Origin of the sequence: Chryseobacterium sp. SIMBA_028 (assembly GCF_046535285.1) — a bacterium.
Taxonomy (GTDB): Bacteria; Bacteroidota; Bacteroidia; order Flavobacteriales; family Weeksellaceae; genus Chryseobacterium.
This window is the reverse complement of sequence record NZ_JAWRWZ010000004.1, coordinates 288,357-346,027: the sequence shown is the minus strand read 5'-3', so window position 1 is coordinate 346,027 and position 57,671 is coordinate 288,357. Positions and strand designations below refer to the sequence as shown.

Here is a 57,671-nt window from a genome sequence, read left to right as displayed (position 1 = left end):
ACTTGAAAGGGATTTTAAAAATCCCTGGATCATGTAAAGTTATTGAGCTATCTGCCTTCGACAGTGCGGTTGCCAGAGTATCAGAGCTTGTACTAGAAACTGGTATAGAAATTATTGAAGATCGAGCATTCCAATTATCAGGAAGTACAGAACTAGCTTTCTTGGAGATTCCCAGTTCGGTAAAGTCTGTAGGACAAAATGCTTTCAATATTCCTTCTCTAAAAAAAGTTTTTGCACCAATAGGTTTAGACCTTAGTAATGCAGGCATTCCCGTAACCGCAACCATCACGTACAGATAAATATTAAAAATGAAAACAAAAGAAGAACTAAAACTCTATTTCGAAAACGGAGACATCCCCAAACAGGAAGAATTTTGGGATTGGCAGGAATCTTACTGGCATAAAGAAGAAAAGATTCCGGCAGAAAAACTAAACTATGATTTTTCCAAAAAAGCAGACCTTGTAGACGGACTAGTTCCCGCTTCACAACTGCCAAGCTATGTAGATGATGTCTTAGAATTTGACACCCTTTCTAATCTTCCTCAATCAGGGGAATCTGGAAAGATTTATATCACCAAAGACAACAATAAACTTTACCGATGGACAGGAGCAAGATACATTGACATTACCCAGGGTGAGCTTGGAACCCTGCAATCCGTAACTGATAGAGGAAACGAAACTACCAAATCTATCAATGTACAAGGAATAAGCTATGGCGGATCTTCTGCTTTAAACAATATTATAATTAATGATAAAATTGATGATCTGAATGTTAATTCCAGTAATACTATTTCAATAGGTAAAAGTTCAAAACCTTATGGCTCTGATCATCTCGTTATTGGAAACTCCACATACGTTACATCTGATGGCAGCTCTATAGGAAATACGGTTATTGGTAACTCTAGCTACTCAAACGGGCTATCCTCGAATGACAATACGGTTATTGGATACTCTGCTTTTGGTAATGCTAAGCAAACCAATGGCAATACCATTATAGGAACTTATGCAGCAAATTGGGGTGGAGACGGTAACAGTCTGAACATTATTTTAGGTCAAAATGCAGGTTCAGCGCTCTCTGCAGGCTCAAGCAGTAATATTATAATGGGTAATAATTCTGCATTTGCAAATGCTCAATTACAAAACAGCTTATATATCCACAATAATAAGTCAGGAAATTCTGTAACATTATCTGATGCTTTAATCTCCGGAAACTTCGTAGACCGATATGTAAATCTGAATGGTAAATTATCAATTACACCCAATCAGATTCCAACAGCAGACTCAAGTTATACCAAAAATATTGTTGCAAGACCTGATGGAACATTCGGTTGGGAAGATAAAGCTACTTCTGAGTCTATTCCATTAGCCGGAACAATGTCTAATAAGCCAGTAACAGGAGACATTGTTATCAAAGACATGACTAACAATAGTTTTACCAGACTTTCTAAAGGTGCCGTTTTCTGCTCAGATAAGACACAAAACGGAACTCTTATGGGGCATTCTACATTTACATTCCTTGAACAATTTGATGGTCCGGTAGCTGAAATTACAAAAAAAGGAATTACTACAATTGAGCCTACTTATCTGATTAGTTGTGGTGGAGCCGATGTAAGAGGACTTTCAGGATCATCTGATTATACTCATAATGTAACGGATCTTGATTACATCCAGAAGAAATACGCAGACAAACAGCACTCCTATTCCAAAGAAGAAGTAAAAACCGGTGGATTATGGATTGACAATAAACCCGTCTATAGAAAAACAGTTGTTTTCTCTCAAATTCCAGATCACGGAATCATTCTGATTGACAAAATCTTCGAAGACATGGAAGTTATTGTATCCAATCAAATGTTTACTGAGTGGTATGATATGAAAGCAGACTTTTCAGGGAACCAAATAAGAGGCGAAGCTTTCATCTCACTACAAAAAGAGTTTGTACAGTTTCAGCTGAAAGGTAATCCTAATTATAATTATTCTGCAATTAACTCTTTCACGCTTACTCTCGAATATACGAAGAAAGGAGATCAACCTGTCTAATATCAATAATCACTTAACACAAAAACAGCAAAATATTAAAATGGCAACAAACGAAACAAATAATACTGCACCACAAACCTTATTTAGATTTGTGAGTTTAAGAAATCCTGAATTGACAGAAACTAAAAAAGTCAATCTGGGTTTCATTCACAGACCAACACAATTGACAAGTTCTTTTGATTCAGCAATCAATCCGGGAAGCACCGCTTTGGAAAAATTCAGGGCATTGGAAAATGCGGCTAAAACATTCAATACAACAGGTTATCAAAGTGAAATCGAAATTGAAAGCAGTTCTCTTTCTGAAGCTCTTAAAATAGGAAGAAAGATTGCAAAAAAAGAAGTTATTACAGCATTAGATGAAATTACAGCCAAAAACTTATACAACAGCAGTGCAATTCAAAGTAAACTAGGACAAGTTTGGGATAACCTTATTTATCAAACTGTTACCCAAAACAACTTTTACGTTAAAGAAGCTTTAGTACACATTTTAAGAGCCTTTCACTTCGGATATGTCTGTGACTTACCTGCCACTCCGGAATTAATAAAAGTCAACGGAGAAGATTTAAAAGCAAAAGCATTGGAAGCCAGAGTTGTTCTCCCAATGAAGCTATTTGGAGATGGCTATGAAGGAGAAAATACAGATTCTACGTCTAATGGAAGTGGAAATGCTTTTCAGGTCAATGTTTCTAAAATTGGAGATGGAGTTATCAATGGAACAGCCCTTTCAATGGCGGCCCAACAACAATTAAAAGCCGAAGGGGAGAGAATTTCAGAATTATCCCATCTTACCTTTGAAAAAGACGGACTGATCCAGTTGCGATCTGAGCTGGAAGCCACCCAGAAAACATTCAATACTTTAAGAGCCAAAGCATATGATGCGGCTTACAAAGAGTACATGAATACTCATCAGGCTGATGTTGAAAAATATGACAATATGCATGAAAGCATTAAGTCACAAATTGCAAATGGAGGTTTAACGCAGGAACAAATAGATGCCTTGTATGCTTCATTGGAAGCATTAAAAGTTCCACCTTTCAAATTCGAGTATAAAAATGAAATTAACTTTGGAGATCTGAAAGAGAAACTTTCATTAGATTCTTTTAAACTATTTGTCAATATTTTCACAAAGGTAACCAGTGAAGAGAAACCTGAAAACGGATTAGATTTCTCCACAATTACCGTTTTAAATGACAGAAAGCTGCAATTAGGAAGAGTTGAGGTTTCTATTACCGATGAATTTGATACTTATCCTGAAATTTTTGAAAAACTGGATGAAGAAACGACTTCAAAAGTTCAGTCCTTATTCCAGAAATCTCCATCTCTTGAACAAACTTATGCAAGCATCGGAGGAGTATTAATTCCTGTTGTTAATTCTTACAGTGCTGCATCCCGTATTGTTCCAAGATCCTATTATCTAAAAACATCATACGAGCCTGTCTCCTCAAGAATGCCCGCAACTGCTACATTCTATTATCAGGCTGAAAGCAATGCCTGGGGAGCCACTTCTGTAACAATCAATGCCAGCACTGATTTCGGGCTTTATGAAGAAAACTTTTCCAATATTGAAGTTATAGATAACAAAGTGGAACTGCCATTATTCTTAATTGACAAGTTTGGTAAGTTTATCCGCTCTCTGGACATAAAAATTTATTTCAATAATGGAAAAGAAGCTTCGTTACGTCTTTCTGCAATTGAACTTAACAAAACTTTTACAGGTATTCTTTATACCGAAGAAACAAAAGATGAAGGTGAAAACCCAACCGAAGGGGGTGGCCAGTATAAGCCGGGAACCTTTATCCCTAAGCACTTTGGGGTAAAAAGATTGGGGATTGCCGATTACTTAAAAGTTGTACAGACAACCCATGCCTATGTTCCGGGAGAGGTCACTCACATCGAAAACATTATGGCAAAAGAGTTTAAACAAAAGTCAACGCGTAGACTGAGAAGAAGTGAGATTCAAACTACGACTTCAAAATCTACAGAGAGAGAAACTCTAAGCGATACTACAACCACAACCAGAAATGACATGCAATCTGAAGTTGCTAATGTTATCCAACAGGATATCAATACTGAAGCTCATTTCAGATATGGAGGTATGGGTAAATCTTTTGAAGTCGGAGGAAGTTTCGCCGCCAGAAACTCTAAAGAGAACAGTACCAGACAGGCTATTTCAAAATCTCAGGAAATTACAGAAAAAGCTACAGAAAGAATCCTTACCAAAGTAGCGGAAGAAAGGATTGAAAAAATTATTGAGGAGTTTGAAGAAAACAATGCGCATGGTTATGATAACAGAAATGGAGACAAGCATGTAGTGGGTATCTACAGATGGGTAGATAAAAAGATGAAAAACCAGATTTTCAACTACGGTAAACGTACCATGTTTGAATTTATGGTTCCTGAGCCGGCGAGACTTCATAATCTTGCAGCGGCTTCTTCAAAATCTGACCAATTAGTTCCACCGCTAGACCCAAGAAATGCTACCGACAAATGGAAAATGGAAAGTGCCCAAAAAGCGACTAGGGAACAGATTGAATATTGGGCTAATCACTATGGTGTAAAGCTTACCGATCAGCCGAAATCTCCAATTAACCTTATTTTAGGAAAACAATGGGATAAAATAGATGGAAACGGAGAAACGAAACACAGGCAAATTGATATTCCAGACAATTATGAAGCTAGTGCCGTAAAAATGTACTATGGTTTCGAAAGAGACTCTCCTGGTAAAAATGTTTTATATACGAGTGATTTCACAGGAGGTATGAGGGAATTTATCAGCCATATTAAATCTGTTGATGAGATCTCCTATTTTACACCACAAAATGTAACGGGATCATATGACTTTACATACAGATGTGTAAATATAGACTCTGTAAATATTGCGTTTGAAATTACGTGTAAACTTTCTGCAGCCTATATGTCAACATGGCTATTAGAAAACTTTACAGCCATTATCAAAGCTTATGATGAGGCTTATGCCATTTTCGCAGAGAAAAAAGCAGAAATAGAGAAAAAAGCTAAAGAGGAGGAAGAGAAAAACAGAGAAACACTTAATACAAGTAATTTCTTCCGTAGTATGGAATCTGTCATCCTAAAGCATAACTGTATTGCCTATCTGTTGCAGGATTATGGCTCACTTGGAAAAGACTTCACGAATGGAGCCGAGAAAATGCAGGATTTCAGTATTGTATTAAGCGATGATCTTGAACAATATACTGCATTGGCAAAATTCATGGAACAAGCCTTTGAATGGAGCATCATGGATTATACTTTCTATCCTTACTATTGGGGAGACAAAGCCAAATGGCAGCAAATGTATCTGTCTCAAAATACTGATCCTTTATTCAGAAACTTCCTTCAGGCAGGGATGGCAAGGGTAATTGTTACTGTAAAACCAGGATTTGAAGATGCAGTACAGTTCTTTATGTCTACAGGAAAAATTTGGAATGGCGGAGAAGTTCCGGTAATCGGAGATCCAATGTACCTAAGTATCGTAGACGAATTGCGTGAGCCGGTAGGTGTAAAACAAGGTAAAGCATGGATTACGGTACTCCCTACTTCTTTAAACATTCTTCAGGAAGGTTCCGCAGGTTTACAAACCCTTACGGCATTGCCATTTACGAAAGAAAACCTTGAAGATTTCGAAGTCCCATCTGATGTAGTCACAGAAGATGTCAATTTTAAAAAGAATAATAACCTGCTTGGTGTTCAAAATTCGGGTACCTCTTCAGAGAAAGTTATTTCTGGAGACTGGCAATAATTTAACGATCAACAATTACTAAAACAAATAATATGTCCAATATAGGAAAAATCATAAGGGTAAATGCATTACCTCCAGAACAGGAAAGAGAGAATAATGTCATTTATCAAGTAGCTGAACCAGGTTCAGCTACTTATACAGACTATGCAATTGATGAAAATGGAGATTTGAAAACCTCTGCAGTGGGTCTTCAACAAGAAGATTTAAAAGATAGTTCTATTAATATTTCTGACCCAGCGTTATTAGCTGCCGGAATCTCTACTCAAAAAGAATATAACACAGACACCAGAGAAAAACTGGACAATAAAATAAATAAACCCTCCAAAGATGGAAGTCTTCAGGATTATCCAAAAGTTTTAGGTCTGGATCATAATGGAAATACTGCAAAACTACCTGCTGGAGATCTAGGAAAAAATGTTGCTAATTCAACTTTGACTTCTACAGCAGGCGCCGGGTTAACCTTGGGAGATAGCTGGGGGATTAATACCTCTGGTTTACCCTACTCCATTACAGGATTAGCAGATGTTTCCAATGAAGCACTATTTAATACATTATTAACTCAAAATGCGTCTGGCCGCATTGGAAAAACAAATGGAAAGCAGCCTTTTATGAATCTTCCGTCATCATTAAACGATAGTGAAAAGGTTGCATGGCGAAAAGGAATGCGTTTGTCTAACGAACTTTATTCTACAGGCCAACCCAGAATTGACAGTGTTATCCTCCCGTTCATAGATAATTCTTTAACCTTTACGCAATACATCACTTTAATTGGCTTGAATTTGTTTGTAGACAATCAAACTCCCAATGCAAAGCTTGTCATGAAACGTGTAAAAGATATTAATGGGAATGTTCTAGCAACTCCTGAAGAATACGATATTGATAATTTCACTGTTCTTCAAAATATGCCCAATATTTTGAACTTTGGATTAAAATGGAATGCATATCCCCAGGGTTATTATCAGTTCTTTTGCACCCACAACCTGCTTACCAATCTGAGCAGTCCTGAACTATTAGTGAAACAAGGGGTTACCTTTTCAGCACTGAACCCTGTTTGGCAAGATTTAACAGGAAGCGCACAGGTAGATAGCAATAACAACATTGTACTCCCAGCTGGTGGAAGTGCGAGAACAAATATTTTGATCAACACTCCACAGATGATCAATGGGTTTGTTGTAAAATGTTCCGTATCCACTTCTGTAACAGGTATTGGGGCTAATTTTGCAGGTCATACCCGTTTCACGATGAAAGGAGATGATGGCTTGGAATATGGAGTCACGTTAACCGGAAATCTGGATTTTTATCCTGACGCAGTAGGAGGATTCGCTACAAAAGTGGATGTATTATATATATCCTACTATAACGGCCTCCTTACTCTAGCCGCCGAAGTAAATGGAAAGACCCGTGTATTTGCCGTCACTTCTATCCCCTCTGTTCCCCGATATTTTTATGCAACCCGATCAGATGGAGGAATTGGTTCATTTGCTGCAAAACCAACTGAATTATTATTGCTGTAAAAAAAGCAAAAAATAATCATGATGAAAGAAGGCAGACCTAAAAACTCTGCCTTTTTTATTACTCTTTAAAATTATTAAAAATGAAAAACACAGATTATAAAGATGTATTCGATATTGGTGATGAAGCTTTCTTAATGGATCATAAATTCTCTTTCCCTGAGTTTCCATCGTTAAAAACCGCTTTTACGTTAGGTGAAAATATAAGAGGAATGAGTAATGTAAGTCCTTTGGCAACGGTAAAATTATTTAACCAGTCAGCAGAAGATTTGCAGCAGAAATACTATCCGGATGGAAACTCCCCAGTAGAGGGTACTTTTACCTACATTCCTGATAACAGAAGTGATCTAACATCTGTAATCAAAACCACAGTTAAGGATTTTTATTATTATGGTGTACAAGATGTTAAAAATTTTGCTTTTAAAGTCATCATATTTTCTTCCACAGAGGCAACAAAGCTTAAAGAATGTTTTGAAGTTTCAAATCCTAAAGGCAGAGAGATACTAATATTTGTTGAAGATAACTCTAAAGACAATATCAGTGGAACCTACGGAGCTATAAAAATCTCAGATGATGTAATAAATTTTCTGAACTCAAAGAAAAGACTTGCCTATGATGTATATGACAATACAGAACTCTATAAAGAAATCAAAGCTGTAGTACCTGAATTAACTGATAGTCAAATAAGAAGCCTTTTGGAAAAGGGATATATTGAAGACACCCGGATTGATATCGCTAAAACCTATTTCAAAGTAGCTTCTTTTTTTTCCAGTGGAATTTCTCTAATCCATCCAAGTCTAGGGATTCTTACCAATGATGCAATGAGAGCCACAACAAGTTCTGTTCTTCAAAAAGTTATTGAAACCATTGAAGAAGCAAGGCTTGAGGAAAACCGATGGCAGCCCAGACCACCGAGACTTGAAAATGGAAAGCTTGAAGAAAATTATCAATATAACCCCCTCATTTCATCCGGAAAAAATGGATCAGGAACAGTAAACTTTACTGAGATAAGCCGATATTTAAAGACGATGCTTGCAGAGCAAAACGGTTTTGTAAAATCATTATTAAATATAAAAAAAGACTTTAAGCACGACAGTCCACCTAAGGGCCTCTTGGAGATTTTATATAAATCCTATTTAGATGCTTATTATATCATGCACCATATAGCCTCTAATCTAGAAAATATTTCTGAGATAGAAATTCTAAAATATGGAACAAAAGTATACAATGCTTTACTTTGCGGAATATGGAATGGCCTTATAGATGCTGTATCCGGGATATTTGCCATGGTAAAAATGATTTATGACGGCATCACATTAGGTAAAGATTTTGCACAAAATATTGACAAATATCTTCCTACTCTTTTAGAACAGTTTGATGAGGCAATTCAATCTATTAAAAATATTGATTTTATAGAAATAGTCAAATACATTTATGGAAAATTAAAAGAAATAAAGCTTACTTTTGATCCAATAGCCTGCGGTTATTTTATTGGATATGCCTATGGTTTTATTATATCGTTGATCATTGAAATTATTGTAGGAGCCCTAGTAAGTGGAGGCACTTTGAGTATTCCTATTATCATACAGAAACTAGAAGAAACTATTTTTGGAATTTTCAGACTGGGATGGGGGCTTGTAAAGGGAGTCGCCCGCAAGATCAGAACCTTCAGTAAATTTGTTGTAAAATCAATTAAAAACGTAATTGATGGATTTCAGGAATTATTAAGATTTCTAAAAGGAGAAAATGGTAATTTCAAACAAATTATAAATGATCTTTTCACAAATTTAAAAACTTTCAGAAATGATACCAGAAATAAAATAAGGAGTAATTATTTCAATTCCATTGCAGATCCGGTAGCAGATATTTTAGGTCCTGCCTCTAGATCTCACCCTGAAAGATTAAAACAAATTACACTAGATCTTAAAAATAAAGGCGTAGAATTAATTTTCAGGTCGGATGAATCATTAGGGTATGCTCCAGGTTTATCAAAGGGAAAACCTGGTCAAATTATTGTTCACGAGAACGCTTCTATCTCTGCTTGGGAGCACGAGTATGTACATTTCTTAGATGATCAAGAGAATGGTTTTCTAGGAATGAGTTCTTTATTTGATGTAAATTATAGAGTAAGAACAGAATTAAATGCCTATACTAAGGAAATAAATTTCGTGAAATCACTAAATGGCAACCATGATAATATCATTAGACAATTAAAATTAAATTTCGAAGATGAGCTTAATTATATTGTCCGTGAGTTTGACGAAGTAACTGACAAAGATTTATTAGAATCTATAAAAAAATTTAAAAATTTATAAATATGTATGATATAATACCTATCAAACCAGAAATAGAAAAAATGTCTGATCATGAGTTAATTAAAAATTTCCATCTGCCTAAACCTCCTCATGGCAAAATGAACTATTATGCCGTATTTGCAAAAAGATCTTCAAATTTTAAAGATCTTCTTACTGAAGAAATCTTAAACAATGAAAATAATATTCAATCTATTATGGGAATTATTAAAGTTTCATGGTTACCACTAATTTCTATTCTATGTTATGCGAAAGACGAGGATACAAAGAAAGATTTCATAAACCTAATAAGAGAGTCTTGGGAGGATAGTAATCTTAAGGATTTTACAAACTACCTTTTAAAAGATGATCAACTAAGCAAATATGTTAAATAAACTATAAAAGGGATCTTAAATCCTTAAAGGTAAACTTCAGTACTTTTTATTGAGAAAAAACAGATATTGCTTTTACAATATTAAAAGAGAGCTGGTAAAAAATGATATACGAATTTTGATCACCTGATATTAATCTGTTGGCGGAAAATCTTCATAAAAAATAAAACACGACAAGTTTTGTCGCATTAAGAGCATATATTTGTCTTACAAAACTTTACCATGAAACATATGTGTTTCATACCCTATTAATAACTGTAAGTAACACTGTAAACATAAATATATCCGAATGAAAAAAGATTTTTATCTGACTAGATATGCCTTAATCATTAAAAGACTTGAAAGTTCTCCTGCTACCTATTCTCAGGTAGAAGATTATCTTTTAAATTCCTTTGAATTCCAGGATGCAGGGATCAAAAGCTACTCTATCCGTACCTTGCAGAGGGATATCCGTGAGATTTCCGATCTTTTTAACCTGTCTATTCACAACAAAAAAAAGGGTGACAATCGATATTATATTGAGAGCCGCCCTATCATGGAAGTGGATGAATACAACCAAAAACTATTGGAATCTTTTCAGGTAAGCAATGCTCTGAATCTTCATCCCAACTTTTCCGACTTTATTTTTTTTGAAAGCCGAAAACCCACTGGTGTAGAGCATTTTTATGATCTGTTCTTTGCTATCCGTAATAAAAGAGTAGTTTCTTTTGAACACTACAATTACAAAAACAAACTAATGACTTCCAGAAAGGTACACCCTCTGGCTTTAAAAGAGTCTAAAGACAGATGGTACCTCATCGCCATTGATACCAAGGATAAAATTTTAAAGTCATTTGGACTGGATAGAATCAATTATCTGGATGTTGGAAAAAATAAGTTCCGTGAAAAGTATAATTATAACTTTAGAGAACATTTCAAAAACGCTTTTGGAGTTATGAATCTGGCAGAACAAAAGCCTCAGAATATTGTATTAAAATGCAGCCGTCATCAGGGAGAATATATCAGAAGTTTTCCGCTTCACCAATCACAAAAAGAGACTAAGGAAACTCCTGAAGAAATTTATTTTGAGTTCTTTCTTCACCCTACCTATGACTTCATGCAGGAAATTCTTTCTTATGGAAAGGAGGTAACCGTTCTGGAACCTAAATGTTTAGTTGATGATATTCGCAACCATCTCCAGGAATCCTTAAACCGATATCTTGAGAGCTAACGAATCATAAATAGTTCTCATATTTTTTGATTATATTTACATAAATATACCCTTATTGAGAACTTTATTCATTTGTATTTGCTGTATTATTTCTTCATTTTGCTTATCACAGCAGAAAGAAGAATTTCGGCTTGTAAAAAATTATTACAACCAGCACAGGGGCATGTTGAATAAGGAGTTCAAGAAAAAATTTGATGCCGAAAACAACACTTTTAAAAAGGAAGCAATTAAAGGAGATTTTCTTTTTTTCATGAAAAAGATGGACAGTATTGAAAATACGGCTTTAATAGGGGCTTTACTAAAGGTAAGAAATATAGAGGATCTTCAGACCTTGAAAACAATAGGTGGAATCTCTCAAAACCTTACTGATAAGCCTGCGAATGTGGAAAAAATGGCTGATTATCCAGGCGGCATGAATACCCTGAGACAGGAAGTTGCCAACCTGCTTTACGTTGATGGCGTTAATTCTGATGCTAAAACCGTAAAGACAGATGTTGTCTTTATTGTAGAAAAGGATGGAAGCGTCAGTAATGTTCACGCTCAAGGTGATAATTTCACTTTCAACAGACAGGCAGAGATTGCCCTGTATTCTATTACTGAAAAATTTTCTCCCGCCCTTGTTAAAGGTGATCCGGAAAGATTTCGTTTCAGAATTCCCCTGACCTTAACTATTTCAGATTAATAAAGAAGTATTTCTGTTTGTTTTTATTTTTCACTTTAAATCCTAACTAAAATGTTTACTGACGAATATTATATGAAGATGGCTTTGCAGGAAGCAGAAGCAGCATTGGAAAAAGATGAGGTCCCTATTGGATGTATTGTGGTTTCCAATAACCGCATTATTGCAAGAGCACACAACCTTACGGAAACATTAAATGACGTTACCGCTCATGCCGAAATGCAGGCCATAACTTCAGCAGCTAATTTCCTCGGGGGCAAATATTTAAAAGATTGTACCTTATACGTAACAATGGAACCTTGTGTAATGTGCTCTGGTGCACTCTCCTGGTCACAGATCTCAAAGGTAGTTATTGGTGCCAGAGATGAGCAAAGAGGCTTTATCGATAAACATCTTTCTCTACATCCCAAAACAGAAATTATTACAGGCATTATGGAAAACGAATGTTCTTCCATCGTTAAGTCCTTTTTCAAAAGTAAAAGATAATTTTTCTTTTATTTTAATAAAAATGCAAGCTATACTAAGCAAAAAAAACAGCCTTTAAGGCTGTTTTTATATTTTTAAGAAGTAATTAATACTTTATTTCTTGAAAATAGAAAATAGAATATAGAGCAAGATCTAGATATTCTCCGTCTTTTTTAATTTCTTGTTTTAATATAGCCTCTTTCTCCATTCCTATCTTTTCCATAATCTTTCCGGAAGCAGGATTGTGAATGAAGTGAGTCGCAAATATTTTATTGAAATTCAATTCCTTAAATCCAAAATCTACAATCGCTCTTGCTGCCTCGGTGACATATCCTTTATTCCAATAAGGCATTCCCATCCAATATCCCAGTTCAGCTTTATCATCATCTCTGTCATGCAGTCCGATGGCTCCAATAAGCTGATTTTCTTTATTACGGATCCCAAAAGTATAACCGCTATTATTTTCAAAGGCTTCCTTGGACATTTTTAACCAAAATATGGCATCATTTTCCATATAAGGATAAGGAATATTAGACGTCAAATCTGAATAAATTCTATGCTGAAGAAACTCCACAATAAAAGGAATATCCATCTCTACCAACTGTGAGAGAATAAGCCTTTCGGTTTCTATTATCGGAAATTCATTTAATTCTTTCATGTTACTCAAGGTTAAAGTTAAGGTCCGGACCTGATTTAAATTTATAAGTCTTTTCCGAGAAAATAAAGCCCTTTTAGGGTATGTAGTCTATCCATCACATGAATTTTGTCTGTTAAAGGCTTATAAACATGAGAAACGCCACCTGTTGCTACCACAAAACAGTCGTCATTCACCTCTTCATTAATGCGGTCAACAAACCCTTCTACCATTCCCAAAAATCCATACACCATTCCACTCTGCATACAGGTTACAGTATCCAGTCCTAAAACAGATTTCGGTTTTTTAAGCTCAATATCAGGAAGCTGGGCTGTTTGATTGATCAGGGAGTTTAGAGAGGTTACAATTCCCGGAGCGATAATGACTCCTAGAGTTTCTCCTGTTTCCGTTACACAGCTTGCTGTAAGAGCCGTTCCAAAATCAATAACAATTTTTTTTCTGCCTGGATACAAATTGTGAGCAGCAACAAGATTGGCATAAATATCCGTTCCCATCTGCTTTGATTTTGCTTGTACCCCTGATGGAGTTCCTCTGTCAACAATTACCGGATTAACACCATGAATCTTTTTGATCCCTGAACTCATCACTTTGGTAAGCTGGGGTACTACCGATCCTATGATCACTTTATTTATTTCCTTTGGATCAATTTTATAGGTCTGATAAAGCATCAGCATTTGTACATACAGCTCATCGGCTGTTCTGTAAGGCTTCGTATTAATCACCCAGGAAATATCACAATTATCACCATTAAAAAGGCCGAATCTGATATTGCTGTTCCCTACATTTATTACAATTGAATTCATTTATATTTTAACAGGCTATGATTTGAAAAATTTGAGTTTCAAATTTATAAAAAATAAAAGGAGTATTCGCAAATACTCCTTTTATCTATATGTTTATCTTCTTATTTTACTTCTACAAAATTATCCGCCATGTTTACATCTGCAATTCTTTGGCTGAAATCAATTCCCAATACAGACAATTGAGATTTTGTATAAGGAACAGTGATGGTATATTCTTTCTGGGTCCAAGGCCAATAAGACATTGTTTTAAAATCACCATAAATATCCTTTTCTTTCCATGTATGGGTCATGTTTAATGGAATCTGATAAGTAACAATCTTTTTGTCTGTGGTCATTACACTGAAATCAATTGGCATTGGAACCTGACCGTTGTTCACAAGGGTAATTGTGGTAGACTTTGCGTCATATTTCACATCTTTGATTCCGTAATCGATTGTTTTGGTCGTATTGATCCAGTAATTGTGGAACCACTTCAGATCCATCCCGGAAACCTTCTGTGCTATATGAAGAAAATCTCTGTCTGAAGGATGCTTCATGCTCCATTGATCATAATACTGCTTTAGGGTTTCTGCAAGGTTTTGCTCTCCCATAATGTATCCTAACTGTACCAAATACAATTCTCCTTTTACATAGGTAGAATAAGTATAAGACGTTCCGTTGTCATGATGGTCTCCCAACCAAACTGCAGGTTCTTCAATTCCTTTTTTAATGAAGTTTCTATAGGCCTCTATTGTTTTAGCAAAAGGGTTAGGAAGTTCTTCCGGGAATAACTGATGCATTGTATATCCCTCTGCATAGCTTGTAAAGCCCTCATCCATCCATGGACGTACAGATTCATTGGTGGCAAGCATTTGCTGATACCATGAGTGCGCTCCTTCATGAGCCATAAGACCCATTAAATCTTTAATATTTTTAGCTTCTCCTAAAATCATGGTACACATTCCATACTCCATTCCACCATCACCTCCTTGAATAAATGCATAGGTAGGATATACATATTTTCCGAAATGAGAATTCATGATCTGGAAATACTTTGTAATATAAGATGGAGCCTCACTCCAAACTTTAGTCTTATCGTTTTTCTGATATACCAAATAGACTTTCGGCCCATCCGGAACGTTAAAGCTTTCTACAGAATAATCTCTGTCCGCACTCCAAGCAAAGTCAAGAATGTTCTTAGCAGTCCATTTCCAGGTCACTTTTTTATCTTTCTCTGCCTTTATTTTTGCATTGGCGTCATATCCTTTTACGTCTGTTGGATTTTCAAGAATTCCTCCAGCTCCTACTACATAATCTTTATTGATTTTAATATTGACATCAAAATCCGAAAACGGGGCATGAAATTCTCTTCCCATATAATCAAAGGTTGCCCAGCCATCATAATCATACTCTGCAATTTTTGGGTACCATTGCGTCATGGTCATATCCACCCCTTCTCTGTTATTTCTTCCGCTTCTTCTAATCTGTTCCGGAATTACTGCATCCCAATCCATTGTAAAAGTGGTTGTAGAATTTGGCTTCATAGGCTCTGCCAGATACACTTTCATAATGGTTTCCTGAACTTCAAACTTCAGATCCTTGCCATTCTGTTTGACCCAGTGAATATTTTGAGCTCCTTCCTGGTCCTTTGGAATAGAAGATAATCTTGAGATCCCGTCTTTTTGCAATCTTGAGTCCCCATTTTTCCCTTGGGAAGCCACCCTTTGATCCATCATGGAGTTGCGTTTAAAAGCATTCCAGTATAAGTGAAAATAAACCACATTCAGCTCATCTGGAGAATTGTTGGTGTATTCTAAGGTTTGTTTTCCCTGATAGGTAAATTTTTCAGCGTTAACATCAATATCCATCTTGTACTTCGCAGCCTGCTGATAGTAAGCTCCTTGCTGAGCATGAAATTGTGAAATGATAAACGCAAAAATGATTGCAGCCGATTTTCTCATTTAAAATTTTATTTTTTCTAAAGGTAGGTAATTTAAATAAAAACCTCAAATAGGAGTTATCCGGAGGTTTTATTCTGTTGAATATGGATTTAGATACGTTTTAATTGAATTGGTTAAAAGAGATTGATGAAAATCAATAGAGTGAATTTCTTAAACACAAAAAGCCTCAGATGCAAAATACATCTGAGGCTGATCTTGTAATTTAAAATTACAGTTATTTTTTAGCAGAAGCTTCTTTTTTTGCGCTTCTTAGGATCTTTTCAAGGATTCTCAATGTAATCAGGTATGTTGGTTTCACTCCTGTAAGGCCTAAACCTCCTGAAGATAATGTACTTCCTGTTTCCAGAGGGTTATCCGAAGCATAATAAGCATAGCAAACAAACAGATCCGGTGAAATATGGTGTCTGATCTTGGATGCTACCTGAATGGCTTTCTGGTAATGCGCTCCTTCCATTTCAAGACCAATGGCTTTCCATGAAGTGTTCATAAAGTAAGAAAGAATATCCTTATTCTGAAGTGATGTTCCTAAAACGGTGATCATCGGGCCTTCAAAAGCCTTTAGTTCATCATCATTGAAATCATCAAGCTTTAATGCATTCTCAAAAGGATAGTTATCTGCAGTACCCTCAAAAATATGGGAAGTCGGGATCATTATATCTCCTTTTGCACCGGTAAGAATTCCTGCTTTCCCCATAATGGAAACAGATTTTACATGCATCATATATATTTCTCCTTTCTGCTCAAAAGGCTTCAGCAATTCATCCATTACCTCGAAAGCCTGCTCTCCGAACGCATAGTCGAATACCATCACGACATCATCTCCAGAGAACTTGCAGTCAGCAAATGGAGTGTTCTTCAGATTTGTCTTGCTAAGATCAATGATCTGAACATCAATATTACTTCCGCTTTTATCAGCAATATGAATCATTCCCTCGTCCATGGCATATTTTAATACCTTGTCACGAAGTTCTTTCTTATTTGAAATTTCTTCATACAGCTTATAGTCTACCTCATTATTATGCTTCTTTTTAAGAGCTTCATTTGCATACAGCATATTTTTCACTGAGTGCATATTGGCAGAAATAATATGTAACGGACGCATGTGAAGATTATTTTCAAATAAAACCTCTTTCACCTTGTTCGCCCATTTCTCACCAAAATAGTGATGTCCTACTCTTTCCTTTAATATAGCACTGAAATGAATTTCTCTTTCTCTTGCTCCTTTTGCATCTTCAAGACTTACCTTTCCTAAGTTGTAAATGATCTTAAATAAACGGTCAGGGTTATCATCATCTCCAAAAGTATTATAAGCTCTTAACGTTTCATCAAAGGATCTTCCTATTAAAGAAGAAAGATGAATAAGTGCCACTTCTTTCTCTTTTCTGCTGAATTTCTTCTCCCCCTTCACTACCTCTTCAATAATTTTAAAGGCACGGATCGGCTTCCAGTTTTCATCTTGAATGAAAGCCAGATTACGGATTTTATCCGCTTCTATAAATAGGAATGTAAGGTGGGTAAGAATATCATAAATTTCAGAACGGCCCAAAAGAACCTCAATATTCATCTGGTGTTCATCTATCCTATAGCAGTTTCTTCTTCTTTTCTTTGGAACAATAGGTTCGAAACTTCCTTTATCAAACCCCTCATCTGATGTAAGATGAATAAAAGCACACTCCTCAATCCCTTCAGGAAGCCTGTCTAAAACATACATCAACCCGTCCAGTTCCAATTTGTTTGGAATATTCATGGTACCATAAATTTCCGGATTGATCGTCTTCAACAAACTTCTGATACTTTCTCCTGAAACCCCTCCTGGCTTGAAAAATCCTCTATAAAATAAATGTCTCATAGAGATGTATAACCTTTCAATAGCCTCTGTAGTTTCTCTTGCTCTAGAATTTGTCATAAAATAAATTTCACACAAATATACAAAATCTCCGCTCAACTTATTTTAACTATCTTTTAATTAAGTTGTTTAAAACCCATAAATAGGCGGTATTGTTTTAAGATATGGCGATCTTCTTCTTTATTTTAATATGAAATGAATATTACTATTTTAATCTTATATTTATACAAGCATAAATTTTAGGGCTGAGGTTAAAAGACGGATTCAATCCGGATAGCAATATGACAATATCAAAAGTATTTAATGATGTGAAAGGCAGATTAAGTAAGATTTCTCTTTTTTGGAAACTATGGATCTGTCATATCTTACTTTATTTTTTACTGTTGACTCTATTTTTAATCATAAGAGACAATAAGGCTGATGATGGTATTTTTAGTAGTGATATTCTTTTAATGCTATTGAGGAGTCCTATTATAGGATTATTCGGGATACTGGACGGAATCGGAGTATTCGTCATCATATCAATGGTAGCAATGTATCTGATTGACCTTTACTTTCAGAAGTTCTATATAAGTTATATTCTCTCATTGGCTTTAACTTATCCTGTTTTCATGCAGTTTTGCAATGAAGGGTATGGAGCAAATATTATAACTGTTATAGTTCTGTCAATAACAATTATAATTAATATGATTATTTTCAGAAAGCATATCATTAATACGTAGAAAACCCTGAACACTGTATTTTATGCATGGTCCAATGCTATTTTCATTTTAATTTTCCGTAACAATAGCTCTTAATTCCAAATCACCCCTCCCAAAAAAGTAAAACCATTGTTTAAATTTTAGTTAAAATTTGAAATACCCCTAAAAAAAACAGGGGTAAAATATTTTTGATTCATTTTTTTTGTAAATTTGCCCTGTAAAAAATCACCCAAATATGTCAACCTTAAGATTCAAAGCATTAGAAACCCTACCATTTAAGGATTTCAGAAAAGATAACTCTGTTGAAATCCCTGCAAAATTATCGGAACTATTCTGTAAAAATGTTTTCTCGGAAGAAACGATGAGAGAATATTTAACAAAAGAAGCATTCGGTTCTATCATGGACGCCATTAAAAAAGGCACTAAGATCCAAAGACATATCGCAGACCAGGTAGCGGTGGCGATGAAAGACTGGGCGATGAGCAAAGGAGTAACTCACTATACTCACTGGTTTCAGCCTTTGACAGGAACTACTGCAGAAAAGCACGATTCTTTCTTTACTCCGATTGAAGGAGGCAGAGCCATTGAAAGATTCAGTGGAAACATGCTGATCCAACAGGAGCCGGATGCATCATCTTTCCCTAATGGAGGAATCAGAAACACATTCGAAGCAAGGGGTTATACAGCTTGGGATCCTACATCTCCTGCTTTCATTATGGGGACTACATTATGTATTCCATCCATCTTCATTTCTTATACCGGTGAAACTTTAGATTATAAGGCACCTTTATTAAGAGCTTTGAATGCTGTAGATGAAGCTGCAACCAGTGTAATGCAGTATTTTGACAAAAACGTAACAAAAGTAACCCCTACTTTAGGTTGGGAACAAGAATATTTCCTTGTTGATTCAGCTTTATACCAATCACGTCCGGATCTTGTTTTAACAGGTAAAACATTATTGGGACACTCTCCTGCAAAAGGACAGCAGCTAGACGACCACTACTTCGGATCTATCCCTACAAGAGTAATGAACTTCATGAAGGAGTTGGAAATTGAATGTATGAAATTGGGTATTCCTGCAACAACAAGACATAACGAGGTAGCACCTAACCAATTTGAGCTTGCCCCAATGTTTGAAGAAGTAAACGTTGCCGTAGACCACAACTCTTTATTGATGGATATCATGGCAAGAGTAGCTCACAAGCACCACTTCCACATCCTATTCCACGAAAAACCTTTCGCTGGCGTAAACGGAAGCGGAAAGCACAACAACTGGTCTTTAGCTACAGATACAGGGGAAAACCTTTTAAGTCCAGGAAAGAACCCTAAGAAAAACTTACAGTTCTTAACATTCTTCGTGAATACTATTAAAGCCGTTCACGAATATGCTGACCTTTTAAGAGCAAGTATCGCTTCAGCAAGCAACGATCACAGACTAGGTGCCAACGAAGCTCCACCTGCAATTATCTCCGTATTCATCGGAACCCAGTTGTTCAGCGTTTTGGAAGAACTGGAAAAAGTAACTAACGGGAAATTATCTCCGGAAGAAAAAACAGAATTAAAATTAAATGTAGTTGGAAAAATCCCTGAAATCCTATTGGACAACACGGATAGAAACAGAACTTCTCCATTTGCGTTTACAGGAAATAAATTTGAGATCAGAGCGGTAGGATCTTCTGCAAACTGCGCAGAGTCTATGACTGTAATGAACACCATCGCGGCTAAACAATTAAATGATTTCAAGAAAGAAGTGGATGCTTTAATTGAAACCGGCCTTAAGAAAGATGAAGCGATCTTTAATATATTAAGAGAATATATCAAGCAGTGTAAAAACATTATGTTTGAAGGTGACGGATATTCTGATGACTGGGCAAAAGAAGCTGAGAAAAGAGGACTAAACAACCTTAAAACAACTCCTGAAGCTCTTAAACAGGAGATGGATAAGAAGTTCTTAGATCTATATGAAGAGATGGGAATTTTCAACCACAGAGAAGTTGAGGCTAGAAACGAAATTAAGTTAGAAAAATACTCTACTGTTATTGATATTGAAGCAAGAGTATTAAGTGATATCGCAAGAAACCACATCATTCCTTCTGCTTTAAATTATCAGAACAGATTAATTGAAAACGTAAAAGGCCTTAAAGAGATCTTTGGAGATAAAGAATTTAAACCATTGGCAAAAGAGCAGATGAGTTTAATTACAAGCATTTCTGAAAATGTTTCTAAAATCAAGCTTGGTGTTGAAGATCTTCTTAAAGCAAGAGAAACAACAAAAAACATATCAGACAGCCAAAAACAGGCAGAAAGCTATTGTAACAATGTAAAACCTTTATTTGACGGAATCAGAGAAGCTTCTGATGCTCTTGAGATGATGGTAGACGATGAGCTTTGGCCGTTGACAAAATACAGAGAAATGTTGTTTACAAAATAACACCTGTAAAGTTCCATATTAGTTTAAATTCCTCGGTTTTCCGGGGAATTTTTTTGTTTTGTTAACAACCTGAAAAATTGGATTTTTAAATCTTAAATGCCGATTTATAGAAGAAAATCGATATTGTTTGTTAAAGAATCTTAATAAAAAAAACCGCAAGCTCACCAAAAATAGGCTGTTGCGGTTTATTTTTCTTTAACATAAGCAAATAATATGTTAAATAGTGTTAAAATAAGATCCTGACAATTATCATATCAGGGGTCTTTTACTCGGAATCTCTACTTTTGTATTGCTTTTGGAAATAAATATTCCTTTTTAACACGGTTAATCAAATATATATGAAGAAAAGAGTTTTGTTTTATTTAGTTGCTTTAGTTACTACAGTATCATTGCAATCGTGCGCTACTAATTATGTAGTTTCAAAACCAGCAACTTACGCTAAAGAATACAAAACAGATGCCAAACTAGCTTCTATTGATAACAAAAAAATGGAGCTGGATAAGCAACGACTTATCGATTCTTTTCTTGCTGAAAAGGCCGCATCTATAGCTAGCGCTAAAAAAGCCATTAAGAATTCTGAGATTGCAAAAGCAGTCAGATATAATAAAACCATTGACGGTATCCTTACTGAAGCTGAAACATACCTTGGAACTCCTTACAGATATGGAGGAACTACAAGAAGAGGTATAGATTGTTCAGCTTTTGTTCTTTCTGTATTCGGAGCTGCAGCAGGCCTTAGCTTACCAAGAGTAGCAGCATCTCAGGCTCAGGAGGGAGAAAGAATTGAAAAGGAAAGCCTACAGAAAGGAGACTTAATTTTCTTTTCTCATGGAAGAAGAATTTCTCACGTAGGTATTGTAGAAAGTGTTACTGAAGAAGGGGAAGTAAAATTCATCCACGCAGCAACATCAAAGGGAGTAATGATCTCATCACTGAATGACTCTTATTGGGGACCTAAATACAGATTCGCAAAAAGAGTAATCAACGAAGAAGGAGAAGCTTATAACAACCTAGCGTCAACTACTCCAGCTACACCAGCAAATTTTTAATTTTATAAATAATTGATTTAAATAATGAAGCCATCAGATCCTGATGGCTTTTTTATATTTTAATATATTATACCCTCTTATTAATACAAATAAGTTTCAGGTAATGCCTATTCTCAATATTTTTAAAAGTGCCATCTTCTCACCTCTGGGGCATCAAGCGACTCTAGCTTAGCTATTCCTATCTATTTCTATATCGAGCTTATATAATAGACCATATACTTCAGAAAGTGAAAATCTGGCCTTTTTAAGCCTATTTAAAGCCGGATCTATTGAATAGTTGAATGATGTCCTTAAATCTGTCTTTTCAAGGTTTGTATTATCGAAAACAGCACCAGACAAATCGCAGTTACTAATGATTGCATTTGATAAGTCACATTCAGTGAAATCAACCTCAATCAATCGGGAGTTTTTGAAAACGGTTTTCTTAATTGAAGTTTGATAAAATATTGAATTGTTCAGTGAACAGCCGTCAAATGAAAATGACATTCCAAATTCATTGCAACTACTGAACTCAAGCCCAAACATTTTACATTCTTTAAAATTTACGCCTCTAAATGCTGTACCAACAAGTTTTGCCATGCTAAGATTACATTCTATAAACTCACAGTCTGTAAAACTAAAACCTGAAAGAGTTATATATTCAAAACGACAGTTTCTAAAAGTGCAGTTTTCGTATTCCCCTTTTTCTAAATGAGAACAATCTACATTTTCAAAGTTTTGATCTAAGACATAAGCTTCTTTCATAAAAGTATAATGATTTATGGGTATAACTTCACAGTCTGCCTATTTTGCAGAACTAAAAATAAGAATAGACCTCCTCTCTTTACAGCTTTGTTTTTTTGCCTAAAGAGAATATCTATACTAAACTGTTTTTATCTGAATAGTTAAGTTTAAAGAAAATAAAAGTCATCATTGAGAATGCCAGCAAGGAACTACCTCCATAACTGAAATACGGAAGAGGAATCCCTACCGTTGGGAAAAGTCCCATAACCATTCCTAAATTGATTGAAAAGTGCATCAGCAGGATCGAAGCAAAGCAATATCCAAATACACGGTTAAAAGTGGATTTCTGTCTTTCAGCCAGATAATAGATTCGGCCAATATAAACCATGTAGCACAAAATAAGAATAGCACTCCCCATGAATCCCCACTCCTCTCCTACTGTACAGAATATATAATCGGTTTCCTGCTCAGGAACAAATTTTCCCTGGGTAACAGATCCCTCACGATATCCCTTCCCCCAAAGTCCTCCGGAACCAATTGCAGTCTTGGAGTATAACAAGTTGTATCCTGAAGTATCCCTAAATGCCTTTTCACCTTTGTAAAGAACCTCAATTCTTTCTCTCTGGTGCTTGGGAAGTTTTTCTAAGATAAAAGGTGAGCCAAATGCCAACCCACAAAGCAAAAGAATAGATCCCGTAATTCCTGAAATAGAAATCACATCCCAGGACATTCTATGGTAGTTCATAGCAATCAAAACACCGGCTATTACCAAAATGGCCACAGCCACATACACCGGAGGTATTGCCAATGCAACAAGGAAAACTCCTGCAAAGATAAAACCTACACCAAACAACATTCCACTAAGTCCTTCTCTATATAAAGCAATGAAAAATGCAATAAATACAAGCATAGACCCAACATCAGGAATAGCCAATACTACTACAGCCGGAATACCAATAACTGCCAAAGCTGTTAATAAGGACTTTCTGTTTTTCAGATTAAAATCAGGTCCGGAAACATAATTGGCAAGCATCAAAGCGGTCCCTATTTTTGCAAACTCCACAGGCTGCATGGTAAAACTTCCGAATTTATACCAGTTTTTCTGGCCCAGGATTTCCTTTCCAAAAGGGAAAAGACCTATCAATAAGAGAACACCACCGATATAAATAATTCCAGACATATTTTCGAAGAACTTACTTCTCCCTACAAATATGATAAGCCCTACAAATAAAGATATACAGAAGAAAGCCAACTGCTTTTCTCCTAACTTCTGGTCAACACTGTAAATATTTGCAATGGCAAAAATGCAAAGCAGGAAATACAGCCCAAGGCCCAGTTTATCTATTCCTTCAGTCCATTTCATCGCTTGGTAGATTTTTTAGCAGCGTTATTATTTTTAGTTTCCTCTTCTATTTTCTTTTGAAGCTTGGCTTTTTGTTGCTTAACCAAATTCAGGCTATCCTTTATTCTCTTTTGCTTAATTGAATCGGGTTTAGGATCTTTATAAAGTCCTTTACGTTTCAAATCTGCAATCCATTGTCTTTTATATTCCGGCATGAAACTCGAAGTAATCATTTTTTTATACAGATTTTCTCTTTTCAAATCACCAGTAATATATTTTTCAGCAATCACTGTACAAGCTGGCCCCGCCCATGTAGCTCCAAATCCGGCATGTTCCATTACGGCAACCACAACAATTTTGGGTTTATCAGCCGGAGCAATCAATACAAAGATTGAATTATCCTTTCCTTGTGGAACCTGTGCAGTACCTGTTTTGGCTAATTGTGTAAAGTCATTAGATTTTAACCCTCTTGCCGTTCCTCTCAAAACTACGGCTTCCATACCTTTTAAAACAGGTTCAAAATGTTTTGGGTCAACCAAAGTTTTATGCTTAACCTTAAATCTTGGATCAGGATTTGCCTTTCCGTCAATTCCTTTTACGATATGAGGGGTATAATACCACCCTTTGTTAGCAATAGCAGCTACATAATTTGCAAGCTGAATAGGAGTTACCAAAACATCTCCCTGTCCCATCCCATTATAAATAGCTCCGGTTGACATCTCATCCCAGTTTTTAAAATCAGTTCTCTGGGAACCACTTGCTTTCATGATGGCCTTAAACCTTTTCTCGTAAAAGTCTCCTGAAGGTATTCTTCCTTTTGCACCCACAGCAAAATCATTATTTAAAAACTCTCCAACTCCAAAACTGCTCATGATCTTTTTCCACTCATCAACACCTTTTGAAGGATTCCCTGGATATTTTTTGATTATTGCAATAAACGCGTAGGTGAAAAAACAGTTACTGGATACTTGAATTGAAGGAATTAGGGGATCAGCTCCACCGTGCCCTTTAATTCTTTTACCTTTATAGAAAAACCCTCCACCACATGGGAAAACAGTTTTTTCATCCATTACCCCCATCTGCATTGCCGCTAGGGCTGTCAACAATTTGAAAGTTGACCCCGGAGGATATCCCGCCTGTAAAGAACGATCAAAAGTGGGTTTATTCTCGTAAAGCGTGTCTTTTGACAGCGCATATAAATTTTTTGATTTATAAGGTCCGGTAAAAAGGTTCGGATCAATATCTGGTCCCGTTGCTGCCACTAATACTTCCCCATTATTAGGGTCTAAAGCAACAATTGCACCGTGTTTATTTACCAGCATTTCTTCAGCCGCTCTCTGAAGGTCATAATCAATCGTTAAGGTAATGTCTTTACCTGTAATCACATCTTTATCCAAAGATCCGTTTTTATAGGAACCAATATTTCGGAGCCTGATATCCTTTTGGATGTATTTCACTCCTTTTACTCCACGAAGTTCTTTTTCGTAGGATTTTTCAACGCCTGTTTTTCCTATAAAATCTCCAGGTAAATAGTATATGGAATCTTTTTTAATATCTCTTTCATTCACCTCACTTGTATACCCCAAAAGATTTCCGGAGGTGGAGACTTCGTATTGACGCTGAGGTCTTGAGACAATATTAAAAGCGGGATACTTAAAAATAATTTCCTGAACTCTTGCTATATCTTCTCTGCTGAGGTCCTTAATGAAAGTCATGGGGGTCAGCTTAGAATAATATTTTTCCTTTTTAATAAATTCAATCTTTTTGATAAAATCAGATTTACTGATTTTCATCAAGCCACAAAAACCTAATGTATCAAAATCCGGTTTCATTAAAGCCTGAGTAAAAGAAATTTCATAGGCAGGCTGATTCCCTACCATTATTTTACCGTTTCTGTCAAAAATGACTCCTCGCTGCGGAATAACATATTCTGTTTTAATGGAAGTATTGGCTGCATTTAATGCATAACGGTCTGTAAACAACTGCAAATAAGCAAGCCTCGCTACAAAAATAAGAGCGATTACAACAAGGATGGAAAAAATTTTTAAATAACGTGTGTTCAAACTTTTTGTTTGATTTTAAATATTAATGCGTAGATGACGATAAAGATAAATGAAATAACACTTGTTACCAACACATTAAATAATATTTCAAAAAATCTGCTAAACTTAAAGAACTCAATATATTGTACTAGAAGCTGATGCAGAAAAATACTTGAAAATAAAAACAGCAAAAACTGCGCCCATTGAAGGGACTGAAAAGAAAAAAAGTCTGTGGAAGTATCCGTGGAAGTCCTGAATATCAATGTTCTAAAATAAGCAATCAATGTTGTAGCAAAGGCATTGATTCCCCATGAATAAAGGAATCCATCAATAGCCAGCCCCATTAAAAAACTTAGTGCCAGGAACTGAAATTTGTTTCTAAAGAAAGGATAGAACATGACAAATACAGGATATAATACCGGAGTATATTTCCCGAAAAGAGTAATCCTGTTCAAAACAAATACCTGTAATGCAACAAGAAAAATCATGATCAATATGTCGGTAAATAAAGTCCTGCTAATCATTTTCTTTCTTTATTACAGCCTGCATAGTATCCTGAATCTTTTGCACTTCTGCTTTTTTAAGATTCTTTACTACAAACACTTTATTCAATGCTCCCATTTTTTCACTCAGTTCAACTGAGATATCCCAGAATCCTGTTTTATTATCTACAGAATAACCAGCAATAGTACCAATGGTAACCCCTTTCGGGAAGATTGCCGACTTTCCGTCTGTAACAACCGTATCACCTATTTTTAATGCAACATATTTTGGAATATCCGCAAGGTGCATCACCCTGGAGTTATCTCCATTCCATGTTAAAGTACCGAAGTATCCTGAATTTTTGAGTGCTGCATTAATTCTGATTTTGTTTACACTCAATACAGATTGAACCAGAGCATAACTATCTGTAGAATTAATAACAATTCCCGCGATCCCTCTAGGTCCCATTATTCCCATCTGAGGAAAGACCCCGTCTCTCTTACCACGATTGATTGTAAAATAATTATTTCTTCTGTTGATACTGTTAAAAACAATTTCTCCGTCAACAAAAGTATAGATCTGCCCACCACCAATGGTATCATGAACTTTTCTGAAGACAGGATTTTTTACACCGTCTTTTCCATAAAGTTCAGTCATAAGGGCTTTATTCTGAATGACAAGATCCTCATTGATCTGTTTTAGCTTCAGATAAGAAACTCCTTCATCAATATATCCGGAAACCCACGAATTAAATGCAGCTGTTTGGCCTGCAATCCAGGATTTCTGCATGGCATTTCTAGTGAATATCAAAACCAGAGCAATAATTTGCAGGAATATAAAGAAGACAAAAAGTGTGTTCTTCGAAAATAGTCTCAGCAAAAATCCCATTCAGATATAAAGTCGTAAAAAGTTAAAATTATTTAATTAAGAAATTGAATTTATCCATATTCTTAAGGGCAATACCTGTTCCACGCACTACGGCTCTCAACGGATCTTCCGCTACAAACACAGGAAGACCTGTCTTTTTGTGAATTCTGTCTGCAAGACCTCTTAGCAACGCTCCTCCTCCTGCAAGATAAATACCTGTTTTATAGATATCAGCCGCCAATTCCGGTGGAGTAAGAGAAAGAGTTTCCATTACAGCATCTTCAATTCTGATGATAGACTTGTCTAATGCACGTGCAATCTCCTTATAGCCTACCATAATTTCTTTAGGCTTACCGGTGATAAGGTCTCTACCTTGTACAGGGATGTCTTCAATATCTACATCAAGATCTTCAACTGCAGAACCAACTTCAATTTTGATTCTTTCAGCAGTTCTTTCTCCAATATAAAGATTATGGTGAGTTCTTAAGTAATAAGCAATATCATTTGTAAATACATCTCCTGCAATTTTCACAGATTTGTCACACACGATACCTCCTAAAGCTACTACAGCAATTTCCGTAGTACCTCCACCTATATCGATGATCATGTTACCCTCAGGTTTTTGTACGTCAATTCCAACCCCTATAGCTGCTGCCATTGGCTCATAGATCAATCTCACTTCTTTAGCATTTACTTTTTGAGCAGAATCTCTTACCGCTCTTTTTTCAACTTCAGTAATACCAGAAGGAATACAGATTACAATTCTTAATGCAGGCTGTATAAATTTACCTTTAATTCCAGGAATTTTTTTGATAAATTCCTTAATCATGTGTTCAGAAGCGTGGAAATCTGCAATAACCCCATCTTTCAATGGACGGATTGTCTTGATATCCTCGTGAGTTTTACCTTGCATATGCTTAGCCTGTTCACCTACAGCAATGGGTTTACCCGTAGAACGTTCAATTGCGACAATTGACGGTTGATCTATAACAATTTTATTATTATGGATGATAAGGGTATTAGCTGTTCCTAGGTCTATCGCAATTTCTTGCGTAAACATATCAAATAAACTCATATTTTTCTTCTGATTTTAAGATTACAAAGATATAAATTTAACACTACTAAAGAAATTTCCCACTAACATTATTTGGTTAAAATTTTATTAAAATTTATAATTCTTTATTAACTTTCTGTCTAGATAATTACAGAGTTTGAGTTAAACTAAAATTAATGAGGAAAATTGGGAGGCCAAAAGGCTAAATAGCAAAAGAGTAAAATAACAAAAGAATACCTGGAAAGCAAAGAAAACGAAGAGGCAAAGATTCTAAAATTGCGTTTATTGTTAAAAATTCTGAGGTTAACAAGATGAAAAAGCAAATAATCAGAAGAAATAACACCGGACATTTACCTTTTTACCATTCCACTCCTTTACCTTTTCATTCCAAAAGCTTCAGCTTTCACCTAAACCTCTTATAGTTTTTTACGATAATTATCATATACAGTATCAGGGGCTGATTAATTAAAAAAATCGTAAATTTGCGACTGCTTATGTTACAGTATTCCAACATCCATCGAACATCGAATTTTGCCGTGCTTTCCATCAGCTACGAAAAGGCCGATGTAGAAACGAGAGGAAAGTTTGCATTCTTTGATGAAAACATCAAGAACTTTGTTTCCCGGGTCCATCAGGAAGATCTTGGGGATGCATTTGTGGTCTCCACCTGTAACAGGACTGAAATTTATACGACTTCCCCCAATTATCTTTTAGTAGCAGAAGAATATTGCAAAACCATTGGAGTTCATCTTACGGATTTTCTTCAGTTTGCCAATATTCTTACTAAAGAAGAAGCACTCATACATCTTTTTAGAGTAGCTGCCGGTCTTGAAAGTCAGATTATTGGAGATTTTGAAATTATCGGTCAGATTAAAAAAGCATACAGCCGCTTCAAAAAAGAGAGACAAAATTCTAATCCATATCTGGAAAGGGCTATTAATGCAGCGATACAGATTTCGAAAAGAATTAAAAATGAAACCGGCATTTCTAATGGTGCGGCTTCTGTTTCCTATGCAGCAGTACATTATATTTTAAATAGCCAAAAGAGAATTGCTGAAAAGAACATTCTTCTTTTAGGAGTAGGTGAAATTGGACAAAATACCGTTGAAAATTTGGTAAAACATGTCTTCCAGCCTAAAATTAAAATAGCAAACAGAACTCAGGAGAAAGCTGAAAAGATTTCCCAGAAATATAATATTCCTCATGTTGATTATTCTGATTTTGACAAGGAATTAAAAAACACTGATATTCTCATCGTGGCAACCGGGGCCAAACACCCGATTATCAACCAATCTCATTTCCCTAATGGAAAAGAAACGTTAGTTATTGATCTTTCCATTCCGCATAACGTTGAAAAAAATGTAACGGAAAATGAAAATGTAACCTTAATTGATGTTGATGAACTTTCAAAACAAATCCAGGAAACGATCCAACAGCGGGAAAAAGAAATTCCAAAAGCTGAAAAGATCATCAAGGAATTGATGAAAGACTTCATTGAGTGGGAAAAAAAGAGAAAACTGGCACCCAATATTCATCATTTCAAGGCTGTTTTAAAGAACATGGAACGCAATGAGATGCATAATTTCTATAAGAAGAATAAATATATAGACATTACAGATATGGAGCTTTCGGATAAAATGATCCAGAAGATTACCAACCGTTTTGCAAAATATATCATCGACAATCCTTTAAAAGCCGAAGAAATTAGTAAATTAATGCACGAAATATTAGTTGAACAACCAAACAACGAATTCAATGAAAAGCATTAGAATCGGAACAAGAAATTCCGCACTTGCACTTTGGCAGGCAAGAGAGGTTGCGAGGCACCTTCAGAACAACAATTATTTAACGGAGATTGTTCCTATCGTTTCTTCTGGCGATAAGAACCTTAATCAGCCATTGTATTCACTGGGAATTACCGGTGTTTTCACAAGAGATCTTGATGTGGCACTACTCAACGACGAAATAGACATCGCTGTTCATTCTTTAAAGGACGTCCCGACTCAGTTACCTCAAAACATTGAGATGATTGCTTATCTGGAAAGAGATTTCCCTCAGGATATCCTAATCAGAAAGGAATCTGCAAGAAATAAAGAGTTTCATGAACTGAAACTGGCAACCAGCAGCTTGAGAAGAAGAGCATTCTGGTTAAGACATTACCCTACCACGGAATTCTCAGATATTCGTGGAAATATTCAAACCCGTCTTCAAAAGCTTGAAGATGGAAATTTTGATGCTACCATTCTATCTTTGGCTGGTATCAAGAGAATGAAAATGGAAATTGATTACGAAATGCTTCCGGTAATGATCCCAGCTCCATCGCAGGGTGTAATTGCTGTTGCAGGACATTCCGACAAACCGGAGATCAATGAAATCCTAAGACAAATCAACCATGAGCCTACACAAATTTGCGTAGAAATGGAAAGAAATTTCCTAAGCACATTAGAAGGAGGCTGTACCGCACCTATCGGGGCATTTGCAGAAATCATCGGGGATCAGATCCGCTTTACGGCAGCACTTTGCTCTCTGGATGGTAAAAACTGTATTGCCATTGATGAGAACTTTGAATACAACTCATCAGAGAACTTTGGTGAAAAATTCGCAAAAGTGGTCCTTGAAAACGGTGGAAAGGAATTAATGGTAGAAATTAAAAGCCAGATCTAAGGATTATTGTAAGCTTCCTTTAGCATCCCATTCATCTTTACTTAGCAGAAATATGAAAATCTTATTTACCAAAAATATAGACCAATTGATTATATCCAAAGAATTAGGAGAGGATATTTCGGTTGATTGTGTTGAGGTAATCAAGACCAAACCTATTATAATTAGTCCTTTTGAACTTAAAAACTATTCCCTGATTTTCACCAGCGTGAATGGTGTGGCTGCGTTTTTCAAAAACCGCTTCAAGCCCAATGAAGATTTTACAGCAAAAAATTATAATAAGATTTATTGCGTTGGAGAGAAAACCAAAAGAGCTTTAAGGAAAAATGGCTTTGGAACGTTTAAGGTGTTGAAAAATGCTGAAATGTTATCCCGATTTATTATCGGAAACTGTCAGCATGAACAGTTTCTCCATTTTTGCGGCAACCTTGCCATTAATGTTTTGGACAATGATCTTCCTCTGCAAAATATTAAGTATAAAAAAATTACGATCTACAACACGGAGGAAACCAATCCGTTAATACCTGAAAAATATCATGCCGCAGTATTTTTTAGTCCAAGCGGAGTTCGTAGTTTTGCAAAGCAAAATTCCTTAAAGGATATGAAGTTGTTTTCGATTGGAGAAACCACATCCGGGGAATTGAGGAATTACACTCAAGAAAGAATTTTTACTTCCGAAGAAAATACACTGACCTCAATCTTTGAATTGATCAGGAACGAAATGGGAGGAAAATTTTAAAATATTTGTTACCGAATTGGAAGGTAATATTACTTTAAATAGATTATGATAAAAAACGACCTATATTTAAAAGCACTTCGCGGAGAAACCGTTGAAAGACCTCCTGTCTGGATGATGAGGCAGGCTGGAAGATATCTGCCGGAATTCATTGCCTTAAGAGATAAGTATGATTTCTTCACAAGATGTCAGACCCCTGAACTTGCTGCTGAGATTACCATGCAGCCTATCCGCAGATTTCCTTTGGATGCTGCGATTTTGTTTTCAGATATTTTGGTGGTTCCACAGGCGATGGGGATTGATTTCAAAATGAAAGAATCTGTTGGACCATGGTTGGATACTCCGATCAGAACAATGGAACAGGTTCAGAACATTGAAACTCCGGATGTGAATGATACTTTAGGATACGTTTTTGATGCTATTGAGCTAACTCTTCAGAAATTAGACAACGACATTCCGTTGATTGGTTTTGCCGGTTCTCCATGGACAATCCTTTGCTATTGCGTAGAGGGTAAAGGAAGCAAGGCTTTTGATATTGCAAAGTCATTCTGTTTCCAACAGCCTGAGGCTGCTCATTTGCTACTTCAAAAGATCACAGATACTACTATTGCTTATTTAAAGAGAAAAGTAGAAAAAGGGGTTTCTGCCGTACAGGTATTTGATTCTTGGGGAGGAATGCTTTCTCCAACTGATTATCAGGAGTTCTCTTGGCAGTATATCAACCAGATCGTTGAAGCATTAAGCCCACTTACTCATGTTGTAGTATTTGGAAAAGGATGTTGGTTTGCATTGGAAGATATGACAATGTCTAAGGCTTCTGCTCTTGGTGTTGACTGGACTATTAAGCCAGAATTCGCAAGAACACTGACTAATCACACAATGACATTACAAGGAAACTTTGACCCTGCAAGATTACATTCAACACCTGAAACCATCAAGAAAATGGTAAATGAAATGATTAACCGTTTCGGAAAGGACAGATATATTGCAAACCTCGGACACGGAATTCTGCCAAATGTTCCTGTTGAAAATGCTGAGGCATTCATAAGAGCAGTTGTTGAGTGGAAACCTAATCATTAAAAACAAAATTAACTTTCACTCTGAAAGTTTAAATTAATAAAAAAGCCCTGTCATTACTGACAGGGCTTTTTTATATGTTTAATTATTAGCTTTATGGCTAGCTCAGCATTCGCTGTGCTTTTTTCACTCCTTCAACCAAAATATCAATTTCGGCAAAGGTATTATAAACAGCAAAGCTTGCTCTTACCGTTCCCGCAATATTAAAGAAATCCATGATTGGCTGTGTACAGTGGTGTCCTGTTCTTACAGCAATACCCATTTTATCCAGGATCATTCCTACATCAGACGAAATCCCTACTCCCTCAAGATTAAAGGAAACAACTCCTGTTCTATTAGCCTTTTCACCATAGATTTTAATACCCTCCAATTCTAAAAGCTGTCTTTGAGCATACTCCAGCAAAGCATTTTCATGATTCTGGATATTTTGACGCCCAATTCTTTCCATAAAATCAACGGCTGCTCCTAAAGCAATATTTCCTCCTACATTGGGAGTCCCTGCTTCATATTTAAAAGGAAGCCCTGCATAGGTTGTTCCATCAAAAGAACATGTTGCAATCATCTCTCCTCCTCCATGGAATGGAGGCAAAGCTTCCAATATTTCACGCTTTCCATATAAAATACCTGTTCCCATTGGAGCATACATTTTATGTCCTGAAAAAACAAAGAAATCGCAATCCATCTTCTGAACATCAATATTGAAATGTGGAGCAGACTGAGCGCCATCAATAACAATATAAGCCTCTGTATTCTTTCTCGTTCTTGCAATAATTTCTTCAATAGGATTCACAATTCCTAATGCGTTGGAAACCTGATTCACAGAAACAACCTTTGTTTTTTCACTTAAGAATTCATCCAAGTAATCCAACTGCAAAATTCCATTTTCATCAATAGGAATTACACGAAGTTTTGCTCCCGTTCTTTCACAAAGCATTTGCCAGGGAACAATATTGGAGTGATGCTCCAGATAGGAAATAATGATCTCATCATCTTTTTGTAATTTTTGTGTTAAAATATAAGCGATGAGGTTCAACCCTTCTGTTGTTCCTTTTGTAAAGATTACTTCAAAATCATGTTCAGCATTGATGAATTTCTGAATTTTTCTTCTGGAAAGCTCCATTTCTTCCGTTGCCAATTGGCTTAACGTGTGAATTCCTCTGTGAACATTGGCATTAAGTTCTGTATAATATGCGTGACAGACTTCTAAAACCAAATTTGGCTTTTGAGATGTAGCTGCATTGTCCAGATAAACCAGCGGCTTACCATTCACTTCTCTGTCCAATATAGAAAACTGGCTTCTTATTTCCTGAATGTCAAACATTTATTTATTTTTTAAATTAAAACGTTCTTATTTAGAACTCTTCAAATTTACGGCTTTTTTTCTGAAAGGAAGCATTAGGTTGAGTACTGATACTTGTCAGTTCATAGAAATATTCAATGATTAGGAGTGAAGAAAATTGATAAAGTAGTAAAGCGAAGGAACAAAACAATGAAAAGCCAATTTGATATATTACCTCTCTCATTTCTTTACTTTTTATCTTTTAACAACAAAAAAACCTGCCAATAAATTGACAGGTTTTATATTGTTTAAATAAGTAAGTCTTATTCTGCAGATTTTTCTTCTGTTGTTGGAACATCAGGAGATTGAGTAGCCACTTCTTCAGCTTCTTCCTCATCCTCATCATCCATAGCAGCTGCACCACCTTTCATTGCATTTCTAGACATCTTAACAGCAACTACTACTGCATTGTCAGGGTGAACGAAAGTATATCCTGTAGTTTTGATACCACCGATGTAAAGTTTGTTACCGATTCTTAATGGAGTAACATCTACAACGATCTCATCTGGCAAGTTAGCAGGAATAGCTTTTACTTTTAGCTTTCTGAAAGACTGACGTAAAACACCACCAGCTACAACACCTTTAGAACGTCCAGTGATTCTTACAGGAACTTCCATAACAACTGGCTTATCGTCAGATAACTGATAGAAGTCTACGTGAAGAATTTTGTCTGTAATTGGGTGGAACTGAATATCTTGAAGAACTGCTGGAATTGTTTGACCATCAACTTCAATAGATACCGTGTGTGCTTCAGGAGTGTATACTAAACCTTTGAAAGCTTTCTCTTCAGCAGAGAAGTTCAATGGTGCGCCACCTCCATAAACAACACAAGGAACTAATTCAGCATCACGTAAAGCTTTTGTAGACTTTTTGCCCACGCTTTCTCTTTTTGTACCTTGAATTGTAATAGATTTCATTTATAAAAAATTTAAAAAATTGTTCTAATTTTGTTTTGTAATTTGCTAAAAATCAATTAAATAACAAACTTACTACTAATTGATCTATGCTCATGAACCATGGTCATAACATCTGCAAATAACGGGGCGCAAGATAGCACTTTTATTTTAGATGACAAATTATTTTTAACAGGAATTGAGTCAGTTACAATAACTTCCAGAAGTTTTGAGTTCTCAATATTCTCATAAGCCTTTCCTGAAAGCACTCCGTGAGTTGCCATTGCTCTAACTGTTTTCGCTCCTTTCTCCATCAAGATATCTGCAGCCTTGCAAAGCGTTCCTGCAGTATCAATCATATCATCAATAAGGATTACGTTTTTACCTGTTACATCTCCGATAAGGAACATCTCTTCCACAACGTTTGCCTTTTTTCTTTCCTTATAAGCAATTACTACCTCGGCACCTAGGTGGCCAGCATAGTTTTTCGCTCTTTTTGCACCTCCCATATCTGGAGAAGCAATGGTAAGGTTGTCAAGATTTAAGGATTTGATATAATCAACAAAAATTGAAGAAGCATAAAGATGATCTACCGGAATTTCGAAGAATCCTTGGATCTGATCTGCGTGAAGATCCATTGTCATCACTCTTGTTGCTCCCGCTGCTGTAAGAAGGTTGGCAACTAACTTAGCACCGATCGGTGCTCTTGGTTTGTCCTTTCTGTCCTGTCTGGCAAGTCCGAAGTAAGGAATTACAACGGTAATGCTCTTCGCAGAAGCTCTTTTTGCTGCATCAATCATTAGAAGAAGTTCTAAAAGATTGTCTGCAGGTGGGAACGTAGATCCAATTAGAAAAACTCTTCCACCTCTTACAGATTCATCCAAAACAGGTTCAAATTCCCCGTCGCTGAACTCCTGAAAGTTGATTTTCCCTAATTCTTTCCCATAACTTTGGGCAATTTTCTCTGCCAAGTCCCTGCTGGTTCTTGTACAAAATAGATAACTTAACTGATCGGCCATTTTTACTTTTTAAAAGATTTTGCAAATTTAAAAAAAAACCACAAGATTTACTCCTGTGGTTTCTAGTTTTTATTTTATCAATTATTACGGCAGTGTAATTCCTGAGTATTGATTAGGGTTTACCTGTGGAAGTGACGATTTATAAGTTGCATTAATTGCATTAATAAATTCGTTGGCAATAATACCATATCCTCTACCTGTTAAATGCACTCCATCCAATGAGAATGCCCCTCCAGAGACAAATTTGGCAGTATATCTCACTCCATCCCAAGAAATTCCTGAATTTCCTGACAATTCTTTTAATTTAGAGTTAGCATCTACAAAAGCATATCCTTTTGCAGTTGCCGCTGCTTTAATAGCTACGTTGTATGCATCAATTGCACTATTGATCTCATTAATTTCTGATGGCACCAATATATATTTGTCTGCAAACGGATAAGCAACCCCTCTTGCAGAAAGAGCAGCAGGCACACCCGGCTCAGTTGATCCGATATCTGCTTTTGTAGTTAAAGGAACCAAATCACCAGTTTTTGCCTGTCTTGCCTGTCCATAGGTATTTCCCAGATAAGTAGCCAAAGCTACCAAAGTAGGATTTCCAGAGGCAAGAGCAGCACCGGTAATTTGCGCTTTCAGATCTGTTATAGATTCATCTTTGATTAATAATGGATTTCCTCCTGACTTAGAAAGTGGCTTTATTCTATCACCTGCTCCAAAATTTGTCAGGATCTGATTAAGTGGTCCGTAAAGGTTTTTATTTAAATCATCAATAATAGCCTCTCCTGCAGCAACGTTTCCTTTACCTAAAACAGCTGATGTCAAAGGATTAGTAGGTATCGTTGTTAAAGCAGGAACGGTAGTCACACTAGGAATATTTGCAATAACCCCTTTAGCTTTTGTAGCTTCTATTTTAGAAATAAGCATATCGTAGTATTGCTTAAACTGAGCAGGAGGCGTAAGTGTCTCCACCGAGCTATCTGCACCAGCCAAGGCATATAATAACGCGTCATTATTGCCAATCCATAAAGAGAAAAATGTAGGGTTTTGTTTTGTAAAATCATCAATTACAGAAGTGGTAGGCGTTGTCGCAAATCTCACAAAGTAAGGGTTTGCTGTTTTTGTTGCCACTCCCTGAACATTTCCGTATCCAGGAGCCAATAAGTGCGCCACTTTTGCACCCGGAACTCCAAGGTTATTGAATGGTCCTGTCAAAACAGTATTTACAACTGTTGTTGCCACATTATTGTTAGCCATTTTCAAATCAGGCGCACCGTCAATGAAACCATTAACAAAAAGTTTTGTATTTGCAATCTGCAGGGTAGCAGTTGGTGAAACAGCAAGAAGTAATCCTCCGTTATTATCTGCCATTAATGGCTGTTTGAACTCTCCACCACCCACTAATTTCATTTGTTGAGCGATCATTGATGGATAAGATTCATTTTGTCCATCTATATAAAGAGCACCATCTCTGTATCCGGAAGTTAATGAATTCCCTAAAGCAACATACCTTGAGAAATCTGCATTACCTTTTGATGCCTGGATATCTTTCACATCAGTATCGAAATCAGTCTTACAACTTGTTACAGTACAAAGAAGTGCAGAAACTGCTATCGTCGATATTATAATTTTTTTCATAGTCTTTTAAATTAAAAAGGGTTATAAGATAAACCTAGACCAAAATAGAATGCAGTTGCTTTAGATTGTCCATAGAATCCAAGACTAGCATTGGTTACATCTCTGTATTGTGGCATTGCATATCCACCCGCAAGATCAATTCCGAATTGCTTTAACTTAAATCCAACACCACCAGTGATTACATAAGTATCATACGAAGGCGTTTCCGGAATGAAATTATCATCAGAATAAGGAGATTCATCATAATACGCTCCTAAACGTCCATAAATCATATCAGTGAATGCGTATTGTGTACCCAGTCTGAATGTTTTTGAATTTCTGAAATTCTTAGGATTTACAAGAACTGTTGGATCTCCTGGATTATTGGGAGCCAAAGGTGCTTTTTCAAAATCTAAAGTAAGCTTACTGTATCTTTCCCATCCGTGATAGTTAAAGTCTGCTGAAATCAACCATTTTGGAGTTACTTTATACGTCAAACCAATTGTATATTCTTCAACGAGCGGAAGAGTTGCAGAAAATTTATCTTGCCCTGCCGCATCCAGATTTAATAAAGCGTATGGAGTTTTGGATGGAAACTTGAATGTAGCTGTTCCATTTTTAGCTTTCATGTCTATTGCTGAACGGTAAGCAATACTTACATCCAACTTCGGATCAGGTCTGAAATAGAAACCGAACCCATATCCGTGTCCGCTTGCATTATCGTCATTAATATTAACCTGTCCGTTAAATTGTGTTACAGCCTTATCCCAGTCAACTTTTCCTTTTGCATAAATATAACTTGCACCAAAAGCCAACCAAGGAGCTAACTTTACGGAAACCATTGGCTGGAAATAGAAACTTTTCAGCTCCATTTTCTGAACCATTTCTTTACCTTCCCAGTTATCCGGCCATTGAATGGTACTTCCAAAAGGTGTGGTAACACTAAGACCCACGGAAAGGTTTTCTATTGGTTTATAAGTAATCGCTGCATAGAAAGGTGTCCCAATAGGGTTGTCTGTTTCTGTGCTCTGTAATGTATTTAAGTTCTGAAAAGTAACTTTATTACTTGCACCAAACCCTCCTGCCACTACACTCAGCCTGGTAGGGATAAATGACATACCCGCTGGGTTAAAAAATGTCACACTCGCATCTTCGGCATGAGCACTAGTATGCGCCATTGCCAATTGTTTTACCCCTTGCAAAGAAACTCTAAAGCCTCCTGCGTAAGATAGAACGCCCGCCAATAAAGCAGTTGATACTAATATTTTTTTCATAGACTATTATTATATAAGTCAAATATAAAATTATTTTGAATACAACTGTTAACATTTCCCAATATTTTAAACAATACACCAAAAGAAAACTATGTTTAAAATAGCATTCTAGACATAACAAGCTTAAAAACCATAGTTTACAAGCACTTAATGAAAATGTTATTTAAAGAATAAAATACTGTTTAATATTAAACAATTGTTTAACAAAAGAAAGACAATTAAGTTTGGACAGAAACAAAGGAGGAAAATAGAATAGAATTGTTGGGAATGTTAATTTCAACAATTCATTCATTATAAAAGTTATCAAATTTTTATAATTATCAAAAAAGGTGATCCATTCAAACCCCTCTGTAGCTTTATTTTTTCAGCTCCCAGCTTTCTTTCTTTGTTAAAATACAGAAATGTTTTATCCGAATTCAGGTTATTTAAGTATTTTAGAATTGCATAAAGATAAAAATACATAAATTTGCAAGATTATAAATAATAGTAATATGAGTTGTGGATGTAAAACATCCGGCGATTCTGCACATTCTTGCGGCCCTAAAAAAACCGCAACTGGTTGTGAAAGTGTAAATACCTGCGGGAATAGTTATAAATTAAGTGTTTTTGACTGGCTTTCTAACATCAACAATCCTACATCAAATAGGTGTGATTTTGTAGAAGTTAGGTTTAAAAATGACAGGAAATCGTTTTATAAAAATGTAAATAATATCCCTTTACATATAGGTAGCGTAGTTACAGTAGAATCTAGTCCGGGACACGATGTAGGCGTAGTAAGCCTTACGGGAGAATTAGTAAAAATTCAGATGAAAAAGAAAAAGTTTTCTGAAGAATTGGCACTTAAAATATACAGACAAGCCAACCAAAAGGACCTTGAGGTATGGCAGGAAGCAAGAAAAAAAGAAGAAGGCGTAAAGCTTGAGGCTAGAAAAATTGCTCAAAGATTAGGTCTTGAAATGAAAGTTACTGATGTAGAATATCAGGGTGATTCTTCAAAAATCACATTTTATTACACAGCAGACAACAGGATAGATTTCAGGCAGTTAATTAAAGACTATGCTGGATCTTTCAGAACCAAGATCGACATGAAGCAGATCGGGTTCAGACAGGAAGCTGCAAAAGTAGGTGGAATTGGTTCTTGCGGACGTGAACTTTGCTGTTCAACATGGCTTACAGACTTCAGATCTGTAAACACCAATGTAGCCAGATACCAACAGCTAAGTATTAATCCTCAGAAACTTGCAGGACAATGTGGTAAGCTTAAATGCTGTCTTAATTATGAACTTGACAGTTATTTAGATGCATTAAGCCACTTCCCATCTTCTTCAACGACACTGGATACTGAAAAAGGAAGAGCTTTCTGTATTAAAATCGATGTTTTCAAAAAGAAAATGTGGTTTGCCTATGTAGATCATTCTATTGCATGGTATGATTTTGATATTGATCTTGTTAAAAAGCTGATTTCTAAAAATAAAAGAGGTGAAAAAATTCTTCCTTTAGAAGATTTAAAACAGCCCGAAACATCAGTTCAGACTATTGATTTGATTCAGGAAAACAGTGTAGACCGTTTCGAAAAGAAAAACAAAAACAATAGAAACAACAGGAGTAACCAGAATAAGCCAAACAACAATCAAGGACAGGGACAACAAGGACAGAAGAAAAACAGACCTGAGAGACAAGAAAGGCCTGAAAGAACTGATAAACCAGAAAGAACTGAAAATCCTAGTGCCAATTCCGGAAACCAGCCTAGACAACAGAAACCACAGCATCAACAAAAAGCGCCAGTGGAAAAAGTAAAAACTGAGGCTACTCCGAATGCAGAGCAAAACCCGCAAAGCAATCCAAACAAGAAAAAATTTAAAAAGAAATATCCTCCAAAAAAAGATAAAGATGCGTAAAATTTTAGGATTATTTTCCCTTATCCTTTTCTTTAGTTGTAACTCTTCTCCAGGAGAAGGCACTATAATGAATTCCGTTGACAACAAATGGAATAAGAAAAGTGAGCAAAAATTTAATCTTGAAATTTCAGATCCGCAGAATCCTAAAAATATTATATTTGTCGTAAGAAATAACAACAATTACCCTTACAGTAATATAAGGTTTATTGTGAATTTCACCAATCTACAGAACAAAAAAAAGGAAACAGACACTTTAAATTATGTTCTTGCAAAACCAAACGGAGAATGGCTTGGTACAGGCTTTGGTGACACAAAGGAAACATTGTTTCAGTATAAATTAAATTACAAGTTTCCGGGAAAGGGAAAATATCAAATCAGTCTTACACAGGCGATGAGAAACGATACCCTTCAGGGAATTGAGGACGTTGGGATAAAAATAGAAACGGCTAAACCGTAACCATAAATGGAAGAAAACAATAAAAATGCAGGAAACAAGGGAAAAACATTTCCCCTGCCTCCTAAAAAAAAGAAAGATACCTCTTGGAAAAAATGGGTCTCATTTATTTGGATTGGACTCATTGCGGTAGTTTTAGGTATTTCAGGACTTTTCTTTGCTGTTTCCCAAGGTTTCCTTGGAGAAATGCCAGATGTAAAGGAACTTGAAAATCCGGACATCTTTGTCGCTTCTGAAATTATTTCCTCAGATGGAGTAACACTAGGCAAGTTTGAAAAAGAAAAAACCCAGCCTATTGTTTACAAGGACCTTCCTCCTTATCTTATCTATGCTCTCCAGGCGAAAGAAGATGAGCGTTTCAAGGAACATTCAGGAATTGACTTATATTCTATTGCCAGAGCCGTTGCCTATGGAGGTGGACGTGGAGGTGGTTCTACCATTACTCAACAGTTGGCTAAGCTTCTTTTCACAGGAAATGCTTCTCAAAATAAATTTGAAAGAGCTTTCCAGAAATTAAAGGAATGGGTTGTAGCAGTAAGCCTTGAAAAGAGATATACCAAGGAAGAAATCATTACGCTTTACTTTAACAAATTTGACTTCCTTTTCAATGCCAATGGTGTTGAAATGGCTTCCAGAGTATATTTTAACAAGAAAACTTCAGAACTTACACTGCCTGAAGCAGCTACTTTTGTGGCTATGCTTGAAAATCCAAGAAAAAACAATCCTTACAGATATCCTGAAAGAGCAAAGGAAAGAAGAAATGTTGTATTGGATCAAATGCAGAAAACAGGGTATATCAATGAAGAAACCTACCAAAAGGCGATCAATACTCCTGTAGAAGTAGACTTCCACCCTATTAAAAGTATTACAGACGGATATTCTGCCTATTATAAGTTCTATCTGAGAAAAGAGATTGATAAATATCTTGAAACTCATGAAAAAGAAACAGGAAAGAAACTAAATCTTTATAAAGACGGATTAAAAATCTATGTTACACTTGATTCTAAAATGCAGAAGTATGCAGAAGAGGCCATCAAGGAACACTTAACTGATCTTCAGAAAAGATTTGACGCAGAACAAAGAGGAAGAAAGAACAGACCTTTCTACTACCTTAATGATAAACAAATTAAGGATGTGATGCTTCAGGCTATGAAAAGAACCGGAAGATATAAGCTGCTAAAAGCAGATGGAATGCCTGAGGATTCAATCATGATGGAATTCAAAAAGCCTATCAAAACTTCAAGATTTACATGGAGTGGTGAGGAAGAGGTGGAAATGTCACCTTGGGACTCTATCAGATATCATAAGCAAATTGCGCAGGCCGGACTTATGTCTATGGTTCCAGGAACTGGAGAGATCAAAGCATGGGTAGGTGGTATCGATTGGCAACACTTCCAATATGATCACATCAAGCAAGGTAAGAGACAGGTGGGATCCACATTCAAGCCTTTCGTCTATGCCACAGCTATTATGAAACTTGGGATGACTCCTTGCTCAACAGTTTCTAACGGAACTTACGATCATAACGGTTGGCACGTACCGGGAAGAGGAGGCATGCTTACCTTAAAAGATGGTTTAGCACACTCTCAAAACCCGATTGCAGCAAGACTTATCGAAATGACAGGGGTAGACGCTGTGATCCAAACTGCCAGAGATCTGGGAGTTACAGAAGACATTCCTAGAAATAATACCATTGCCCTGGGTTCATCAGATATTACCATCTATGAAATGCTAGGTGCCTATAGTACTTTCGCCAACTATGGTAACCACAATAAACCTGAAATGATCTGGAGAATTGAAGATGCCAATGGTAGAGTAATTAAAGAGGTGAATGTAGAACCTAAAGAAGTAATGAATCCATTATACGCCTACACCATGATCGAATTGATGAAAGGTGTTGCACAATATGGTACTGCATCTGGAGAACTTGGAAGAAGAGGAATCTCAAAAGCAGTTGAAATTGCAGCTAAAACAGGTACCACACAGAACAACTCCGATGGATGGTTTATGGGAATTACACCAAAACTAGCAACCGGAGCCTGGGTTGGATGGGAAGACAGAGCAACCCACTTCTTTGGAACAGGAGAAGGTCAGGGTGCCAAGATGGCTTTACCAATATGGGCGATATTCATGAAGAAGGTATGGGCAGATAAGAGTTTAGGGGTTACCCCTGATGATAAATTCATCAAGCCATCAGACTGGAAAGACGGATGCTCAAACCTTAAGGGGCTAAGCGGAGGATATGGAGATGACGGAAGTCTTCAGACCATTGACGAGATCAAAAATCCAAGACCTGTAGACCCTACTCCTAAAAAACCTACAGAAAAGAAAGAAGAAAATATCAATGAAAATCTCCATTCCAATGATGAGGTAGATTTTAATAAATAAATTCTCTTTTAGAAATACATAAGACCTTTCAATAATTTGGAAGGTCTTTTCTTTTATAATTAATACCTTTGAAGTATGAATATCGAACGTATCAGACAGCCTTTTATCAAGAAATTCCCAGGAGATTTTTCGAACAATACCATGCAGAGAAATACCCCTAAGGTTCTATTCTCGACCACCAAGCCCGCAGGCTTTGATCAACCTCAATTAATTGCTTTTAATAATGTTCTTTCAGAAGAAATAGGATTAGGAAAATTTGAAGATAAAGACCTGAATTTTCTGGTTGGAAATGATCTCCCTGAAAATGTTCAAACCTATGCTACTGCCTATGCAGGACATCAGTTTGGGAACTGGGCCGGACAACTTGGAGACGGAAGAGCTATTCTTGCCGGTGAAATCATTAATGATTCCGGAAAAAAAACGGAAATCCAATGGAAAGGAGCTGGTGCAACCCCCTACTCCAGACATGCAGATGGAAGAGCTGTGCTGAGATCTTCTGTACGAGAATATCTAATGAGTGAAGCAATGTATCATCTAGGAGTTCCTACAACAAGAGCATTAAGTTTGACATTCACCGGAGAAGATGTTGTTCGTGATATGATGTATAATGGAAACCCGCAGCTGGAAAAGGGAGCCGTTGTCATAAGAACTGCTGAAAGTTTCCTGCGTTTTGGTCATTTTGAACTAATGTCTGCCCAACAGGAATATAAAACGCTACAAGATCTTTTAGATTTTACTGTCGAAAATTATTTTCCTGAAATAACATCTTCGGACAATCAAAAATATAAAGACTTTTTTGAGAACATCTGTACCCGCACGGCAAATCTTATGGTTGAATGGTTCCGCGTCGGATTTGTGCATGGTGTAATGAATACAGACAATATGTCAATTTTAGGTTTAACCATCGACTATGGCCCTTATTCCATGATGGATGAATATGACTTAAATTTCACACCAAACACAACGGATCTTCCAGGCAGAAGATATGCTTTTGGAAAACAAGGACAGATTTCTCAATGGAACCTGTGGCAACTTGCCAATGCCCTGCACCCAATGATTAAGGATGAAAAGTTTTTGGAAGATACTTTGAATAAATATGGCACTTACTTCTGGGAAGCTCATGATACAATGCTTTGCAGAAAGTTCGGATTTAATGAACTTAAAAAAGAGGATGAAGAGTTTTTCACCAATTGGCAAGGATTAATGCAGGAACTTGAGCTTGATTACACCTTATTTTTTAATCAACTGGAAAAAATAACAGCAGATATAGATTTAAAAGAACACTTCAACCATGTTTCCTACACCTTTTTGAGTGAAGAAAAGCTTGGAAAACTTAAAAACTTCATTGAAAATTATGAGTCAAGATTAAAACTCAACTCAATTTCAAGAGAAGATTCCCTGAAATTGATGGGTAAATCCAATCCAAAGTTCACCCTTAGAAATTATCTGCTCTACGAATGCATTGAAGAGATTAGCAACGGAAGAACAGAAATGCTGGAAAAACTCACCAAAGCCCTTGAAAATCCATATGAGGAAATATTCCCTGAGTTTTCTGCCAAAAGACCATCAGGTTATGATGACACCACTGGATGCTCTACTCTTTCCTGCAGTTCTTAGCTAGAATAACAATATTTATAAAACCACCGACTTTGGTGGTTTTTTATTTTACTTTTGCAGAAAATACGACACGTGTCTATTATCAAAACAAAATTCATCAATTTTCTAAGGCTGGTTTTCCCATCCTCATATACAGAACTCGCAGTTTTCCTATTTTTCATTATCTGCTATGGAATTCTGGGATCATATATTGCAATCCACTACAGAATCATCTTCGACAGCAGAATTCCATGGGATGCCTACTTCAGTTTTGACAATAAATCCATATTGATGACAGGGGGCAGTTTTGAAAGGCACCCCCTATCCTATTATTTCTTCAACTGGGTCAGGGAATTTTCATTATTTGTTTCTGGTGGAAAAATGGATATGACTTTCAGGCTTACACTGGCTTGGCTCAGCAATATTATCATTACCCTGAATGTGGTTCAGATTTTTAAATACCTAAAGAATATCATCAGACTTCCACTTACATTCAGTCTTTTGATTACATTCTTCTTTGGAGTATTTTCTACAAATATCATTTTATCATTTACACCGGAGAATTTCACCTATACCTTATTTTTACTTTCTCTTTACCATTATTATGCAGCTATAAAACTTAAAAAAGAAGAAAAAACGCCGGCCACAGCGCTGTCATTGGCAGCAATTACCATCGGCGGACTAACCATTACTAATATTGTAAAGGTTTTTATCCCGATATTCTTTGAAAAAAACCTTTACAGAAATTGGAAAAAGCTAGGCAACGCTATTGCAAGAGGAGCAATTGCAATGATCATCTACATCCTGCTTTATCTAAACAGGATTGATTTTAAATACCAAAACATTTTTTCAAAAACTAATCAACAGTATGAGAAGTTCTCCAACGTAGAGTCTATGCCCACTTGGGATATGATCATGTCTTTCTTTTTTGGAGGAAATATTTTGTTTCCAAGCTTTACAATCTCAGACAAACACAACATGAAAGGATTTGATTTTAAAGCGCTGTATATGGATCTTTATTCATCTCCATTTTCTTATATTTTTATCGCCGTATTATTGGCACTGATAAGTTGGAGTTATCTTAAGAATTTTAAAAATAAATGGGTACAAATAATCGCTCTTTCATTTCTCTTTGACATCTTCATACATTGCATAATGAGGTTTGGGCTTCACACTTCCTACATCTACGGCGGACACTTTGTTTTCGTATACCCTTTGCTTATTGGCTGGCTGTTTTACGCTTACAAATCCTCCCCTAAAGTGACCGCATTTTTAACGCTTACAGTTAGCATATTATTCACTTATCTCATCCTCAATAATTGGTTCAGAATGTCAGAGTTTTTCTGGTTTCTGGAAACCTATTATAAATAAAAAAAGCTGAGAAAATTCTCAGCTTTTTTTATTTATATTTTAAAGTTCTACTTAGCTTCTGCACAGAAAATTCTATACTGTACAGCAACCGCAGATTTGAAATACTCTCTTATTTTTGAAAGGTCACCGGCAGCACTTTGCTTAGTAAAATAACTTCCAGCTAAGATCTTATAGTTAGGTCTTAAAGAAGCATCCGTTTCCACTTTCAGGTTAGGAAATCTCTTTCTGAAATAAGACTTCACCTCATTAGCCTCTTCATTACTTTTTACTGTTGTAATCTGAATTTTATACCCTAAAATTCGAGGATTTTTCTTACAAATTTCAGCATTGGTCAATTCCCTATTCGGCACATAAATCTTTGGAGGTCTTGTACTGATGCCTGTAGAAATATTACCATCATTATTATTGTAATCCTTAGTCGGATTACTAACGGCAACTTTTGAACATTTGCCTTCAATTCCTTCCAAGGCAGCATTTATTTTGGAATCCATAGTGATGACAAGCTCTGTTCCCGAAAGCGTATCTTTTTTAACAACCTGCTGTGCTTCAATACTATAAAAACTAAATAATGATAATATCGAAAATATTTTAATCAAATTTCTCATTTAAACTTGTTTGCGCAAATTTATACAAATTAAAAAACTATACCAAACCAGTTATTTAGAATCAATACAAATTAAACGTAAATGATATTTTCCCCTTTCTATATGCCGTTAAATTTCTGTTAAAAATATTATTTTTGCGGAATTGATATGTTCAATAATTTACTAACATAAGATAATTTAAATGATTAGTTGGAGAAAGCATTATAAAAAAACGTTGATCGCAATAGGCTTATTGCTATCAACCAGTGCTTCATTTTACGGGCAAGACGGCGATCCTAAAAACGGAGAGAAACTTTTCAAAGCGAATTGTACTGCATGTCACGCACTGGACAAACAAGTTATAGGACCCCCACTAAAAGGGGTTGTAGAGCGAGTAAAGACAGAGGGTGGTGTAGACAAAGATTGGCTTCACAAGTGGATCAAAGACAACAAAGCTCTTAGAGCTTCGGGGGATAAATACGCCAATGAGATTTTTGAAAAGTTTAACAAGACTGAAATGCAGGTCTTTCCAAATCTTACAGATAAGGATATTGACGACATTTTAGCTTTCACAACTAATCCACCAGCTCCGGAAGAGAAAAAGACGGAAGCAACTCCTGCAGCTGGCGCTGAAGCGGCAGCTCCTGCAGACAAAAGCACAACAAACATTGTAATCATTTCCCTTTTAGCCATCGCTGGTTTATTAGTTTGGATTTTGGTGAAACTAAGACAATTAGTGAAACTAGGTCAATCTGACGAGCTATCCGGGCTTAACGAAACGAGAGTTCGTTCGTTTAAGGAAATGTATGAGAAGTTCCACTATGTAGGAAAAGGATTAATAGCTATTCTTGCTATTCTTGCTGCTTACGGAGTATGGAACTGGTTAATGTGGATCGGGGTTTACAAAGGGTACAAACCTGAGCAGCCTATCTACTTCTCTCACAAAATCCACGCTGGAGAACAGAAAATTGACTGTCAATTATGTCACTCTAGTGCTAAATATGGAAAAGTATCTGAGATTCCTTCTATGAACGTTTGTATGAACTGTCACAGAACAATTTCTGAATACAACGCAGATCACTACATGGAGCCAGGAAAAGACAAGGCATTCTATGACGGAGAAATCCAGAAGATCTACGCAGCAACAGGTTGGGATCCTGCTAAACAACAGTATACAGGAAAAACACAACCGGTTGAATGGACAAGAATCCACAACATGCCAGATTTCGTTTACTTTAACCACTCTCAGCACGTAGTAGCAGGTGAGCAGGCGATTATCAATTCTTTCAACAAAAAGAATCCTAACAACAAAATTGATGTTGTATGTAAGGCTTGTCACGGAAAAATTGATACAATGAATGTTGTTCAAATGGCTAATGACTTTACGATGGGATGGTGTATCGAGTGTCACAGAACGACTGAAATCGATATGAACAACGGTTATAATAAAGAGTACTTCAAGAATCTACACGACAAGTTGAAAAAACAATATCCACAAGATGGAGGTAAGATCACTGTAGATGCAATTGGAGGTCTTGAGTGTGGTAAATGTCATTATTAATAACTAAAAAATTAGAAGTATAAATGGCTTCAAACAAAATACAATTCAGAAGTATTCATGAACTTAAAGATCCAGCTTTAAATGGTAAGCTGGCTCTTAAAGAGTTCCAGGAAGAAATTCCGGTAGAAGATTTCCTTGGAGATGCTGAACAGAATGGTTCCAGTACTTCAAGAAGAGATTTCTTAAAATTACTAGGATTCTCTACAGCAGCGGTAACTCTTGCTGCTTGTGAAGCTCCGGTAATTAAAACGATTCCTTACGTAGTAAAACCGCATGATATTATTCCAGGGGTTCCAAATTATTACGCTTCAACATATTTTGATGGTTTCGATTTCGCTAGCGTTTTAGTAAAAACTCGTGAGGGAAGACCAATCAAAATTGATCCAAACCCAGTTGCTGGTGATTTAGGGAAAACTAACGCAAGAGCTCAGGCAAGTGTACTTTCTCTTTATGACAATGATAAAGTAAAGCAGCCTAAACTAGACGGTAAAGATGAAACTTTCGATAAAGTAGACAGTTTTGTTCTTAAAGGTCTAGAAGAAGCTAAAGCATCAGGTAAAAAGATTGTGGTTTTATCACACTCTTTTGCTTCACCAACTTTCAAAAAGTTATTTGCTGAATTTAAAGCTAAATACCCTACAGCAGAATTAGTAACTTATGATGCTTTCCCTTACTCTGCAGCTTTGGATGCAGCTCAGGAAGTATTCGGACAAAGAGCATTGCCAATCTATGACCTTAAAGGGTCTGAATTGGTGGTTTCTTTCCAGGCTGATTTCTTGGGAGACTACAACGCTTCAAGCTTAGAGTCTTCTTATGCAGCAGCTAGAAAGCCAGGAGCAAACATGTTGAGACACATCCAAGTGGAATCTAACATGTCATTAACCGGTGCTAACTCTGACTCAAGATACAGATTAAAACCAAGTGCTGTAAACAAAACTTTAGTTGAAGTTTACAATGCAATCGTAGGTGGTGGTACTTCTGATAAGACTGCTACTGAAATTGCTAACGAATTGAAAGCAAAAGGCAGCAAAGCTGTTGTTTTAGCTGACGGTTCTAAAGGAGCACAGGTTTTAGCACACTTAATCAACCAAAAACTAGGATCAGTTGCTTTCACAGGTAAAGCAAACTTCCTAAAAGAATTTGATAAAGCAAGATACCAGGAGTTCTTAGGATGGGTAAATGCAGGTCAGGTTGGTGTATTAATCGCTAACAATGTAGACCCTATCTACTCTCATCCGAAAGGAGAAGATTTCAAAAAATCTTTATCTAAAGTTCCTTACGTAGTTGCTGTAGCTGATAAGAAAAATGAAATGTACAAGGCAGCGAAAGCTGTAATTCCGGTTGCTAACTGGTTAGAGTCTTGGGGAGATATCGAACCACAGACTGGTGTATATTCATTAATGCAGCCTACGATCCAAAAAATCTACAAATCAAGACAGATTGAAGAATCTCTATTGGTTTGGAAGAATGGTAAAAATAATGCTGCTAACAACTACTATGATTATTTAAAAGCTAATTCAGCTTCTATTCTAGGTGGTACTTCTTTCAACAAAGCATTATATAACGGTATCAATGCTTCTACTAACTCAACAACATTATCTTATGCAGGTGGAAACGCTGTACAGGCTGTTGCTGAACTAGGAAACTTCAAAGCTTCTGAATTAGAATTGGTATTATATACTAAGACTTCAATGGGAGACGGAACTCAGGCAAACAACCCTTGGTTGCAGGAATTACCAGATCCATTGACAAGAATGTCTTGGGATAACTACTTGACTATTTCTCCTAAAGATGCAGAGAAATTTGCGATTGAAAATGATCTTAATGCAAGAATGCAGTTAGATGGTTCTATCGTAAATCTTACTGTAAACGGAGTAACAATAAAAGATGTTCCTGTATTTATTCAACCTGGTCAGGCAGAAGGATCTGTAGGTCTTGCACTTGGTTATGGTAAGAAAAACTCAGGAGCAACTGCAGATACAGGTGTAAATGCTTATCCTCTATTCGATGGTTCTAACCTTGTTCTTTCAGGTGCTAAAATCGAGAAAACTGGAGAAGATCACGAATTTGCAGGTATCCAGCTTCAGAATACCCTAATGGGACGTTACGAAATTGCTAAAGAAGTTCCTTTAGCTGAATTTATCAACGTACCTTTCGATGATCAACATAAAGGATGGAACAAGCCTTTGGAATATCACACAATCAGTGGAGCACTTCCAGCGAGAAAAATCGACCTCTGGGATGCTTTTGATGATACGGACGGACCTCACTTCAACTTATCTATTGACTTGAACTCTTGTACAGGTTGTGGAGCATGTGTAATTGCTTGTCAGGCTGAGAACAACGTTCCTGTAGTAGGTAAAGAAGAGGTAAGAATGTCTAGAGATATGTACTGGTTAAGAATTGACCGTTACTATTCTTCAAGACAAAAAGTAGAAGTATACGAAGGATTGAAAGAAGGAATGGCTGTACCAGAATTGTACGGAACAGCATTTGGAGACGGAGGTGCATTAAACCACCCTGCAGACAACCCGGATGTAATCTTCCAACCAGTAATGTGTCAGCACTGTAACCACGCTCCTTGTGAAACTGTATGTCCGGTAGCGGCTACTTCACACGGTAAGCAAGGTCAAAACCATATGGCTTACAACAGATGTATCGGTACTAGATATTGTGCAAACAACTGTCCATACAAAGTAAGACGTTTCAACTGGTTTACTTATAACCTAAATGACAAGTTCGATTTCAACATGAACAACGATTTAGGAAGAATGGTACTTAACCCAGACGTAGTTGTAAGAACTAGAGGGGTAATGGAGAAATGTTCAATGTGTATCCAAGAAACTCAGGCTACTATTTTAGCAGCTAAGAGAGACAACAGAAAAGTAACAGATGCTGAGTTCAAGAACTCTTGTGCTTGTGCGGCTGCTTGTTCTACTGGAGCAATGACTTTCGGAGACATGAATGATAAAGAGTCTGAAGTTAGACAGCAATATGCGTCTAACAGAAGATATTATTTACTAGAGGAGATTGGAACAAAACCAAACGTGTTCTATCACACTAAAGTAAGAAACAGAGTAGAAAAATAAAGTTTAAATAATAAATAGGTAAAAAATGTCAGGACATTACGAAGCTCCGATAAGGGAACCTCTAATTATTGGTCACAAAACTTATCACGATATCACAGAAGATATTGCACGACCTATCGAAGAAAGAGCAGGTAAATTATGGTGGATCTCATTATATGCAGCCTTAGTTCTATTCATCTATGGATTCGGCTGTATCGCTTATACTATCGGAACAGGTATTGGAGCATGGGGGCTTAACAGAACTATTAACTGGGGTTGGGATATTACCAACTTCGTATGGTGGGTAGGTATCGGTCACGCCGGGACCCTAATCTCCGCAGTATTATTATTATTTAGACAGCGATGGAGAATGTCTGTAAACAGATCTGCAGAGGCGATGACGATCTTTGCGGTTGTACAGGCAGCAATCTTCCCTGTAATCCACATGGGTAGAGTTTGGGTTGGATATTGGGTATTCCCTTTACCAAACCAGTTCGGTTCTCTTTGGGGGAACTTTAACTCTCCTCTACTTTGGGACGTATTTGCGATCTCTACGTATTTCTCAGTATCAACTGTATTCTGGTTCATGGGACTTATCCCTGACTTTGCAATGATCAGAGATAGAGCTAAGACTCCTTGGACGAAGAAAATCTATACATTCCTAGCATTCGGATGGGGTGGTAAAGCAAAACACTGGCAAAGATTCGAAGAACTTTCTTTGGTTCTTGCAGGTTTGGCAACTCCACTTGTATTCTCCGTACACACAACGGTATCTTTTGACTTCGCAACTTCAGTTATTAAAGGATGGCACTCTACAATCTACCCTCCTTACTTCGTAGCTGGTGCGATCTTCTCAGGATTCGCAATGGTACAGACTCTATTGTTGATTGCTAGAAAAGTTTGTCACTTAGAAGAATATATCACAATGTATCATATCGAAATTATGAACATCGTAATCGTTCTTACAGGGGGTATGGTAACTGTAGCTTATGCTACTGAGTATTTCATCGGATGGTATTCCGGATCAAGATTTGAAGACTTTACTTACCTTTCTCCAGGTGCTGCAGTAGGACCTTACTGGTGGGCATTCTGGTCATTGATTATCTGTAACCTTGTGGTTCCTGCTTCTTTCTGGTTCAAAAAAGCTAGAACGAATATTATCTGGACATTCATTGTTGCATTAATCATTAACATCGGTATGTGGTTTGAGCGTTTTGATATCATCGTTATCAACCTTTCTAGAGACTACTTACCAGGATCATGGACAATGTTTAAGCCAACGATCATTGATGTGGGTGTATACTTAGGAACTATCGGATTCTTCTCTGTATTATTCTTATTATATGCAAGAACATTCCCTGTAATTGCACAGGCTGAATTAAAATCGATTTTGAAAATCTCAGGTGAAACTTATAAAGCAAAAGAAGGAGATGAGCACCACTAAAATTGTATACGGACTTTATGCTGACGACGACGATTTAATGAACGGCGTTAAGGCATTCAACGATAAAGGAATCGCAATAAACGAGGTTTATACTCCGTTTCCGGTTCACGGACTAGACAAGGCTTTAGGGTTAAAGAAAACTAGAATTTCTGATGCCGCATTCTTATATGCTCTTTATGGTGTTACTATTGGTGCTACTGTAACTTGGTATGTAATGAATCATGACTGGCCACAGAATATTGGTGGTAAACCAGCTTTTGACTGGGCTCACAATATGCCTGCATTCGTAGTTCCAATGTTTGAATTAATGGTATTCTGCGCAGCTCACATGATGTCTTTAACTTTCTTGGTTAGAAACAAAATGTATCCGGGAGCTCCGGCTCAGAATCCTGATCCAAGAACTACTGATGATAAATTCATGATGGAATTCGTAACTGAAGATGTAGAATCTGTAAAGCAGTTGCTAATTGAAACTGGAGTTGAAGAAATAACTGTTAAAGACGCTTAAAATGAAAAAGAACGTATTAAGAATTGCAGCAGTTTTAGGTTTAACAACAGTTTTACTTAACTCTTGCGGACCAAAGGAGAACACTCCATTGGTATATTTCCCGGATATGTATTTTCCGGTAGCTTATGATCCATTGATGAAAGCTCAGGACGCTTATTCAGATCATGAAAACGAAATTCCTGCTTTTGTTAAAAATAATGGTGCAACAGGTCTTACTCCAGTAGAAGGATCTGTTCCTCAAAATAAAGATGGAGTTTTTGAAGAAAGTTTATTACCAAAGAATGTTGACGAGTACAACGCAGGGTATGAAGCTTCTAAAAAACTTACAGGCTCTCCTCTAAATCCAGCTAATGCAGCTAAGGATCTTGAAAGAGGGAAAGTATTATTTGACCATACTTGTGCTGCATGTCACGGAACAGGAGGTGATGGACAAGGACCAATTGTACAAACTGGAGCATTCTCTGGAGTTCCTAACTATGCTGATAGAGAGCTTACAGTAGGGTCTGTTCATTATGTATTAACAAACGGTAGAAACGCGATGGGATCTTATGCTGGACAGCTAAACCCTGGTGATAGATGGAGAGTGGCTATGTATGTGATGAGTGCTTTCAAAAAAGGAGCAGCAGCACCGGCAGCAGCTACAGCGGCGGCACCAGCAACTGAAACGACTACCGAAACTAAAAAATAAGAAAAGAAATGTATAGTTTTTCACCAAAATTAAAATCAACTTCTATCATACTTCTTGTTGTAGGTTTAGTTCTGTTTGGTATTGGTTTCTTTATGAACAAAGGACTTTCTACTGAGCAAATAGAACACATGATGGAAGCTGTTCATGCTTCTGGACATGACGCTCCTACACACTCAAGTGAAATGGTTGGACCTCAGGACCATGCTGCTCACCTAGAGCATGCTACCATGCAGATCCACAACCAGCCTTTAGCATCGTTACACTTTGTAGCAGTGTTCTTCTTTGGAGTAAGTTGTGCTGTATTGTTTTTTTACTGTATTCAGCATGCTGCCCACGCTGGTTGGCCAATTATTATTACAAGAGTAATGGAAGCTATTGCTTCTTATATCCCTTACGGAGGTGCTATTCTGGTTATTATGATGATCTTAAATATCACTCACAATGGCCACCTATTCCACTGGATGGATCCGGAATTAACGAATCCTGAATCTGCACACTTTGACGTAATTTTATTCGAGAAGAAAAGATTCTTAAACATACCTTTCTATGCTATCAGAACGATCATTTATGTAGTAGGTGCTTCTTTCTTCGCATGGAAACTTAAAGCTCAGTCTAAAAAAGTAGATGATACTAAATCTAAAGTTGAGTATCAAATGCTTTACAGATGGGCAGTAGGATATATCGCATTCTTCGGATTTGCTTCTGCTGCTTGGGCTTGGGACTGGTTGATGTCTATTGACCCTCACTGGTATTCTACAATGTATATCTGGTATTCAATGGTTAGCTGCCTTTCAAGTGGTATTGCTGTAATCATCCTATTAAGTGTTTATCTTAAGAAAAATGGTTACTTACCACAGTTCAATGACAATCACTTACACGATTTAGGAGTATTCCTTTTCGCTACAAGTATGCTTTGGACATATACATGGTTTGCTCAGTTCATGCTTTATTGGTATGCAAACGTTCCGGAAGAGGTTAACTACTTCTTTGGAAGATTCCAACACTATGGTACTACATTCTTACCAATGCTGATTGTAAACTTCTTATTACCACTATTGGTATTAGTAAGTAGCAGCATCAAGAGAAATTACAAAGTAGTAACAGTAATGGCTGTAGTAGTTATCTTAGGACACATCTTAGATTACTTCAACATGGTAATGCCTGGAACGGTAGGACCATACTGGAAAACTCCTGAAGTATTCATATTAATCCTAGGTGCTCTTCTATTCGTAGTTGGATTGTTTATGTTTACTGTACTTTCTGCTTTATCTAAATTGAAGCTGATCCCTACAGGAAACCCTTACCTACACGAATCTGAAATTTATGAGTATCCTTTCTAAGGACTTGTAACAAAATAAAATGATAAAAGACTGATTGTTAAACAATCAGTCTTTTTTTATGGACAAAATAGAAAATCAAAAGATTCAAAAACATTTAGCTGACATATTTTCCTCATCTATAAATAAACAGACTACCACAAAACCACTATTATTATGAAAAGAATTTATCTATTTTATATGATGTTATGCTTAGTCTCCATTTTCACCAATGCACAGACTATTACTTTCGTTTCAGAAAAAAATAACAAACCTCTTCCTAAGGTTTCCGTTTTCGGTAAGGATGGAAGTATACTCGCCTACTCTGATATTGATGGAAAAATTGATAAACAATCCTTAACCCTTTCGCAGGAAAAGTTTCAGCTGGTTTATAATAATTTTCCCGTTGCTACCCTATCCTATTCAGACTTTGAACAACCCATTATCAAAATCAATGATCAGGTAAAAGAGATTGAAACTATCGTTATCCAGAATAATAAGCCAGCAAAATACATTTTGATAAAAGGGAATTTTAACTCCTATGTCACCGTCAACAATAAATTGAATGGTTATGCCGATGGTATTGTCACTTATATTTTTGATAATAAAACAAAGAAATTAAAAAGTACAAATGTTGAACAATACAGAGTTTACAGACTGATTGATCCGAAGCAGGAAAAAAAACAAACTGCAAGTTGGGATTATGGAAACTCTTTGGATGTTCCAAAAATGAAAAAGGTAGGAAACCTTGATGAGTATAAAAAGAAAGAGATCAAAATCAAGGAACTTAAAGGAACCTATAAAGATGAAATAGAGATAACCGGAGAATATCTGCAACAAAAAGAATTTGCCTTATTTGGTTTCAGATTTTTTGATTTTAAAGGAATCCAGAATATTGCATTTGAAAAAGATTCTCCGAAAACCCTTAAAGATCTTTTGGAGTTTAATGAAATACTTTTCATCAAACTGAAACATAAGACAGAGGAAAACTATAATCAAATCATTTCTTATGAAAATTTCTACACCAAGGAAGTAAGTTTTAGCAATGAAAATGATGTTGAAAAAGTAAAATTTAACACAGAATCCAGTAACTACAAAACATCCTATTGGCAAGATCCATCATTCCCTAATATGCAGACCATCTTTAGCAGCTTCTTCAAGGGCGATTTGCAGGAAAAACAAAACAAAAAATAAAATCTACTATTAATAAAGGTTTTACTAAATTTGCAACAAACCAAATAAAAATGAAAAAGTTTTCTTTTCTACTTGTTTTCAGTCTGTTGCTTTTTACAGCATGTAAGAAAGATCATGTAGATGCTACGAATACTAAAACGCTGCAGTCAAGTATCAATGATATGACTTCCAGCCTACCTACCATTAAGCAGATTAAGTTTAATGAAGCTCTTTATATCCTTAAAACATTCGGTGTAGAAGCAGATGGAGATGTAAATGAGCTAAAAGCTCTTGGAAAACTGATCAACGGGAAGAAAGTTCCTGAAATTATGACGCTGGCTGACGAAGTTGCACAAAAAAACGGAATAGAATGGGTAAGTACAGACCCGCCATCTCTTGGAGAAATGAATATCTTTGGAGATGATAAAGCCAAGGAAAGCGATCCTAATGATGTAAAAGCAGGAGCATTAAGCCTTGTAACAAGACCAACCGGAGATGACGGAAGCGGTGCACCCACAGCAATCCAGATTGTTCCTAGACTTGTAGATGCTGCCGGAAACCCTGTATCATTCACTGGTGCCGGTTTGGAAGCAACATTAGAGGTATTTAGCAATGGAGTAAGACTTTCTACCGCTAAAAACCTGATGCAGGATAATAACTTTAAAGGGTTCAACCTTAAGTTCTCCTCTATTCCAGCTTCAAAAGTAGTAGATAATAAAATTGATATCACTGTTT

The 57,671-nt window shown here is 36.4% G+C and carries 45 protein-coding genes (2 of these 45 cut by a window edge); 29 read left to right on the top strand and 16 right to left on the bottom strand.

Annotated elements, in window-relative coordinates; all coding sequences use genetic code 11:
- From SCA31_RS07545 to SCA31_RS07505, 9 genes are all read left to right on the top strand, one after another.
- On the top strand, nt 1-299 hold the final stretch of the coding sequence (locus SCA31_RS07545; RefSeq protein ID WP_410696348.1) for a leucine-rich repeat domain-containing protein. 322 nt of this gene lie to the left of the window's left edge; the window shows 299 of its 621 coding nt (coding positions 323-621); its start codon lies beyond the left edge, outside the window; its stop codon occupies nt 297-299.
- A gap of 9 nt (nt 300-308) precedes the next feature.
- Nucleotides 309-2,036, top strand: a complete 1,728-nt coding sequence (locus SCA31_RS07540; protein ID WP_410696347.1) for a hypothetical protein — start codon at nt 309-311, stop codon at nt 2,034-2,036.
- 40 nt (nt 2,037-2,076) lie between these two features.
- Nucleotides 2,077-5,793 carry a hypothetical protein gene (locus SCA31_RS07535; RefSeq protein ID WP_410696346.1) on the top strand — a complete coding sequence of 1,239 codons (3,717 nt, stop codon included), beginning with the start codon at nt 2,077-2,079 and terminating at the stop codon, nt 5,791-5,793.
- 32 nt (nt 5,794-5,825) lie between these two features.
- Nucleotides 5,826-7,307, top strand: coding sequence for a hypothetical protein (locus SCA31_RS07530; protein ID WP_410696345.1), 1,482 nt, complete (start codon nt 5,826-5,828; stop codon nt 7,305-7,307).
- Nucleotides 7,308-7,387: 80 nt separating this feature from the next.
- A complete protein-coding gene (locus SCA31_RS07525) occupies nt 7,388-9,619 on the top strand; it encodes a hypothetical protein (RefSeq protein WP_410696344.1) in 2,232 nt (743 codons plus the stop codon).
- A gap of 2 nt (nt 9,620-9,621) precedes the next feature.
- The gene (locus SCA31_RS07520) at nt 9,622-9,990 is read left to right on the top strand and encodes a hypothetical protein (RefSeq protein WP_410696343.1); all 369 of its coding nucleotides are present in this window, start codon (nt 9,622-9,624) and stop codon (nt 9,988-9,990) included.
- Between the two features lie 286 nt (nt 9,991-10,276).
- Nucleotides 10,277-11,197 (top strand): helix-turn-helix transcriptional regulator, encoded by a 921-nt coding sequence (locus tag SCA31_RS07515; protein WP_106917029.1) that lies wholly within the window; start codon nt 10,277-10,279, stop codon nt 11,195-11,197.
- Nucleotides 11,198-11,360: 163 nt separating this feature from the next.
- On the top strand, nt 11,361-11,879 hold the full coding sequence (locus SCA31_RS07510; RefSeq protein WP_410696342.1) for a hypothetical protein: 519 nt from the start codon (nt 11,361-11,363) through the stop codon (nt 11,877-11,879).
- 51 nt (nt 11,880-11,930) lie between these two features.
- Nucleotides 11,931-12,362, top strand: coding sequence for a nucleoside deaminase (locus tag SCA31_RS07505; RefSeq protein WP_410696341.1), 432 nt, complete (start codon nt 11,931-11,933; stop codon nt 12,360-12,362).
- Between the two features lie 85 nt (nt 12,363-12,447).
- On the opposite strand, the gene SCA31_RS07500 is transcribed toward SCA31_RS07505, so the two are convergent.
- From SCA31_RS07500 to SCA31_RS07485, 4 genes are all read right to left on the bottom strand, one after another.
- Nucleotides 12,448-12,999 carry a GNAT family N-acetyltransferase gene (locus SCA31_RS07500; protein ID WP_410696340.1) on the bottom strand — a complete coding sequence of 184 codons (552 nt, stop codon included), beginning with the start codon at nt 12,997-12,999 and terminating at the stop codon, nt 12,448-12,450.
- 41 nt (nt 13,000-13,040) lie between these two features.
- The gene (locus SCA31_RS07495) at nt 13,041-13,799 is read right to left on the bottom strand and encodes a type III pantothenate kinase (RefSeq protein WP_410696339.1); all 759 of its coding nucleotides are present in this window, start codon (nt 13,797-13,799) and stop codon (nt 13,041-13,043) included.
- 101 nt (nt 13,800-13,900) lie between these two features.
- Complete coding sequence (locus SCA31_RS07490) at nt 13,901-15,739, bottom strand: M1 family metallopeptidase (protein ID WP_410696338.1); 1,839 nt, start codon at nt 15,737-15,739, stop codon at nt 13,901-13,903.
- Between the two features lie 214 nt (nt 15,740-15,953).
- Nucleotides 15,954-17,645 carry a DUF6909 family protein gene (locus SCA31_RS07485; protein WP_410696337.1) on the bottom strand — a complete coding sequence of 564 codons (1,692 nt, stop codon included), beginning with the start codon at nt 17,643-17,645 and terminating at the stop codon, nt 15,954-15,956.
- A gap of 221 nt (nt 17,646-17,866) precedes the next feature.
- Between SCA31_RS07485 and SCA31_RS07480 the strand changes: the two genes are divergently transcribed.
- The 3 genes from SCA31_RS07480 to SCA31_RS07470 all read left to right on the top strand — a co-directional run bounded on the left by SCA31_RS07480 (nt 17,867) and on the right by SCA31_RS07470 (nt 21,766).
- Entirely contained in the window at nt 17,867-18,307 is a 441-nt protein-coding gene (locus SCA31_RS07480) for a hypothetical protein (protein WP_410696336.1), read from the top strand.
- A gap of 214 nt (nt 18,308-18,521) precedes the next feature.
- A complete protein-coding gene (locus tag SCA31_RS07475; RefSeq protein ID WP_410696335.1) occupies nt 18,522-20,717 on the top strand; it encodes a glutamine synthetase III in 2,196 nt (731 codons plus the stop codon).
- A 338-nt stretch (nt 20,718-21,055) separates the two neighbouring features.
- A complete protein-coding gene (locus SCA31_RS07470) occupies nt 21,056-21,766 on the top strand; it encodes a C40 family peptidase (RefSeq protein WP_410696334.1) in 711 nt (236 codons plus the stop codon).
- Nucleotides 21,767-21,934: 168 nt separating this feature from the next.
- Here the strand turns inward: SCA31_RS07470 and SCA31_RS07465 are convergent, their stop codons facing one another.
- The 6 genes from SCA31_RS07465 to SCA31_RS07440 form a co-directional block, all read right to left on the bottom strand.
- Nucleotides 21,935-22,510 carry a pentapeptide repeat-containing protein gene (locus tag SCA31_RS07465; protein ID WP_410696333.1) on the bottom strand — a complete coding sequence of 192 codons (576 nt, stop codon included), beginning with the start codon at nt 22,508-22,510 and terminating at the stop codon, nt 21,935-21,937.
- 112 nt (nt 22,511-22,622) lie between these two features.
- Complete coding sequence (gene rodA, locus SCA31_RS07460; protein ID WP_410696332.1) at nt 22,623-23,852, bottom strand: rod shape-determining protein RodA; 1,230 nt, start codon at nt 23,850-23,852, stop codon at nt 22,623-22,625.
- On the bottom strand, nt 23,849-25,894 hold the full coding sequence (locus SCA31_RS07455; RefSeq protein ID WP_410696331.1) for a peptidoglycan D,D-transpeptidase FtsI family protein: 2,046 nt from the start codon (nt 25,892-25,894) through the stop codon (nt 23,849-23,851). Before SCA31_RS07455 ends, rodA begins: the two co-directional genes overlap by 4 nt.
- Nucleotides 25,891-26,397 carry a rod shape-determining protein MreD gene (locus SCA31_RS07450; protein WP_065395698.1) on the bottom strand — a complete coding sequence of 169 codons (507 nt, stop codon included), beginning with the start codon at nt 26,395-26,397 and terminating at the stop codon, nt 25,891-25,893. Before SCA31_RS07450 ends, SCA31_RS07455 begins: the two co-directional genes overlap by 4 nt.
- Nucleotides 26,390-27,244, bottom strand: coding sequence for a rod shape-determining protein MreC (mreC, locus tag SCA31_RS07445; RefSeq protein WP_410696330.1), 855 nt, complete (start codon nt 27,242-27,244; stop codon nt 26,390-26,392). The genes SCA31_RS07450 and mreC overlap by 8 nt, the downstream gene beginning before the upstream one ends.
- Nucleotides 27,245-27,272: 28 nt before the next feature.
- A complete protein-coding gene (locus SCA31_RS07440; protein ID WP_045491741.1) occupies nt 27,273-28,298 on the bottom strand; it encodes a rod shape-determining protein in 1,026 nt (341 codons plus the stop codon).
- 473 nt (nt 28,299-28,771) lie between these two features.
- Between SCA31_RS07440 and hemA the strand changes: the two genes are divergently transcribed.
- Genes hemA through hemE form a run of 4 tightly spaced genes read left to right on the top strand, consistent with a single transcriptional unit; the run spans nt 28,772 to nt 32,754 of the window.
- The gene (hemA, locus tag SCA31_RS07435; protein WP_410696329.1) at nt 28,772-30,046 is read left to right on the top strand and encodes a glutamyl-tRNA reductase; all 1,275 of its coding nucleotides are present in this window, start codon (nt 28,772-28,774) and stop codon (nt 30,044-30,046) included.
- Nucleotides 30,033-30,941 carry a hydroxymethylbilane synthase gene (hemC, locus tag SCA31_RS07430; protein ID WP_410696328.1) on the top strand — a complete coding sequence of 303 codons (909 nt, stop codon included), beginning with the start codon at nt 30,033-30,035 and terminating at the stop codon, nt 30,939-30,941. The genes hemA and hemC overlap by 14 nt, the downstream gene beginning before the upstream one ends.
- A gap of 52 nt (nt 30,942-30,993) precedes the next feature.
- Nucleotides 30,994-31,677: a uroporphyrinogen-III synthase gene (locus tag SCA31_RS07425; RefSeq protein ID WP_410696327.1), complete on the top strand. Its 684-nt coding sequence runs from the start codon at nt 30,994-30,996 to the stop codon at nt 31,675-31,677.
- Nucleotides 31,678-31,722: 45 nt separating this feature from the next.
- Nucleotides 31,723-32,754 (top strand): uroporphyrinogen decarboxylase, encoded by a 1,032-nt coding sequence (gene hemE / locus SCA31_RS07420; protein ID WP_410696326.1) that lies wholly within the window; start codon nt 31,723-31,725, stop codon nt 32,752-32,754.
- Nucleotides 32,755-32,851: 97 nt separating this feature from the next.
- On the opposite strand, the gene SCA31_RS07415 is transcribed toward hemE, so the two are convergent.
- The 5 genes from SCA31_RS07415 to SCA31_RS07395 form a co-directional block, all read right to left on the bottom strand.
- Entirely contained in the window at nt 32,852-34,072 is a 1,221-nt protein-coding gene (locus SCA31_RS07415) for a cysteine desulfurase (protein WP_410696325.1), read from the bottom strand.
- A gap of 281 nt (nt 34,073-34,353) precedes the next feature.
- The gene (locus tag SCA31_RS07410) at nt 34,354-35,007 is read right to left on the bottom strand and encodes a 50S ribosomal protein L25/general stress protein Ctc (protein ID WP_410696324.1); all 654 of its coding nucleotides are present in this window, start codon (nt 35,005-35,007) and stop codon (nt 34,354-34,356) included.
- Nucleotides 35,008-35,063: 56 nt separating this feature from the next.
- Entirely contained in the window at nt 35,064-36,002 is a 939-nt protein-coding gene (locus SCA31_RS07405) for a ribose-phosphate pyrophosphokinase (protein ID WP_076353029.1), read from the bottom strand.
- A gap of 84 nt (nt 36,003-36,086) precedes the next feature.
- Nucleotides 36,087-37,634 carry a G-D-S-L family lipolytic protein gene (locus tag SCA31_RS07400; RefSeq protein ID WP_410696323.1) on the bottom strand — a complete coding sequence of 516 codons (1,548 nt, stop codon included), beginning with the start codon at nt 37,632-37,634 and terminating at the stop codon, nt 36,087-36,089.
- An 11-nt stretch (nt 37,635-37,645) separates the two neighbouring features.
- Nucleotides 37,646-38,887 carry an OmpP1/FadL family transporter gene (locus SCA31_RS07395; protein WP_410696322.1) on the bottom strand — a complete coding sequence of 414 codons (1,242 nt, stop codon included), beginning with the start codon at nt 38,885-38,887 and terminating at the stop codon, nt 37,646-37,648.
- A gap of 491 nt (nt 38,888-39,378) precedes the next feature.
- Between SCA31_RS07395 and SCA31_RS07390 the strand changes: the two genes are divergently transcribed.
- The 5 genes from SCA31_RS07390 (at nt 39,379) to SCA31_RS07370 (ending at nt 46,594) form a co-directional block, all read left to right on the top strand.
- A complete protein-coding gene (locus SCA31_RS07390; protein WP_410696321.1) occupies nt 39,379-40,785 on the top strand; it encodes a stage 0 sporulation family protein in 1,407 nt (468 codons plus the stop codon).
- Nucleotides 40,778-41,242 (top strand): gliding motility lipoprotein GldH, encoded by a 465-nt coding sequence (locus SCA31_RS07385; protein ID WP_410696320.1) that lies wholly within the window; start codon nt 40,778-40,780, stop codon nt 41,240-41,242. The genes SCA31_RS07390 and SCA31_RS07385 overlap by 8 nt, the downstream gene beginning before the upstream one ends.
- A gap of 6 nt (nt 41,243-41,248) precedes the next feature.
- Nucleotides 41,249-43,627 carry a transglycosylase domain-containing protein gene (locus SCA31_RS07380; RefSeq protein WP_410696319.1) on the top strand — a complete coding sequence of 793 codons (2,379 nt, stop codon included), beginning with the start codon at nt 41,249-41,251 and terminating at the stop codon, nt 43,625-43,627.
- 75 nt (nt 43,628-43,702) lie between these two features.
- Nucleotides 43,703-45,244 (top strand): protein adenylyltransferase SelO, encoded by a 1,542-nt coding sequence (locus SCA31_RS07375; RefSeq protein WP_410696318.1) that lies wholly within the window; start codon nt 43,703-43,705, stop codon nt 45,242-45,244.
- A 72-nt stretch (nt 45,245-45,316) separates the two neighbouring features.
- On the top strand, nt 45,317-46,594 hold the full coding sequence (locus SCA31_RS07370) for a DUF6080 domain-containing protein (RefSeq protein ID WP_410696317.1): 1,278 nt from the start codon (nt 45,317-45,319) through the stop codon (nt 46,592-46,594).
- Nucleotides 46,595-46,641: 47 nt separating this feature from the next.
- Here SCA31_RS07370 and SCA31_RS07365 read toward each other — a convergent pair whose 3' ends face one another.
- Entirely contained in the window at nt 46,642-47,199 is a 558-nt protein-coding gene (locus SCA31_RS07365; protein WP_410696316.1) for an SPOR domain-containing protein, read from the bottom strand.
- A 181-nt stretch (nt 47,200-47,380) separates the two neighbouring features.
- Here SCA31_RS07365 and SCA31_RS07360 point away from each other — a divergent pair, with 181 nt between their 5' ends.
- The 8 genes from SCA31_RS07360 to SCA31_RS07325 all read left to right on the top strand — a co-directional run.
- Nucleotides 47,381-48,739, top strand: a complete 1,359-nt coding sequence (locus tag SCA31_RS07360; protein WP_106917057.1) for a c-type cytochrome — start codon at nt 47,381-47,383, stop codon at nt 48,737-48,739.
- 23 nt (nt 48,740-48,762) lie between these two features.
- Entirely contained in the window at nt 48,763-51,828 is a 3,066-nt protein-coding gene (locus SCA31_RS07355; protein WP_410696315.1) for a TAT-variant-translocated molybdopterin oxidoreductase, read from the top strand.
- 25 nt (nt 51,829-51,853) lie between these two features.
- On the top strand, nt 51,854-53,251 hold the full coding sequence (nrfD, locus tag SCA31_RS07350) for an NrfD/PsrC family molybdoenzyme membrane anchor subunit (protein WP_076353019.1): 1,398 nt from the start codon (nt 51,854-51,856) through the stop codon (nt 53,249-53,251).
- Nucleotides 53,238-53,759, top strand: a complete 522-nt coding sequence (locus SCA31_RS07345) for a DUF3341 domain-containing protein (RefSeq protein ID WP_047376185.1) — start codon at nt 53,238-53,240, stop codon at nt 53,757-53,759. The genes nrfD and SCA31_RS07345 overlap by 14 nt, the downstream gene beginning before the upstream one ends.
- A gap of 1 nt (nt 53,760) precedes the next feature.
- Complete coding sequence (locus tag SCA31_RS07340; RefSeq protein WP_410696314.1) at nt 53,761-54,447, top strand: c-type cytochrome; 687 nt, start codon at nt 53,761-53,763, stop codon at nt 54,445-54,447.
- An 8-nt stretch (nt 54,448-54,455) separates the two neighbouring features.
- Nucleotides 54,456-55,787: a quinol:cytochrome C oxidoreductase gene (locus SCA31_RS07335; protein WP_284462333.1), complete on the top strand. Its 1,332-nt coding sequence runs from the start codon at nt 54,456-54,458 to the stop codon at nt 55,785-55,787.
- Nucleotides 55,788-55,940: 153 nt separating this feature from the next.
- Nucleotides 55,941-56,957 (top strand): hypothetical protein, encoded by a 1,017-nt coding sequence (locus SCA31_RS07330; protein ID WP_410696313.1) that lies wholly within the window; start codon nt 55,941-55,943, stop codon nt 56,955-56,957.
- Nucleotides 56,958-57,007: 50 nt separating this feature from the next.
- Nucleotides 57,008-57,671, top strand: the 5' portion of a protein-coding gene (locus SCA31_RS07325) for a hypothetical protein (RefSeq protein WP_410696312.1). 542 nt of this gene lie beyond the right edge of the window; only the first 664 of its 1,206 coding nucleotides appear in the window; it begins with the start codon at nt 57,008-57,010; its stop codon lies beyond the right edge, outside the window.

Bases quoted from the DNA above. Each gene is read 5' to 3' on its own strand.
- SCA31_RS07465 (WP_410696333.1), bottom strand. From the start codon at position 22,510: ATGAAAGAAGCTTATGTCTTAGATCAAAACTTTGAAAATGTAGATTGT.
- SCA31_RS07365 (WP_410696316.1), bottom strand. From the start codon at position 47,199: ATGAGAAATTTGATTAAAATATTTTCGATATTATCATTATTTAGTTTT.
- SCA31_RS07480 (WP_410696336.1), top strand. From the start codon at position 17,867: ATGACAATATCAAAAGTATTTAATGATGTGAAAGGCAGATTAAGTAAG.
- SCA31_RS07410 (WP_410696324.1), bottom strand. From the start codon at position 35,007: ATGAAATCTATTACAATTCAAGGTACAAAAAGAGAAAGCGTGGGCAAA.
- SCA31_RS07520 (WP_410696343.1), top strand. From the start codon at position 9,622: ATGTATGATATAATACCTATCAAACCAGAAATAGAAAAAATGTCTGAT.
- SCA31_RS07360 (WP_106917057.1), top strand. From the start codon at position 47,381: ATGATTAGTTGGAGAAAGCATTATAAAAAAACGTTGATCGCAATAGGC.
- SCA31_RS07375 (WP_410696318.1), top strand. From the start codon at position 43,703: ATGAATATCGAACGTATCAGACAGCCTTTTATCAAGAAATTCCCAGGA.
- SCA31_RS07425 (WP_410696327.1), top strand. From the start codon at position 30,994: ATGAAAATCTTATTTACCAAAAATATAGACCAATTGATTATATCCAAA.
- SCA31_RS07385 (WP_410696320.1), top strand. From the start codon at position 40,778: ATGCGTAAAATTTTAGGATTATTTTCCCTTATCCTTTTCTTTAGTTGT.
- SCA31_RS07500 (WP_410696340.1), bottom strand. From the start codon at position 12,999: ATGAAAGAATTAAATGAATTTCCGATAATAGAAACCGAAAGGCTTATT.
- SCA31_RS07485 (WP_410696337.1), bottom strand. From the start codon at position 17,645: ATGACAAATTCTAGAGCAAGAGAAACTACAGAGGCTATTGAAAGGTTA.
- SCA31_RS07535 (WP_410696346.1), top strand. From the start codon at position 2,077: ATGGCAACAAACGAAACAAATAATACTGCACCACAAACCTTATTTAGA.
- SCA31_RS07335 (WP_284462333.1), top strand. From the start codon at position 54,456: ATGTATAGTTTTTCACCAAAATTAAAATCAACTTCTATCATACTTCTT.
- SCA31_RS07510 (WP_410696342.1), top strand. From the start codon at position 11,361: ATGTTGAATAAGGAGTTCAAGAAAAAATTTGATGCCGAAAACAACACT.
- SCA31_RS07345 (WP_047376185.1), top strand. From the start codon at position 53,238: ATGAGCACCACTAAAATTGTATACGGACTTTATGCTGACGACGACGAT.
- hemA (WP_410696329.1), top strand. From the start codon at position 28,772: ATGTTACAGTATTCCAACATCCATCGAACATCGAATTTTGCCGTGCTT.
- nrfD (WP_076353019.1), top strand. From the start codon at position 51,854: ATGTCAGGACATTACGAAGCTCCGATAAGGGAACCTCTAATTATTGGT.
- SCA31_RS07530 (WP_410696345.1), top strand. From the start codon at position 5,826: ATGTCCAATATAGGAAAAATCATAAGGGTAAATGCATTACCTCCAGAA.
- SCA31_RS07540 (WP_410696347.1), top strand. From the start codon at position 309: ATGAAAACAAAAGAAGAACTAAAACTCTATTTCGAAAACGGAGACATC.
- SCA31_RS07525 (WP_410696344.1), top strand. From the start codon at position 7,388: ATGAAAAACACAGATTATAAAGATGTATTCGATATTGGTGATGAAGCT.
- rodA (WP_410696332.1), bottom strand. From the start codon at position 23,852: ATGAAATGGACTGAAGGAATAGATAAACTGGGCCTTGGGCTGTATTTC.
- SCA31_RS07470 (WP_410696334.1), top strand. From the start codon at position 21,056: ATGAAGAAAAGAGTTTTGTTTTATTTAGTTGCTTTAGTTACTACAGTA.
- hemC (WP_410696328.1), top strand. From the start codon at position 30,033: ATGAAAAGCATTAGAATCGGAACAAGAAATTCCGCACTTGCACTTTGG.
- SCA31_RS07390 (WP_410696321.1), top strand. From the start codon at position 39,379: ATGAGTTGTGGATGTAAAACATCCGGCGATTCTGCACATTCTTGCGGC.
- SCA31_RS07395 (WP_410696322.1), bottom strand. From the start codon at position 38,887: ATGAAAAAAATATTAGTATCAACTGCTTTATTGGCGGGCGTTCTATCT.
- SCA31_RS07475 (WP_410696335.1), top strand. From the start codon at position 18,522: ATGTCAACCTTAAGATTCAAAGCATTAGAAACCCTACCATTTAAGGAT.
- mreC (WP_410696330.1), bottom strand. From the start codon at position 27,244: ATGGGATTTTTGCTGAGACTATTTTCGAAGAACACACTTTTTGTCTTC.
- SCA31_RS07355 (WP_410696315.1), top strand. From the start codon at position 48,763: ATGGCTTCAAACAAAATACAATTCAGAAGTATTCATGAACTTAAAGAT.
- SCA31_RS07490 (WP_410696338.1), bottom strand. From the start codon at position 15,739: ATGAGAAAATCGGCTGCAATCATTTTTGCGTTTATCATTTCACAATTT.
- SCA31_RS07380 (WP_410696319.1), top strand. From the start codon at position 41,249: ATGGAAGAAAACAATAAAAATGCAGGAAACAAGGGAAAAACATTTCCC.
- SCA31_RS07450 (WP_065395698.1), bottom strand. From the start codon at position 26,397: ATGATTAGCAGGACTTTATTTACCGACATATTGATCATGATTTTTCTT.
- SCA31_RS07495 (WP_410696339.1), bottom strand. From the start codon at position 13,799: ATGAATTCAATTGTAATAAATGTAGGGAACAGCAATATCAGATTCGGC.
- SCA31_RS07330 (WP_410696313.1), top strand. From the start codon at position 55,941: ATGAAAAGAATTTATCTATTTTATATGATGTTATGCTTAGTCTCCATT.
- SCA31_RS07515 (WP_106917029.1), top strand. From the start codon at position 10,277: ATGAAAAAAGATTTTTATCTGACTAGATATGCCTTAATCATTAAAAGA.
- SCA31_RS07440 (WP_045491741.1), bottom strand. From the start codon at position 28,298: ATGAGTTTATTTGATATGTTTACGCAAGAAATTGCGATAGACCTAGGA.
- hemE (WP_410696326.1), top strand. From the start codon at position 31,723: ATGATAAAAAACGACCTATATTTAAAAGCACTTCGCGGAGAAACCGTT.
- SCA31_RS07340 (WP_410696314.1), top strand. From the start codon at position 53,761: ATGAAAAAGAACGTATTAAGAATTGCAGCAGTTTTAGGTTTAACAACA.
- SCA31_RS07405 (WP_076353029.1), bottom strand. From the start codon at position 36,002: ATGGCCGATCAGTTAAGTTATCTATTTTGTACAAGAACCAGCAGGGAC.
- SCA31_RS07400 (WP_410696323.1), bottom strand. From the start codon at position 37,634: ATGAAAAAAATTATAATATCGACGATAGCAGTTTCTGCACTTCTTTGT.
- SCA31_RS07505 (WP_410696341.1), top strand. From the start codon at position 11,931: ATGTTTACTGACGAATATTATATGAAGATGGCTTTGCAGGAAGCAGAA.
- SCA31_RS07415 (WP_410696325.1), bottom strand. From the start codon at position 34,072: ATGTTTGACATTCAGGAAATAAGAAGCCAGTTTTCTATATTGGACAGA.